Source organism: Pseudomonas sp. NFACC16-2 (assembly GCF_900119205.1).
Classification (GTDB): domain Bacteria; phylum Pseudomonadota; class Gammaproteobacteria; order Pseudomonadales; family Pseudomonadaceae; genus Aquipseudomonas; species Aquipseudomonas fluorescens_Q.
In genome coordinates, this window is the sequence record NZ_FPIX01000023.1 from 1 (window position 1) to 43,120 (window position 43,120).

Below are 43,120 nucleotides of genomic sequence, written 5' to 3' on the forward strand. Positions count from 1 at the left end.
CCATGTGCTACCGGCGCCGTGAGGTGACGGGATGGGCGAACAGAAGTCAGCCGAGGCCGTAGTAGTTGCTCGAAGCCGGAGTGACGAAGGGCTGAACCTGCCATGAGTGGACAGTCGGGTGTGATCTCTGTTGGAGCGTAAAGCAGAAACTCCGCGCAGCGGGGGTCGAGACCATCAGGAGGTAGGAGCCGGAAGCTCCGAGGGCCGGTCTGGGCGCTTAGATACCACAGGCGACACATCAACGGAACCAAGCTCGCTGAAGCTGTTTATCAGTAGGCAGGAACCGCCGTATACGGAACCGTACGTACGGTGGTGTGAGAGGACGGCGGCCGTGAGGCCGCCTCCTACTCGATCGACTAACGACGCTTACAGGCCGTCAAGCATCGCCTTGTTACGCACCGCGCCCTTGTCGGCGCTGGTGGCTAGCAGGGCGTAGGCCTTGAGGGCCGTGGTGACTTTGCGCGGACGCACTTCCACCGGCTTCCAGCCCTTGTTGTCCTGTTCGATGCGGCGCCCGGCCAGTTCTTCGTCGCTGATCAACAGGTTGATCGAGCGGTTCGGAATGTCGATCAGGATCTTGTCGCCGTCGCGCACCAGACCGATGGCGCCGCCCGCCGCAGCCTCCGGCGAAGCGTGGCCGATGGACAGGCCCGAGGTGCCGCCGGAGAACCGGCCATCGGTCAGCAAGGCGCAGGCTTTGCCCAGGCCTTTGGACTTCAGGTAGGACGTCGGATAGAGCATTTCCTGCATGCCCGGGCCGCCTTTCGGACCTTCGTAGCGAATGATCACGATGTCGCCGGCCTTCACTTCGTCGGCGAGGATGCCGCGCACCGCGCTGTCCTGGCTTTCGAAAATCTTGGCGTTGCCTTCGAACACATGGATCGACTCGTCGACGCCGGCGGTTTTCACCACGCAGCCGTCCAGGGCGATGTTGCCGTAGAGCACGGCCAGGCCGCCTTCCTTGGAGTACGCGTGCTCGACGCTGCGGATGCAGCCGTTTTCACGGTCGTCGTCCAGGGTTTCCCAGCGGGTCGACTGGCTGAACGCGGTTTGCGTCGGAATGCCCGCCGGGCCGGCCTTGAAGAAGTGATGCACGGCCTCGTCGGTGGTCTGGGTGATGTCCCACTTGGCGATGGCTTCGGCCATGCTCTTGCTGTGCACGGTCGGCAGGTCGGTGTGCAACAGGCCGCCACGGGCCAGGGAGCCGAGGATGCTGAAGATCCCGCCGGCACGGTGCACGTCTTCCATGTGGTACTTCTGGATGTTCGGCGCGACCTTGCACAGTTGCGGCACGTGACGGGACAGGCGGTCGATGTCGCGCAGGTCGAAATCGATCTCGGCTTCCTGGGCAGCGGCCAGCAAGTGCAGGATGGTGTTGGTGGAACCGCCCATGGCGATGTCCAGGGTCATGGCGTTTTCGAACGCCTTGAAGTTGGCGATGTTGCGTGGCAACACCGACTCGTCGTTCTCACCGTAGTAGCGCTTGCACAGCTCGACGATGGTGCGGCCGGCCTGCAGGAACAGCTGTTCGCGATCGCTGTGGGTGGCCAGGGTCGAACCGTTGCCCGGCAGGGCCAGGCCCAAGGCTTCGGTGAGGCAGTTCATCGAGTTGGCGGTGAACATGCCGGAGCACGAACCGCAGGTCGGGCAGGCGCTGCGCTCGTACTCGGCAACCTTCTCGTCAGAGGCGCTGGAGTCGGCGGCGATGACCATGGCGTCCACCAGGTCCAGGCCGTGGCTGGCGAGCTTGGTCTTGCCGGCTTCCATCGGGCCGCCGGAAACGAAGATCACCGGGATGTTCAAGCGCAGGGCGGCCATGAGCATGCCTGGGGTGATCTTGTCGCAGTTGGAAATGCACACGATGGCGTCGGCGCAGTGGGCGTTGACCATGTATTCGACGGAGTCGGCGATGATCTCGCGGCTCGGCAGCGAATAGAGCATGCCGTCGTGGCCCATGGCGATGCCGTCATCCACGGCGATGGTGTTGAACTCTTTCGCAACGCCGCCGACGCGTTCGATTTCCCGGGCAACCAGTTGGCCGAGGTCCTTGAGGTGAACGTGGCCCGGTACGAACTGGGTGAAGGAGTTGGCAATGGCGATGATCGGCTTCTTGAAGTCGTCATCCTTCATCCCCGTGGCGCGCCACAGTGCACGGGCGCCGGCCATGTTGCGGCCATGGGTGGATGTTTTCGAGCGGTAATCAGGCATGGAGCACTCCGGGCGGCTAATCAGGTACTTATCAGGTATCAATGGGGAAGTGAGCTTCTGTTGACGTCTGGAACACCCGGGTTTGGTCGTGTGTCCGGAAGTGGCCGATGACTTTGCAGGATCGCTGCGTGCCTCAGCATGAGCTCATAAACCCGCCGGGGATGAATGGCGATGAATGTCGCGATTCTACACCGCTGGCGCCAGGATGAAATGACGCAAAGCGCTGATCGGGCGCCAATGTCGTGCACGGGATGACGACTGGCAGGGTTCAGCCGGCCAACAGCCCCCCGTCACGCTGTCGGACCAGGGCATTGAGCGCCAGCCCCAGCAGGCTGAGCAGGACCAGGCACAGGGCCAGGGTCAGCTGCAAGTCCAGCGGGGTGAGGCTGATCGCGGCACTGGTCAGCCCGCCAACGATGAAGATCAGCACACTGCCGGCGGAGGCGGATGTGCCGGCCCGCCCGGGAAATCTGTTCATGGCTTGGGTGTGGGCGGCTGCGCGGGCAATGGTCGTTCCGGTGGTGCACACGATCATGGGCAGTAACAGGGTGGTGACTGACAGGCCCAGTTGATTGGCAAGCCCCAGCATCAACAGGCCTGCGGTGAGAATCAGGGCCAGCCCCGTGATGATTTGCGTCTGTGGATCGATTCGATTGCTCAGCACGGACGCTACCGCGCCCCCGCCGATGTAAGCCAGCCCATAGCCCAGCAGCGCCAGGGAAAAAGCCTCGGGGGAGAGGCGTAACTGGTCGATCAGGACCAGCGGCGAAATGACGATGAACGAAAAGTGGCAGGAAAAAGCCAGCGCCGAGGTTAACCAATAGGCCATGAAGCTGAAGTCGCCGCAGACCTTTCGATAGGATGCGATGAAATCCAGGCGCCTGGGTTGGCTGTCCGCCACAGGGCGTTGAAGTAAACGACAGGCGCTGATGAATGCACCGATTGCCAGGGCAATGAACACCAGGAAGCTGCCTCGCCAGCCCATCCAGCTTTGCAGCCCGGTGCCGGCCAGGGGCGAAACGGAAATGAAGATCCCCCCGCAGGTGACCAGAAAGATCCGCAGGCGCTGCTGTTCCCGACCGGTGAACAGGTCTTGGATCAGCGCTTGGGACAGTACGAAGCAACCGCATCCCAAGGCCTGGACGACACGCAAGAACAAAAAGGCGCCGTAACCGTCGGCGAGCACGCAACCGGCGGCTCCCACGGCGGAAACGGCGATCCCGATAAGCAACAGGTTTTTTCGTCCCATGACGTCGGAAAGCGGGCCGACCAGCAGTTGGGAAAGGGCAATCCCCACCGCGAACAGGCTGACAGACAAGGCAATGTCCGCCGATGAGCGTTCGAAATGCTCGGACAGGGCGGGGAAGGAGGGCAGCACGACATCGATGGGAAAGACGCCGAGCAGTGTCAGTGTCAGCAACAAGCCGACGGTGGCCGGTTTGCGGGCAGCCAGGCGATTTTGCGGATCAGTCATTGACGAGGTCCAAGGCGTACCTGAAGGGCGCTTTCAATCCTAATGCGTCATGCTCGCCGGGCGCGGGGAGATTGAGTAGGAAGGCTCTGGTAATTGCGTGGGAGTTCTCCTGCGGACTTATTCAGGCGTGCAAAAAAAATCGCAGCCGAGGCCGCGATCAGAATGCGATTCGAGTGCGCGGGGCACAGCGCTACGGCACTGGCCCCGCCCGGCCTCAGCTGTTGGGCAACAACCGGCAGGTGATGCTCTTGATGTAGCGGGTCTCGGCAATGGCCGGGTGTACCGGGTGGTCTGGCCCCTGGCCGCCGCGTTCGAGCAGTTGGATGTTGCGGTCCAGATGGCGGGCGCTGGTCAGCAGGATGTTTTGCAGGTCGTCTTCGGGCAGGTGCATCGAGCACGACGCACTGACCAGGATGCCGTCCTTGCTGAGCAGGCGCATGGCTTGTTCGTTGAGGCGGCGATAGGCGCCTTCACCGTTCTTCAGGTCTTTCTTGCGCTTGATGAAAGCGGGTGGGTCGGCCACGATCACGTCGAAACGTTCTTCGCTGGCCTTGAGCTCCTTCAGGGCTTCGAACACGTCGCCTTCGATGCAGGTCAGTTTCTCGGCGAAGCCATTGAGCGCGGCATTGCGCTCGACACCGTCGAGGGCGAAGGCCGAGGCGTCGACACAGAACACTTCACTGGCACCGAACGCTGCCGCTTGCACGCCCCAGCCGCCGATGTAGCTGAACAGGTCCAGGACGCGCTTGCCCTTGGCGTACGGGGCCAGGCGTGCGCGGTTCATGCGGTGATCGTAGAACCAGCCGGTTTTCTGGCCTTCCATGACCGGCGCTTCGAACTTCACGCCGTTCTCTTCCAGGGCGACCCACTCCGGCACCAGGCCGAACACGGTCTCGACGTAGCGGTTCAGGCCTTCGGCGTCACGGGCCGCGGAGTCATTCTTGAACAGGATGCCGCTGGGCTTGAGCACCTGGGTCAGGGCGGCGATCACGTCGTCCTTGTGAGCTTCCATGGTGGCAGAGGCGATCTGCACCACCAGGATGTCGCCGAAACGGTCGACCACCAGGCCTGGCAACAGGTCGGAATCACCGTAGACCAGGCGATAGAACGGTTTGTCGAACAGCCGCTCGCGCAGGGACAACGCCACGTTGAGGCGGTGCACCAGCAGGGATTTGTCCAGCGGCAGCTTCACGTCGCGGGACAGCAGCCGAGCGCAGATCAGGTTGTTGGGGCTCATCGCAACGATGCCCAGCGGTTTGCCGCCGGCGGCTTCGAGGATGGCCTGGTCGCCGGCCTTGAAGCCGTGCAGCGGGGTGGCGGCTACATCGATTTCGTTGCTGTAGACCCACAGGTGGCCGGCGCGCAGGCGACGGTCGGCGTTGGCTTTGAGGCGCAGGCTAGGCAGGGACATGACGTCGCTCCGGAAAAAAGAGCGGGAGTATACCGTGTTGCAACCGTGGCGGGGCTGGTGGTGGACATGTGGTGAGGAAGCGGGCTTCCTCACCACGGTATCGGGCAGGTTTCAGGCGGACAACGCGCTGATCAACTCGCGGTTGAACGCCGGAATGTCATCGGGCTGACGGCTGCTGATCAACGTGCCGTCCTTGACCACTTCCTTATCGACCCAGTTCGCGCCGGCGTTGACCAGGTCATCCTTGAGGGTCTTGTAGCTGGTCATGGTCTTGCCCTTGACCAGCCCGCTCGACACCAGCAACCAGCCGCCATGGCAAATCACCGCAATGGGCTTGCCCGCCGCCTCGAAGCCCTTGACCAGTTTCTGGGCATCGGTGTCGATGCGGATGGTGTCGGAGTTCTGCACGCCACCGGGCAGCACCACGGCGTCGTACTGTTCGACATTGGCCGCCTTGAAGGTCAGGTCGATCCGAAAGTCGTCGGCCGGCTGGTCATGGTTCCAGCCTTTGACCTGGCCTTCGCGGGCCGAAACGATGTCAACTTTGACGCCGGCCTGTTCCAGCGCCTGTTGGGGGCCGGTCAGTTCGGCCTGTTCAAAACCGTCGGTCACGAGGATGGCGACACGTTTGTTGTTCAGGGAGCCAGGCATGAAAAATCTCCTCAAGCTGAGTGGCTGGGTTGCCGACTCAAGCCTTATGCAGGCTTGGCTGTCGGCCCTGTAAGGTCCGAAGCCAATGCCTGAAGGAAAGTTCCGCCGATCTACCCGGCGGTGTATCGGATCCATCTTTAAGGGTTAGAATCCCCGCCTGACACCGGAGTGTGTACTCATGTCCAAAGAACTTTCCGCCGAACAGATCCAACAGTCCTTGCAAGGCATCAGCGTGCCGCCCCAGCCGCAGATCATGGTGGATCTGCAGATGGAGCAGTACATGCCCGATCCGGACCTGGAGACCATCGCCAAGCTGATCTCCCACGATCCGGGTCTTTCCGGGGCCTTGCTCAAGATCGTCAACTCGCCGTATTACGGCCTGCGCAACAAGATCACCTCGATCCAGCGAGCGGTGAATCTGCTGGGCAGCCGTTCGATCATCAACCTGATCAATGCGCAGTCGATCAAGGGCGAGCTGCACGACGACGCCATCGTGACCCTGAACCGCTTCTGGGATACCGCCCAGGATGTGGCGATGACTTGCCTGACCCTGGCCAAGCGCGTCGGCCTGGAGAACGGTGACGAAGCCTATGCGCTGGGGTTGTTCCACGATTGCGGGGTGCCGTTGATGCTCAAGCAGTTCCCCAGCTACATGGGCGTGCTGGAAGAGGCCTACGCCAATGCCAGCGCCGAGTGCCGGGTAGTGGACACCGAGAATCGTGAGTTCAACACCAACCATGCGGTGGTCGGTTACTACACTTCCAAATCCTGGCGCCTGCCGGATCACGTCAGCCAGGCCATCGCCAACCACCACAATGCCCTGGCGATTTTCAGCGACGAGTCTTCACGCAATAACAGCCAGTTGAAGAATCTGCTGGCGATCCTGAAGATGTCCGAGAACATTTGTGCGTCCCACCGGGTGCTCGGCAATCAGGCCGAAGACCACGAGTGGGATTGCGTCGGGAGCCTTGTGCTCGATTACATCGGGTTGTCGGAATACGACTTCCAGACCCAGAAACAGGAAATTCGCGACCTCGCCACTCGTTGAGTGCGGGGCTTCGCCTGATTCGAGAGCCTCATGCCAGAACTGCCGGAAGTCGAAACCACCCGTCGCGGAATCGCGCCCCATCTTGAAGGCCAGCGGGTCAGCCGCGTGGTGGTCCGCGACCGCCGCCTGCGCTGGCCGATCCCGGAAGATCTCGACGTGCGCCTTTCGGGCCAGCGCATCGTGCAGGTGGAGCGGCGGGCCAAGTACCTGTTGATCAATGCCGAGGTCGGCACGTTGATCAGCCACCTGGGCATGTCCGGCAACCTGCGCTTGGTGGAAGTCGGCATGCCGGCCGCCAAGCACGAGCACGTGGACATCGAGCTGGAATCCGGCCTGGCCTTGCGCTACACCGACCCTCGCCGCTTTGGCGCGATGCTCTGGAGCCTCGACCCGTTCAATCACGAGTTGTTGATTCGTCTTGGTCCCGAGCCGTTGACCGAGCTGTTCGATGGCGAACGATTGTTCCAGCTCTCGCGGGGGCGGTCCATGGCGGTCAAGCCGTTCATCATGGACAACGCGGTGGTGGTGGGGGTGGGCAATATCTACGCGACCGAGGCCCTGTTCGCCGCCGGCATCGACCCGCGCCGGGCCGCCGGAGGCATTTCCCGGGCGCGTTACCTGAAGCTGGCGATCGAGATCAAGCGCATCCTCGCCCATGCCATTGAGCGCGGTGGCACCACGCTGCGGGACTTTATCGGCGGGGATGGCCAACCCGGCTATTTCCAGCAGGAGCTGTTCGTCTACGGTCGGGGCGGGGAGTTGTGCAAGGTCTGCGGCACGGGGTTGCGGGAAATCCGCCTGGGCCAGCGCGCCAGCGTCTGGTGTCCACGCTGTCAGAGCTGATTTGTCCTACGGTCTATAGTCAGTAGTATTGATTTAGCCGAAGGATCGCCCGATGAAACTGCTTCGACCTGTCGTTTTAGCGCTGCTGCTGAGTGTCGGTTTGCCTGCCCTGGCAAGCGAAGGCAGCGGCGATCCGCGCTACACCATCCAGAACCCGCCGGCCTTCGCCATGCTCGGCGACCTGCTGATTGCTCGTCCGCTGCTGCTCGCCGCCACGGTGATTGGCGCCGGGGCATTCGTGGTGTCGTTGCCCTTTACTGCGCTGGGCGGCGGGGTCGGCGATGCGGGCAAGGCGCTGGTGGTGGACCCGGCGAAGGCCACGTTTGTGCGGTGCCTGGGGTGTATTGGGGAGGGGTTTGAGCGGCAGGAGTGAGGCTGGCAACTGAATCTTGGTGCTGCTGATGGCCCCTTCGCGAGCAAGCCCGCTCCCACAAGGGATTTGCTTAAGATACACATGCTGTGGACATAGCCGATCTCTGTGGGAGCGGGCTTGCTCGCGAAGAGGCCCGCACAAACGCTACAGAGGCTTCTGGCTCAAGCTTTGCCAGTAATCCTGCGATATTTCGCCATCAACTGTTCTTCAGTTTCCGGATGAGCCTCGTCCAGGGGGATGCAATCCACCGGGCAGACCTGTTGGCACTGGGGTTCGTCGTAATGGCCGACACACTGCGTGCACAAGTTCGGGTCGATGACGTAGATTTCTTCGCCTTGGGAAATGGCCTCGTTCGGGCATTCGGGTTCGCAGACGTCGCAATTGATGCAGTCGTCGGTGATGATCAGGGACATGCGGGCTCCTGCCGGGGCGTTGGGCCCGGGCATATGAAAAACGTATGGGCGCAATTGTGCCGCATTGGCGAGCGCAGTGCACGCGGGCGCGATGGACTGCACTGGGCCGGGCTGCGAAGCGGGTCGCAGCCCGCGGGTTATTTCTTGAAGCGCAGGGTTAGCGCATCGGCCACGGCCGGGTGGACGAACTTGGTGATATCACCGCCCAACGCCGCGATTTCCCGGACCAGGGTCGAGGAAATGAAGGAATAACGCTCCGACGGCGTCAGGAACAGGCTCTCGACGTCCGGTGCCAGTTGGCGGTTCATGTTGGCCAGTTGGAACTCGTACTCGAAGTCCGAGACCGCCCGCAGGCCGCGCAGGAACACATTGGCGTTCTTTTCCTTGGCAAAGTGCGCCAAAAGCGTCGAGAAGCCGACCACTTCCACGTTGGGCAGGTGCTTGGTGACCTCGCGGGCCAGTTCCACGCGTTGCTCCAGTGGGAACAGCGGGTTTTTCTTCGGGCTGGCGGCGACGGCAATGATCACGTGGTCGAACAGGCGCGCGGCGCGTTCGACCAGATCGCCATGGCCCTTGGTAATAGGGTCGAAGGTACCTGGGTACAACACTCGGTTCATCGCGTCGTCCTGGCGGGAGTCCGTTGGGGAGTCGGATGGTATCGCAGCCTTCTCGGTCGGCCAAGTCGGCTGTTGCGTAAGAAAGCACTATAGACGGTGCGAATAATCCGGATATTCAGATGTTCGGTAAGCCCGTGGCGAGGGAGCTTGCTCCCGTTTGAGCGCGAAGCGCTCACAAAATGGGTCTGCTGCGCAGCCCAGCGGGAGCAAGCTCCCTCGCCACGGGTTCGTTGTTTTTTTCAATAAATGGTTCATGGGTTTTTCAGGCGTTCGGCCAGGGCCGTCGCTAATTGCGCGGTCAGCCCATACACCGATAATTGCGGGTTGGCGCCGATGCTGGTGGGGAACAGCGAGCCGTCATGGATCGACAGGTTGCCCAGTTGGTGATGGCGGCCAAGGCTGTCGGTGACAGCGGTTTTCGGGTCTTCCCCCATGGCGCAACCGCCCATCACGTGGGCGCTGCCCAGGCGTGTGCGGTACAAAGCCAGGTCGAGTCCGTCGATCAGTGTGCGGGCTTCGGCCAGGGTCTTAACGTAGCGGGCATCGCTGTGCAAGGGCATGACCGCCTTGGCGCCGCCGGCAAACTGGATCTCGGCCATGCTGTGGAAGGCCCGGCGCAAGCCATCCCAGGCATACGGCGTAACGGGATAATCGAGCACGGGCGTGCCGTCGCTGCGCAATTCGACGCTGCCGCCGGGGCTGTCCGGATGAAAGCCGTCGCGCAACAGTGCCAACATGGCGTGGGTATGGGGCAGTCGGGACATGTGCAAGGCGTTCTCGGGACCGAACCCGCCCAATAGCGTCGCGGCCAGGGCCGGGTGCAAGGGCGGGACTTCAAGCTTGTAGGACATTTTGCCGGTGGTGCCGTCCTGCCATTGGAAATGATCCGAATAAATCGATTGCGGCGCGCCGTAGAATGGGTTGATGACCTCGTCGAACTGCCCGGCGGACATGTTCACCAGATGCAGGAAGGTGCGTTTGCCCAGGCGTCGATGTGGATCCGGCGCATCGGAGCGCAGCAGCAGGCCTGGGCTGTTGATGCCGCCGCCCGCCAACACATAGTGCCGCGCCTTGACGGTGATGCGCCGCCCTGTCGGTGCCACGCAACGCTCGTCCATGGCTTGGCACTCGAGGCCGATGACGGCATCGTTTTTGAGCGTCAGACGCTCGGCCCGCGCCAGGTACAGCAGCGCGCCGCCCTTGTCCAGCGTGGCCGGGATGGTGGTGACCAGCATCGACTGCTTGGCGTTGGTCGGGCAGCCCATGCCGCAATAGCCCAGGTTCCAGCAGCCGCGTACGTTGCGCGGGATAACGTGCCAGGCGTAGCCCAATTGTTCACAACCTTTGCGGATCACGTCGTTGTTGGCATTGGGCGGAATCAGCCACGGCGCCACGCCCAGGCGTTGTTCCATCTGCGTAAACCAGGGCGCCATTTCAGCGCGGCCGTGGCCTTTTACGTTGTGCTCGGCAGCCCAGTGGTCGAGGGTCTGGTCAGGCGTGCGGAAGCTGGAGGTCCAATTGATCAGCGTCGTGCCACCGACGGCCCGGCCCTGGAGAATGGTGATGGCGCCGTCCTTGCTCATGCGCCCCAGGCCTTCCTGATACAGGCTGCTGTAGGCCTGGTCTTCGAGCAGCGTGAAGTCATGACTGGTCTTGAGCGGACCTTCCTCGATCAGCAACACGCGGTAGCCGGCGGCGCTGAGGATTTCGGCCGTGGTGCCGCCGCCAGCACCGCTGCCGACGATGGCCACGTCCGCTTCCAGGGTCAGGTCCTGGGTCAGTTGCGCACCGTTGTAGGTGGTCCAGCCACGGGCCAGGCCTTCGCGGAAGGGATCGGGTACGGGCATGTGCAGGGTTCTCTTATTATTATGGATGGACGATGAAGAACCCTGTGGGAGTGGGCTTGCTCCCACAGGAGTTGGGCCTGGCTTTCAAATCTTGGGCGGTCCTGGATACCCGCAGTGCGCCCAGGCTTCGGATTGGGTGTACCAGGCCATCATCACCAGTTGCAGCAACGAGCTATGGCCTTGACGCAGCAGATCCAGCGAACTGTTTTCCCACCGCCCGAGGAACTGGTGGATGTCATCGGCACTGGCGTTTTCCCACGAGCCCCAGACCCCGGTCAGCGGCCCGCGGGTAATCCCCAGCGTGAGCACGTCGAACAGTTGGCGCGTGAGTTTGAGCATGGTGGGGGACAGGTGGGCCAGGCTGCTGTCCAGGCTTCGCAGGGTCGCGTCAGTGGCGGTGCTAATCTGTCCGGCGGCCACTGCGCCGTCCAGCATCACGGGGATGACGCTGCGTAAAAATGGCAGGTCGCTGTCGCGCAGGGCCGCCAGGCCGTTGCTCGGTTGGCTGGGCGAGCAACCGCTCAGGCTGGCGCCCAGGCCGACGGTGGCCAGGAAGGCGCTGGCGCCGAGGCTGAACGTCAGCAGGCCGCGCCGTGACAGTGCGGGTGTATCGGTGAGGCTTGGGTTCATTATTGTTATTACCCGGGAAGAGACGTGTCAGCGGACAAACAGCTTCTGGATCAGTTTCTGCAAAGGCTTGCCGTAGGGCGGATAAATCAGCTTCGCGGCGTTGAATCGCTGTTTGGTCAGCACGCCCTTGGCCTTGCTGAAGGTCAGGAAACCCTCATGCCCGTGGTAATGCCCCATTCCCGAGGGCCCGATGCCGCCGAACGGCAAGTCGTCCTGGGCGACGTGCAGCAGCGTGTCGTTCAGGCAGACACCGCCGGAATGGGTTTCATGGAGTACACGGTTCTGTTCGGCCTTGTTGTAGCCAAAGTAGTAGAGCGCCAGTGGGCGGGGGCGCTGATTGATGTAGGCGAACGCCTGGTCCAGATTGTCATAGGGCACGATGGGCAGCAGCGGGCCGAAGATCTCGTCCTGCATGACGGTCATCTCGTCGCTGACATTGAGCAGCAGGCTGTGGGCCATGCGGCGGTCCTGGCCCTGGTCGAACAGTTCGATCAGCAGCGCGCCCTTGCTGGTGGCGTCGCTGATGTAGCCGTTGAGTCGCGCCAGCTGTCGTTCGTTGATGATTGCGGTGTAGTCCGGGTTGTTCGCCAGGGTTGGATAAAACCCGCGTACCGCTTCGCGATAGGCCTCAACGAACTCGCCGACGCGATTCTGCGGTACCAACACGTAGTCCGGGGCGACACAGGTTTGCCCGGCATTCAGGGTTTTGCCGAAGGCAATGCGTTCGGCGGCATCCTTGATGGGGACATCGACCGACACGATGGCCGGCGATTTCCCACCCAGCTCCAGAGTGACCGGGGTCAGGTTTTCGGCAGCGGCCCGCATGACATGCTTGCCGATGCTGGTGGCGCCGGTGAACAGCAGGTGATCGAAGGGCAGCTTGGAAAACGCCATGCCGATTTCCGCTTCGCCAAGCACCACGCAGACCAGGTCCTGGGGGAAGACCCGGGCCAGCAATTGCTTGAGCAGCAAGCCGGTCGCCGGTGTCGATTCGCTGAGCTTGAGCATCACCCGGTTGCCCGCGGCCAATGCCCCTACCAGCGGCCCGATGGCCAGGAACAGTGGGTAGTTCCATGGCACGATGACGCCGACCACGCCCAACGGCTGATAGATCACTTTGGCCGATGCCGGTTGAAAGGCCATGCCCACCTTGCGCCGGGAGGGTTTCATCCAACCCTGGAGATGTCGGCTGGCGTAATGGATACCGTGCAGGCTCGGCATCAGCTCGGCCAGCAGTGTTTCGTCGGCGCTGCGGTGGCTGAAATCCTGGCTGATGGCGTCGATCACGGCTTGTCGTTCGTTGCTCAATACCTCGCGCAGTGCCTTGAGCCATTGTCGGCGCTGTTCGGCCGGTGGCATTGGATGGGCGGCGTAGGCCTGGCGCTGGGCCTCGAAGAGCGACCGCAGCTCGTCCAGTTGTTGTTGAGACTCGTGCAGGTAGGCAACGTCGGCAGGCATCGTCGGGCACCGGATATTATTAGAGTGGGTGTTTTCTAGAGCTTATACTCTAAAAAGTCAATGGCATCCGTAACGGCGATGGGTTTTTCCTGTGACCGATAGGTCGTAAGATGCCGATCAATGCCTTCGTCGAATTAAAGCCCAAACCATGGCCCCACGAATGAAAACCAGCGAGCGCATCGTGCAAAACAGCCTCGAGCTGTTCAACCAGCAGGGCGAGCGTAGCGTCAGCACCAACCACATTGCCGCCCACATGGACATGTCCCCAGGCAACCTCTATTACCACTTCCCCAACAAGCAGGCGATCATCGCCGTGCTGTTCAGTGAATACGAGAACTTGGTGGACAGCTTCTTGCGCCCGCCCCAGGGCCGTGCGGCCACGGTGGAGGACAAGCGCTTCTATTTGCAGGAGCTGCTGGCGGCCATGTGGCGCTACCGTTTTCTGCACCGGGACCTGGAACATCTGCTTGACAGCGATCCGGACCTGGCGGCGCGCTATCGACGGTTTTCCCAGCGCAGCCTGATCCACGGCACCGCTATTTATGAAGGCTTCGTTGCCGCCGGCATCCTGAAGATGGACCGGGTGCAGATCGAGTCCCTGACCCTCAATGCCTGGATCATCCTCACGTCCTGGGTGCGGTTCCTGTGCACCACGCGGGAAAACTTCAGCCACCTGAGCGAGCAGGCCATCAAGCGTGGCGTGTATCAGGTACTGGTGTTGGAGGCCGGTTTCGTGACCGATCAGGCCCGCGAAGAGGTGGATGCACTGTTCAAAGAGTATTACGTCCCCCTGGCCCAGACCCTGGAGGAAGGGCAGTAGGACCGACCCCCGACTTAGCCACAGGAGTTCACCATGCCCATTGCGCAACTCATCAGCCCTCAAGCCCTCGAAGAGCGGCGATCACAGCCGGGGCTGGTCATCCTCGATTGCCGTTTTGCCCTGGAAGACCCGGATTATGGCCAGCGCAGTTATGCCGAGGGCCACATCGCCGGTGCGTCGTTCGCAGACCTTGAACGCGACCTGAGCGGGGCGGTGACCAAAGGCGTGACCGGGCGTCATCCGCTGCCGGAGCCGGGGGCCTTGATCGAGCGCCTCAAGGCCTGGGGAATCGATAACGACAGTGATGTCGTGCTGTACGACGACGGTCCCGGCGCCTATGCCGCGCGGGCCTGGTGGTTGCTGGCCTGGCTGGGCAAGCGCGATGGCGTGTACATCCTCGACGGTGGGCTCAAAGCCTGGCATGCCGCCGGCTTGCCCTTGAGCCTGGATCCGCCGCAGAACAGTCGCGGGAACTTCAGCGGGGCACCGGACGCGAGCTTGGTGCTCAGCGCCCAAGCGCTGCAACAACGCCTTGGCCAACCGGACATGACCCTGCTGGATGCCCGGGCGTTGCCGCGTTTCAAAGGTGAAGTCGAGCCCATTGACCCGATAGCCGGGCATATCCCGGGCGCCCAGTGCGCGGCGTTTACCGATAACCTGGGCGCCGATGGGCGCTTCCTGCCGGCCGACCAGCTCAAGCAGCGCTTCGCCGAAAAACTGGGCGAGCGCTCGCCCACCGATCTGGTGGCCTATTGCGGCTCCGGCGTGACGGCGTGTCATAACCTGTTTGCCTTGTGCCTGGCCGGGTATCCCTTGGGGCGGTTGTACGCGGGCTCGTGGAGCGAGTGGATCAATGATCCCCAGCGGGGCGTGGCGAAGGGCGAGTGATGTGATTGGCCAGGGCGCTTTTGTGTGGCGAGGGAGCTTGTTCCCGCTGGGCTGCGAAGCGGCCCCCCTCAGGTGAGTGCTGCGCACTCAAGCGGGAGCAAGCTCCCTCGCCACAGAAAACCAAGCCACGGTTCAGTCTCGGCCCAGATGGGCCAGCCATGTCGGAATCCGCCGCTCCAGATAATACCCCGGGTGCCGCAGGGTTCCGTCGACAAACCCCACATGCCCGCCCCGGGCGTGCAGTTCAATCCGGGTCGAGGCGGATAATTCGTCCGGTTCTGGCAGGCTGTGAGGGAACACAAAAGGATCGTCGGCGGCCTGGATGACCAGGGTGGGCGTGCAGATGCCCGCCATGAAATAACGGCTGGAGGCACGGCGGTAGTAATCCGCGGCATCGGAGAACCCGTGCAGTGGCGCCGTCACCCGGCCGTCAAAGTCCCAGAAGGTGCGCATGTTTTCCAACGGGCCAAGCGCCGCCAGGGTCGCCAGGCCTTCGTGGCGTCCGTCGTGCTGGAACTGACGTTGCTTGTTGCGCACATAGGCCACGAGCTGGCGCATGAAATGCGCCTGGTAGAACCTGGAGAATCCTTGGCCGATGCGATCGGCGCACTGGTCGAGGCGAAACGGCACCGAGACCGCCACCGCCCCTTGCAACTGGCTGTCGCGGCCGGTTTCCCCCAGATGCTTGAGCAGTACATTGCCGCCCAGTGAATAACCCACCGCAAACAGCGGTGCCAGGGGGCGTCGGGCGCGCAAATGGGTGATGGCGGCGGCGAGGTCTTCGCTGACGCCCGAGTGGTAGCTGCGGGGCAGCAGGTTCGGCTCACCCGAGCAGCCACGCCAGTTCAAGGCCGCACTGGCCCAACCCTGGCGACCGAGAGCCTGTTGCAGTCCGGCCACGTAAGGTGAGTTGGAAGAGCCGGTCAGCCCGTGAAGCACCAGCACCAGTGGTGCCTCGGCGCTGTGGGGGCCGTGCCAGTCAAGGTCGAGGAAATCACCGTCTTCCAGCCACAGGCGCTCGCGTTGGCGCTCGATGTGTGTGGTCTTGCGCCATAGCGGGCCCCACAAAGTCTGCAGGTGTGGGTTGCCAAGGCCCGGGGCGGGGACGAAACGCTCAGATGCGGCGGACATCATTATTGTTCTCGATGCACTGGTCAGCCGTTCAGTCAATGTCCTTTGCCAAACGCTGCCACAACGCGTAATACACCCGTCCGGATTTCTGCTCGCGATGCAAGCGCCAATTGCCCGGCAAGCCCAAGGTGGACGGGGCGGTCTCGCTTTCAGTGTAGACCCAGGCATCCTCGGCCAACCACTGACGTTCCTCGAGCAAGGTGCAGACCGTCGGCAACAGGTTTTGGTTGAAAGGTGGGTCGAGGAACACCAGGTCGAAAGGCGTTGCCGGTTGGCTGTCCAGGTAGCGCAGGGCGTCGGCGGTCTGCACCTGGCCGACGGTGCAGCGCAGGGTGCCCAAATGTTCTTTCAGGCTGGAGACAGCCAGGTTGCTGGCGTCCAGCGCCTGGCCCATGGCGGCGCCACGGGACAGGGCCTCGAGAAACAGCGCGCCGCTGCCGGCGAACGGGTCGAGCACCCGGGCACCCGCCACGTAGGGTGCGAGCCAGTTGAACAGGGTTTCGCGCACGCGGTCCGGGGTGGGGCGCAGGCCCGGGGCATCCGGGAAGCTCAAGCGCCGGCTGCGCCATTCGCCACCGATGATGCGCAACTGGTTCACACCGTTATGCACGGGTTTCTTGCTGGAAATCGATGGGCGGGCCATTAGTGCTCCGGAACTCCGAGCGGCTGCTCGGCAGGTTTGTCAGTGGGGGGCGGCAGCGGCTTTTGCGGCACGCTCGGGCCGGCGGTGACGATGACCATTTTGTCGGTGTTCAGGTGCTTGTTCAGTGCGGCCTTGACCTGATCGACCGTCAGTTCCTGGGACTGACGCATGAAGTCCTCCAGGTAGCTCAGCGGCAAGTCATAGAAGCCCATGGCGCCAAGCTGGCCGACGATATCGGAGTTGCTGGCAGTGGACAGCGGGAAACTGCCGGCCAGCTCGCGCTTGGCGTCATCCAGCTCCTTCTGGGTCGGGCCATTGGCGAGGTAATCGGCGAAAACCTCTTGCACCAGCTTCAGCGTGCCTTCACTCATCTCGGCGCGGGTCTGCAGGTTGATCATGAACGGGCCCCGGGCCTGCATCGGCGTAAAGCCGGAATACACGCCGTAGGTCAGGCCACGTTTTTCCCGCACCTCGGTCATCAGTCGGGTACCGAAACCACCGCCGCCAAGAATCTGGTTACCCAGGGAGACGGCGGCAAAGTCCGGGTCGTCCCGGTCGATGCCCAGTTGCGCGAGCATCAGGTTGGTCTGCTTGGATGGGAACTCGATGTGCTGGACGCTTGCTTTCGGCTCCACCGGCGCCGGGGTTTTCGCCAGGGCCGGGCCCTTGGGCAACGCAGCGGACACCTGGCTGGCGACCGCTTCGGCCTCGGCGCGGGACAAATCCCCCACCAGCGCGATCACCGCGTTGCCGGCGGTGTAGGCCTTGGCGTGGAATGCCCGGGCCTGGGCCAGGGTGATCGCTGGGATGCTTTGCGCGGTGCCGTCGCTGGAATGGGCGTAGGGGTGATCGCCATACAGGCGCTTCATCAGTTCCAGGCCCGCCAGTTTGCCGGGGTTCTGTTTCTGGTACTCGAAACCGGCGAGCATCTGGTTCTTGATGCGGGCGAAGGAGTCGGCAGGAAAGGTCGGTTTGCCGACGACTTCGGCGAACAGCTTCAACGCCGGCTCACGCTTGTCGGCTGCGCTGAGGCTGCGCAGGGACGCCACGGCCATGTCGCGGTAGGCGCCGTTGCCGAAGTCTGCACCGAGGCTTTCGAAACCTTGGGCAATGGCGCTGACGTCCTTGCCGGCCACGCCTTCGTTGAGCATGGCATTGGTCAGCAGCGCGAGGCCAGGGGCGTCGCCGTCCTGGCTGCTGCCGGCGGCGAAGGTCAGGCGCAGGTCGAACATTGGCAATTCGCGGGCTTCGACGAACAGCACCTTGGCGCCGTCGGCGGTTTTCCAGGTTTGCACGTCGAGCTGGCGGTGGCTGGGGGCTTTACCGTCCAGTTCCGCCAACGATTGCAGCTTGTTGCCGGACTTGGCGTTATCCAATGCCTGGCTGGCGGTGACGTCGGTGGTCGGCGACAGATAGAACGCCAGGGAGCCGGCCAGGACGATGAGCGCCAGGCCGATCAATACCGGGCGCCGTGATTTGCGCTCACTCATGAGCTTTCTCCTCGGGCAGGACATGCGCAACGCTCAGGCGCGAGCGGGTGAAATACAGCTGGGCTGCCTTCTGGATATCTTGCGGAGTCACGCTTTGTAGTTCAGCGAGTTCGGTGTCCATCAGCTTCCAGGACAAACCGACGGTCTCCAGCTGGCCGATGGCGGTGGCCTGGCTGGTGATCGAGTCGCGCTCATACACCAGGCCAGCGATGACCTGGGCGCGCACGCGTTCCAGCTCTTCGGCAGTCGGCGCGGTGGTCTTTAGTTGATCGAGCAAGCGCCAAAGCCCTGCCTCGGCCTGGGCCATGGTTTTGTTTTTCTGGGTATTGGGCGCCGCCGACAAGGTGAACAGCGAATCCCCACGGGTGTAGGCGTCGTAGTTCGACGAGCCGCCGGACACCAGTTCTTCGCCGCGCTCCAACTGGGTCGGGATCCGACCGCTGTAACCGCCGTCCAGCAAGGCGGAGATCAGTCGCAGGGCATTGACCGAACGCTTGTCGGTCGCCGTGGCGATACTCGGGACGTTGAAGGCCAGCATCAGGCTCGGCAGTTGGGTCTGTACATGGAGGGTGATCTGGCGTTCGCCGGGTTCGGCCAGCTCCAGGGGAATCTTCGCGGTCGGCACGTCACGCCGGGCCACCGGACCGAAATAGCGCTGGGCCAGGGCCTTGACCTCATCCGGCGTCACATCGCCGACCACCACCAGGGTCGCATTGTTCGGGGCGTACCAGGATTCGTACCAGTGGCGCAGTTCGCCGACGGTCATCCGGTCCAGGTCGGCCATCCAGCCAATGGTCGGCGTGTGGTAGCCGCTGGCCGGGTAAGCCATGGCCTTGAAGCGCTCGTAGGCCTTGGACATGGGCTTGTCGTCGGTGCGCATGCGGCGCTCTTCCTTGATCACTTCGATCTCGCGGCTGAACTCCTCCGGCGGCAGGCGCAGGCTGGCCATGCGGTCTGCTTCCAGTTCGAAGGCCACGCCCAGGCGGTCGCGGGCCAGTACCTGGTAATAGGCGGTGAAGTCATCGCTGGTGAAGGCGTTCTCTTCGGCACCGAGGTCGCGCAGGATCAGCGACGCTTCGCCGGGCCCGACTTTTTCGCTGCCCTTGAACATCATGTGCTCAAGGGCGTGGGACAAACCGGTCTGGCCTGGCGTTTCGTAGCTGGAGCCAACCTTGTACCAGACCTGGGAGACCACCACCGGCGCACGATGGTCTTCGCGCACGACGACTTTCAGGCCGTTGTCGAGGGTAAATTCGTGGGTGGGTTGTGGGTCGGCAGCCAAGGCTGAAAAGGGCAGACAAACTGTGCTGAGCAGCAGGCCTGCGGCGCGGCGGGCAAGAGCATTCATTCGTGTTTAAACCTGTTGGGTTGCCTGCTTGGCCTTAGCCTCAGCAGGCGAGGAGGTGCTAGGATACTGATCCGTTTTACTGGCGGCCACGCCTATCGGGCCTTTTATCGGCCCGGGGTTGTCTGGGTTCCCCGGAGAAATGTCGGGTTTACTCGTTGATCCCGGCGTTTTCGCCGATGATGCCGTACCAGTCCTTCGAAAAAATCGACTTTGTGGTGTCCTTGGGACGCCTCGACAAAATGTTGCGCGTGAACAAGCTGGATGAAACGCAGTCTGTTCAGCATTGAATATTTATCACCGAGGCGCCCTTGTGGCGCGTCGCTACTGTGAGATAGCCGTCCTCCATGTTTGGTTCCAACGACGACAAGAAGACCCCAGCTGCGGCTGGCGAGAAAAAAGGCCTGTTCGGATGGCTGCGCAAGAAGTCGCAGGAAACCATCGTCGAACAGCCACAACCGCTGCCTGAATCCGCCGCCGAGGCAGTGGCCGAAGAAACCACGCCCATCGTCCTGCCGATTGCCGAGCCGGTGCTGCAACCGGTCGAGCCTGAGACCGTTGTCGAGCCGGTGGCCGAGCAGCCGCTGACCCCGCCCGCCGAGCAAACCCCCTGGCTGACCTTGCCGGTGGCGGAAGAGCCGGTCGCGCTGGTCGAGGAAGCGGCGCCGCATGTCACCCCGCCGATTCCAGCGCCGACGCAGGTTGTCGAGGCGCCAGTCATCGACGCTGTCGTTGAGCCGCCGGTCGCCGTCGTTGCGCCCGTGGTTGCGCAAGCCGCACCCGAGTCGGCACCTGCGCTGTTGGAAACCGTCGAGCCCGTCCGTAGCGCCGAGGAAAACAAGGTTGGCTTCTTCGCCCGCCTCAAGCAGGGCTTGTCCAAGACCAGCGCCAGCATCGGCGAAGGCATGGCCAGCCTGTTCCTGGGCAAGAAAGTCATTGATGACGAATTACTGGAAGACATCGAGACCCGCCTGCTGACCGCCGACGTCGGTGTAGAGGCCACCTCGGTGATCATCCAGAGCCTGACCCAGAAGGTCGCGCGCAAGCAGCTGACCGACGCCGATGCACTGTACAAATCCCTGCAGGGCGAGCTGACCAGCCTGCTCAAGCCGGTGGAAAAACCGCTGGTGATCGCCTCGCAGAACAAGCCGTTCGTGATCCTGGTCGTCGGTGTCAACGGTGCTGGCAAGACCACTACCATCGGCAAGCTGGCCAAGAAGCTGCAGCTCGAAGGCAAGAAAGTCATGCTGGCCGCCGGCGACACCTTCCGCGCCGCCGCCGTCGAACAGCTGCAAGTGTGGGGCGAGCGCAACAAGATTCCGGTGATCGCCCAGCACACCGGCGCCGACTCCGCGTCGGTGATCTTCGACGCCGTTCAGGCCGCCAAGGCCCGTGGCATCGATGTGCTGATCGCCGACACGGCCGGTCGCCTGCACACCAAAGACAACCTGATGGAAGAATTGAAGAAGGTGCGCCGGGTGATCGGCAAGCTCGACGCCGACGCACCCCACGAGGTGCTGCTGGTGCTGGACGCCGGCACCGGACAGAACGCCATCAACCAGGCCAAGCAATTCAACCAGACCGTCGAACTGACCGGGCTGGCCCTGACCAAACTCGACGGCACCGCCAAGGGCGGGGTGATTTTCGCCCTGGCCAAGCAGTTCGGCCTGCCCATTCGCTATATCGGCGTGGGTGAAGGCATCGACGACTTGCGCACCTTTGAAGCCGAGCCCTTTGTCCAGGCACTGTTTGCCGAACGGGAGCATTCATGATTCGTTTCGAACAGGTCCGTAAACGCTATCCGAACGGTCACGTCGGCTTGCATGAGCTGAGCTTTCGGGTGCGTCGGGGCGAGTTTCTGTTTGTCACCGGCCATTCTGGCGCCGGTAAAAGTACCTTGCTGCGCCTGCTGCTGGCGATGGAGCGGCCCTCCACCGGCAAACTGCTGCTGGCCGGCCAGGACCTGAGCACCATCAGCAACGCCCAGATCCCCTACCTGCGGCGGCAGATCGGCGTGGTGTTTCAGAATCACCAGTTGCTGTTCGATCGCACGGTGTTCAACAACGTGGCGTTGCCGTTGCAGATCCTGGGCCTGTCCAAGGCCGAGATCATCAAGCGTGTGGACTCGGCCCTGGAGCGTGTGGCCCTGTCGGACAAGACCGACTTGTACCCGGGCGACCTGTCCACGGGTCAGCAACAGCGCGTCGGCATCGCCCGTGCCATCGTCCATCGCCCGGCCTTGCTGCTGGCGGACGAGCCCACCGGTAACCTCGACCCGCGCCTGGCGGCGGAGATCATGGGCGTGTTCGAAGACATCAACCGCCTGGGCACCAGTGTGCTGATTGCCAGTCACGACCTGGCGTTGATCGCGCGTATGCGTCACCGCATGCTCACGTTGCAGCGTGGACGCCTGATTGGTGACGGGGAGGCTGGCGTATGAGTGCTACTCGCAGCCCGAAAGTGGCCGAACGCGTGGCCCCGAAGGCCTCCGATCCGCAGCCGCAAAAGAAAAAACGCGACGATGATGACGGTCCGGACTTCGCCACGCTGCTGCGCGCCTGGATCGAAAGCCATCGCGCCAGCCTGCTGGACAGCCTGAGGCGCCTGGGCAAGCAGCCCATCGGCAGCTTCTTTACCTGCATGGTGATGGCGGTTGCCCTGAGTCTGCCCATGGGGCTGTCATTATTGCTAAACAATGTCGAGCGCCTGGGTGGTTCCTGGCAGCGCGCGGCGCAGATTTCCCTGTACCTGCAGATGGACGCGAGCCCCGGTGAAGGCCAGGCGCTGCGCGAGCAGATCAAGGCCATGCCGGGCGTGGCCGATGCCGAATACATCGGGCGCGAACAGGCGCTCGAGGAGTTCCAGCAGCAGTCCGGCCTGGGCGAAGCCCTCAAGGAACTGCCGGAGAATCCGCTACCGGGCGTGGTGCTGGTGACGCCGAATGAGGTCGACAAGCCGACCCTTGAAGCATTAAGACAAAGACTTTCCGAGTTGCCGAAGGTACAACAGGCGCAACTTGATCTAGTCTGGGTCGAGCGTCTTGCGGCGATCCTCAAGCTCGGCGACCGGTTTGTCTTCGGTCTGACGGTGCTGCTGGTTTCTGCATTACTTTTGGTGATAGGCAATACCATTCGTCTTCATATTGAAAACCGCCGCACCGAGATAGAAGTGATTAAACTCGTCGGCGGTACGGACAGTTATGTACGCAGGCCCTTCCTTTATATGGGGGCGCTGTATGGCTTCGGTGCCGGGATTCTGTCCTGGGGCGTATTGGCGTTCGGCCTGGACTGGCTGAACGATGCGGTAACGGGGCTGGCCGGTTTGTACGGCAGTGATTTCTCGCTGGCCGGCGTGCCAGTCGCCGACGGTCTGTCGCTCTTGCTTGGCGCGGTGCTGTTGGGTTATATCGGTGCATGGATTGCGGTCGCACGCCACTTGCGTGAGCTTGCGCCAAAATAGGTTTTTTTGCGCGTATTGACCTTTCGGTTTTTGTGGGAACTTGTCCTACGGTTCCCGGTCAATTTTCGCAGTGCTGAACTGCACGAGTTATGTGAGTCGGAGGTTTTTTCGTATGACCACTTCTTTGCAACCTGCTTATGCTCTGGTCCCGGGTGCGAACCTGGAGGCCTATGTGCACACGGTGAACAGCATCCCCTTGCTGACCCCCGAGCAGGAGCGTGAACTGGCCGAGAGTCTCTATTATGAGCAGGATCTTGAGGCGGCTCGGCAGATGGTGCTCGCCCACCTGCGTTTTGTCGTACATATCGCCCGCAGCTATTCCGGCTACGGGCTGGCCCAGGCCGACCTGATCCAGGAAGGCAATGTCGGCCTGATGAAGGCGGTCAAGCGCTTCAACCCGGAAATGGGCGTGCGCCTGGTGTCGTTTGCCGTGCACTGGATCAAGGCGGAAATCCACGAGTTCATCCTGCGCAATTGGCGCATCGTGAAAGTCGCGACCACCAAGGCCCAGCGCAAACTGTTCTTCAACCTGCGCAGCCAGAAGAAGCGCCTGGCCTGGCTGAACAACGAAGAAGTCCACCGCGTGGCTGAAAGCCTGGGCGTCGAACCCCGGGAAGTGCGCGAGATGGAAAGCCGCCTGACCGGTCATGACATGGCTTTCGACCCGGCCGCCGAAGCGGACGACGACAGCGCTTTCCAATCGCCGGCCAACTACCTGGAAGACCACCGGTACGACCCGGCGCGTCAACTGGAAGACGCCGACTGGAGCGACAACTCCAACACCAACCTGCACGAAGCCCTGGAAGTGTTGGACGAGCGCAGCCGCGACATCCTCTACCAGCGCTGGCTGGCCGAGGAAAAAGCCACGCTGCACGACCTGGCGCAGAAGTACAACGTGTCGGCCGAGCGGATTCGTCAGCTTGAGAAGAGCGCGATGAACAAGCTCAAGGTGTCGATTGCGGCTTGACCTGCGGACCTGCGGCAATGGCCTTAAAAAACGCCCCGATCAGCGATGATCGGGGCGTTTTTGTTTGTGTGATCGTTCCCACGCGTGGGAATGCCTCCACGGACGCTCTGCGTTCGGCTCTTGAGGGGACGCGGAGCGTCCCAGGCTGCATTCCCACGCGGAGCGTGGGGACGATCATAAAGCGGGTGGCTACTGCGCCCAAGGTGCTCGCCGCGAATCATTGAGCCCCAGCAAATAACTGTCGCCTCCCAACTGGCTCATCTGCTGGCGAATCCAGCTCGCCCTGCGCAGCACGTAAGGGCTCGGCCGGCTGGCGCTCCATTTCCGCGGGTTAGGCAAGACCGCTGCCAACAGGCTGGCCTGCTGCCGGGACAACGCGTCGGCGCTGACGCGAAAATGATGCCGTGCTGCGGCTTCGGCCCCGAACACGCCGTCATCCCATTCGACACTGTTGAGGTACACCTCAAGGATCCGCTGCTTGGGCCAGAACACTTCGATCAGTGCGGTGAACCAAGCCTCCAGCCCTTTGCGCAGCCAGCTGCGACCGGACCACAGGAACAGGTTCTTGGACACTTGCTGGCTGAGGGTGCTGGCGCCGCGAATCGAACCGCCACGTCCGTTGTGGACGAACGCCGCCTGGATCGCGCCGATGTCGAAGCCCCAGTGCTCGGGGAATTTCTGGTCTTCGCCAGCAATCACCGCCACTTTCAGGCTATCGGAGATCTGGTCCCAAGGCTGCCAGGTGCGCTGCAGGTCGATGGGTTCGCCGCCGAACCAGGATTCAACCTTGCGCTCGATCATCAGCGCCGTGAACGGCGGCGGCACCACGCGAAACAACAGCACGAGCACAACGCTGCCAACGGCGAACCAGAGCAGGGCTTTAAGGAATCGTCGAAACAGTAAACGCAGCATAGAGATGGCTTGGCCGAACCCGTCGAGCGGGCCATTATACAGACCCTGCCCACCGAGTCTGACTGGAGTTCCCATGTTGCGTAGCTTTCTGATGCTGGCTGCTTTTTTCGGCTTCACGGGCGTGGCACTGGGAGCATTTGCCGCCCACGGCCTGAAAAACCGCCTGAGCGCCGAGTACCTGGCGATTTTCCACACCGGTGTCACCTACCAACTGGTGCACACCCTGGCGTTGCTGGGCGTTGCGCTGCTGGCTACGCACATTCCCGGTCGCGTCGTCACCTGGGCCGGGATTTCGTTTGTCATCGGCATCCTGTTGTTCTCCGGCAGCCTGTATCTGCTGACCCTCACCGGTATCAGCAAGCTGGGCATCATCACGCCGTTCGGCGGCGTGGCCTTCCTGGTCGGCTGGCTCTGCCTGGGGCTAGCGGCCTGGCGCCTCCAGCTTGCCGCTTGAAGCTTGCCGCTTGTAGCTCTCCCTGACCAAGGGGCTTGGGTCCCCCAGACTGATCGGGCTAGAATGCCAGCCCCTAAAAATGATGACGGCATCCGGCATGCGCATTCAGTTGAACGGCGAACCCCTTGATCTGCCCGACGGCGAAACCGTTGCGGCCCTGCTGACCCGTCTGGAACTCACCGGGCGTCGGGTGGCGGTGGAACTCAATCTGGATATCGTCCCGCGCAGCCAGCACGCCGAAACCACCTTGAACGACGGCGACAGCGTCGAAGTGGTCCACGCCATCGGCGGCGGCTAGTCGCCTCGGTTTCGCAGCCTTTCGCAAGAACCTCACCCCAACAGAGGATTTCCCATGAGCATCGTTCGTAGCGACAAGCCCTTCGTCCTGGCCGGTCGTACCTACCAGTCGCGCTTGCTGGTAGGCACCGGCAAATACCGCGACATGGAAGAAACCCGCCTGGCCATCGAAGCCTCTGGCGCCGAAATCGTGACCGTCGCCGTGCGCCGGACCAACATCGGCCAGAACCCGGGCGAACCGAACCTGCTGGATATCCTGCCGCCGGATCGCTACACCATCCTGCCGAATACCGCCGGCTGCTTCGACGCCATCGAGGCCGTGCGCACCTGCCGCCTGGCCCGTGAACTGCTCGACGGCCACAACCTGGTGAAGCTGGAAGTGCTGGCGGACCAGAAAACCCTGTTCCCCAACGTGATCGAAACCCTCAAGGCTGCCGAAACCCTGGTCAAGGAAGGTTTCGACGTGATGGTCTACACCAGCGATGACCCGATCATCGCCCGTCAGTTGGCGGAAATCGGCTGCATCGCGGTCATGCCGCTGGCCGGCCTGATCGGCACGGGCCTGGGGATCTGCAACCCGTACAACCTGCAGATCATCCTGGAAGAAGCCAAGATCCCGGTGCTGGTGGATGCCGGTGTCGGTACCGCCTCCGACGCCACCATCGCCATGGAACTGGGTTGCGAAGCGGTGTTGATGAACTCCGCCATCGCCCACGCCCAGCAGCCGATCCTAATGGCCGAAGCCATGAAGCACGCCATTGTCGCCGGTCGCCTGGCGTACCTGGCTGGCCGCATGCCGAAAAAACTTTACGCCAGCGCCTCCTCGCCGCTGGATGGTCTGATCAAGTAAGAGCCATTGATGACTGAATCGAACGACACGCCGGTCCTGCCGGAAGAAGGCGAAGAGCGCCAGCACCGCCGCATCAAGAGTTTCGTGATGCGCGCCGGGCGCATGACTGAAGGCCAGCAGCGCGGCCTGGAGCAGGGTGCGCCGCTGTTTGTCCTGCCGCTTGCCGATGCGCCGGTGGATTTTGACCAGGTGTTCGGCCGCTCGGCCCCGCGCTCGCTGGAAATCGGCTTCGGCATGGGCCACTCGCTGCTGGAAATGGCCGCCGCTTCGCCGGAGCAGGATTTCATCGGTGTGGAAGTCCACCGTCCCGGTGTCGGTGCGCTGCTCAACGGCGTACTGACCCAGGGACTGACCAACCTGCGGGTCTACGATTGCGACGCCATCGAAGTGCTCAACCGCTGCGTGGCCGACAACAGCCTCGACCGGCTGATGCTGTTCTTCCCGGACCCTTGGCACAAAAGCCGCCACCACAAGCGCCGTATCGTCCAGGCGTCGTTCGCTGAGCTGGTGCGCAGCAAGTTGAAGGTCGGTGGTGTGCTGCACATGGCCACCGATTGGGAACCCTATGCCGAATACATGCTGGAAGTGATGAATGTCGCGCCGGGCTATCGCAACTTGGCCGAAGACGGCAAGTGCGTCCCGCGCCCGGCTGAACGGCCGATCACCAAGTTCGAGCGCCGTGGCGAACGCCTTGGGCATGGGGTGTGGGATTTGAAGTTCGAGAAGTTGGCGTAAACACCAGGCGGTAAAACTGTGGGAGCGAGCTTGCTCGCGATGAGACCATGACATTCAGCATCAATGCTGCTGTCAGGCCGCCATCGCGAGCAAGCTCGCTCCCACAGTTGTTTTGTGGTGTCGGAGGAATCAGCGCCGATCCGCCACCACGCCAATCAACACCAGCACCACCAACAACACCGGTGCCAGGCTGTAGTTGTTGAACTGGCTCAAGCCCCGAACGACCCACGGCGTGGCATAGATCAGTGCCGCGCCGCTGCCGATCATGCACAGCAGGGCGATCAACGGGACGCGCAAGGCGCCGGCGATGCTGCCCAGGCGTTGCTCGACCCAGCCCTTGATGTCGGCACCAAACAACACCAGCAGGCAGCCTACCAATGCCAGGGAGATTTCCGACAGGTTGCTGCGGCTCCAGCGGGACACGGTGGCGAGCAGGTCGAGTACCAGATCCATTCGATTTCCTTGTTTGGGTAATTAGCTCAAAAATGTCTGCAGCAAGTCGTTGAGAAACAGCTGTCCGCGCTCGGTGGCCGCCAGACGTGTCGGTTCGACCTGCAACAGCCCGCTTTGTTCGGCCTCGCGCCGGCCTTCGGCCAGGCTTTGCAGGGGCAGGCCGGTGCGCTGCGAAAACAGTTGAGCGTCAACGCCTTCGGTCAGGCGCAGGGCGTTCATCAGGAACTCGAACGGCAGCTCTTCGTTGGTCAGGGTTTTTTCCCCTGCCAGGAAGCGCTTGGCCAGGTTGAGATAGTCCTTGGGCAGGCGGGTCTTCCAAGTGCGTACGATGCGCCCGTCCGGATGGCTGAGCTTGCCGTGGGCACCGGCACCGATGCCAATGAAGTCGCCGAAACTCCAATAATTGAGGTTATGCCGCGCCGCCCGACCGGGTTGGGCGTAGGCCGAGACTTCGTATTGGGCGTAGCCGTGCTCGGCCAGCAGGGCTTGCCCGGCTTCCTGGATGTCCCACAGCGTGTCGTCTTCGGGCAAGGTCGGCGGCTGGTTCCAGAACACCGTGTTCGGCTCCAGCGTCAGCTGATACCAGGACAGGTGGGTCGGCTTCAAGGCGATGGCTTGGCGCAGGTCGCCCAGGGCGTCGTCGAGGGACTGGTCGGGCAGGCCATGCATCAGGTCCAGGTTGAAGTTATCGAACCCGGCCTGACGGGCCATGCCGGCGGCGCGCACCGCCTCGTCACCTTTGTGGATCCGTCCCAGGGCCTCGAGCTTGGCCTGCTGGAAGCTCTGGATGCCGATGGACAGGCGATTGATGCCCAAGGCCCGGTAAGCGACGAATTTTTCTTGCTCGAAGGTGCCGGGGTTGGCTTCCAGGGTGATTTCAATGTCCTGGGCGAAAGGTATCCGCGCCTCGACCCCCTTGAGCAATCGCCCCAGGGCTTGGGCGCTGAACAGGCTCGGGGTGCCGCCACCAAAAAAGATCGAGCTCAACGGGCGACCATGAACCGCATGCAGATCCTGGTCGAGGTCGGCCAGCAAGGCGTCGACATATTCCTCTTCCGGCAACTGCGGGCTGGCGGTGTGGGAGTTGAAGTCGCAATACGGGCATTTGCGCACGCACCACGGGATGTGGACGTACAACGCCAGGGGCGGCAGCACCGGCAGCGGCGCCCGAAGCGTTTGTACACCGCCATGAATCAGCGGTGTGGGAGCGTCGTCGATCATTGCAGGCCCAGGCGTTGACGCAGCAGGGCCATCGCACGGGCGCGGTGGCTCAGTTGGTTCTTTTCCACCGGCCCCAGCTCGGCGCTGGAGCAATTGCGCTCCGGCACCCAGAACAACGGGTCATAGCCAAAACCATGCTCGCCGCTGGCTTCGGTGAGGATGCGCCCGTGCCACAGGCCTTCGCAGAGGATCGGCAGCGGATCATCGGCATGGCGGACCAGGGCCAGCACGCACACGAACTGCGCGCCGCGCTCGGCTTCGGGCACGTCCTTGAGGGCGTCGAGCAGCTTGGCATTGTTCGCCGCGTCACCTTTGCCGTCAGCGTAACGGGCCGAGTAAATGCCTGGCGCGCCGCCCAGGAAGTCCACGGCCAGCCCGGAATCGTCGGCCAGCGCTGGCAGGCCCGAGATGCGTGCGGCATTGCGGGCCTTGAGGATGGCGTTCTCGACAAACGACAGGCCGGTCTCTTCCGGTTCCACCTGGCTGAACTCGCCAATCGAGCGCAAGTGCACCGATCCGCCGAGCATGGCCTGCAGTTCCTTGAGCTTGCCGGCGTTGTGGCTGGCCAGTACGAGTTGGGTGAGGTTCATCATTCGCCTGGGAACAGTTCCTGGTTGAAGTTGAGGGTGTTGATCTTGTCGCCGGTTTGCACCTTGATCTCGAAGGTGCGGGTTTCCTGCTGGGGCACTGGGTATTGGGCGATGTAGTAGATCGCGCCTGGCTCGGTCACCTGCTTGAATTTCAGCGGGATGCTCTGGCTGGTGAGGTCTTTCACCGTGCCGCTGACCTGGGCCATCAAGGGCTTGCCATCCTTGAGCACCGAGATGTTGATCACGCCTTGTTGCTTGCTGCGAATCAGCTCGGCAGCCTTGGCGATATCCGGCGTCAGGAAGGTGGAGTTGAACGTGTTGTAGTGCACGGTGACGTCACCGAACACTTCCTTGCGCTCGCCCTTGATGACATCGGCGGCCATGGCGCTAACGCTCAGGCAAGCGGTGATGAGAAACAACGCTAGACGGTTCATGTCGTGCTCCTGGTGAGGCCGGGGCTCACACCGCGACCTGATAATCGGTAAGGCCTGGGCTGCTGACCCGATAGATGCCTATTTCACCTAACAGATTAGGCCATAGCTTGCTGGCCCACCCGTGGCGGTGCTGCTGGTCCACGGCCAGGCGATCGATGACCTTGGCTTCACGCTCGCGGCACAGCGCTTCGAAATCCTCAAAGGTGCAGAAGTGGATGTTCGGCGTGTTGTACCAGGTGTAGGGCAGGAACTCCGAGACCGGCATGCGGCCCTTGCTCGCCAGGTACCAGCGGCAACGCCAATGGCCAAAGTTGGGGAAGGTGATGATGCACTGGCGTCCGACCCGCAGCATTTCGTCGAGGATCTTGTCCGGATAGTGCACTGCTTGCAGCGCCTGGGTCATGACCACGATGTCGAAGCTGTTGCTAGCAAAGTTGCCCAGGCCCTTGTCCAGGTCCTGCTCGATCACGTTGATGCCCTTGGCGACGCACTCGGCAATGTTCTCCGGGTCGTTTTCCAGGCCGTAGCCGCTGACTTGCTTGTTGTCCCGCAGCCAGGTCAGCAGTTCGCCGTTGCCGCAGCCCAGGTCGAGCACGCGGCTGCCGGCGGGGATCCATTCCTGGATGATTTCCAGATCGGCTCTCATGGCGTCCTCACAGCGTTATACGGTTCATGTAGTTGCCGAACGCCTGCAGGTAGCGCGGGATCGGGATCAAAAAGGCGTCGTGACCCTGGGGCGCGTCGATTTCCAGGTAGCAGACGTCCTTGCGCGCGGCCATCAGCGCGTCCACCAGCTCCCGCGAGCGCGCCGGGGAGAAGCGCCAGTCGGTGGTGAACGACATCACGCAGAACTTGGCGGTGGCATTGGCGAAGGTTTTCGCCAGGTTATCGTCGAAGTTCGCCGCCGGATCGAAGTAGTCCAGCGCCTTGGTCATCAACAGGTAGGTGTTGGCGTCGAAACGCCCGGAGAACTCTTCACCCTGATAACGCAGGTAGCTCTCGACCTGGAACTCGACGCTGTGGAAGTCGTAGTTGAGCTTTTCGCTCTTGAGGCCACGGCCGAATTTCTCGCCCATGGAGTCGTCGGACAGGTAGGTGATGTGCCCGACCATCCGCGCCAGCATCAGCCCGCGCTTGGGGATCACGCCGTGCTCCTGGAACGAGCCGCCGTGGAACTCGGGGTCGGTGAGGATCGCCTGGCGCGCCACTTCGTTGAAGGCGATGTTCTGCGCCGACAGCTTGGGCGCCGAGGCGATTGCCAGGCAGTGGCGCACGCGGTCCGGGTAGGTGATGGTCCACTGCAGGGCTTGCATGCCCCCCAGGCTGCCGCCGATCACGGCTGCCCACTGGCCGATCCCGAGGCGATCGGCCAGGCGTGCCTGGCTGTGGACCCAGTCTTCCACGGTCAGCACCGGGAAATCGGCACCGAAAGGTTTGCCGGTGTCCGGGTTGAGGCTGCTGGGGCCGGTGGAGCCGTTGCAGCCGCCCAGGTTATTCAGGCTGACCACGAAGAACTTGCTGGTATCGATGGGCTTGCCCGGGCCGATGCAGCTGTCCCACCAGCCGGGCTTGCGGTCGTCGACGCTGTGGTAGCCGGCGGCGTGGTGATGCCCCGACAAGGCGTGGCAAATCAGCACGGCATTGCTCGCCGTGGCATTGAGGGTGCCGTAGGTTTCGTAGATCAGGTCATAGGCTGGCAACGAACGGCCGCAGGCCAGGGCCAGGGGCTCGCTGAAATGCGCCATTTGCGGCGTCACCAGACCAACGGAATCGGGGGGAAAGGCAGCTGGCATCGACCCTGCTCGCGTTGAAATGAGGCGTAAGTCTAAAGACCGCTGTGGCAGGCGGCAAGCAAAGGCGCGGGACGGATTTTTTGGCCCACCGCAAACCAGTCGCCGGAAGATTTATCTGTGGTGAGGATATTTCTCTGTGGCCAGGTGGGATTTCTCTGTGGCGAGGGGATTTATCCCCGTTGGGCTGCGCAGCAGCCCCTGAAGCTGGCATCTCGGTGTGTCAGGTTGATTGAGTCGCTGCTTTTAGGGCCGCTTCGCAGCCCAGCGGGGATAAATCCCCTTGCCACAAGGTTCCGGCGCTAACCGATCAAGTGCGTGTTAGCCCAGGCAACTCCGGCAGCTTCTTCGGCGAATGAATCCGCACCCGCTTCTGCCGGTTCAACTCGCCACTGATCAGGCTGACCTGGCTCTTGGACACGCCAAACGCCTTGGCCAGGAACGCCATCAGGTAGGCGTTGGCCTTGCCCTCGACCGGCGGGGCGGTGAGGCGGATCTTCAGGCGGTCACCGTGCAGCCCGGCGAAATCATCGCTGCGGGCTGCCGGTTGCAGGTGACACTCCAGGATCAGGTCGTCGCCATCCCAGCGAAAGTAGCTCACCGGGGTCAGATCAGCAGGCGCAGGATTTCCGGCATCATGGTGATCGCCGCCAGGTTGTTGATCACCAGCATGTCGATCAGCTTGAGCACCATGAACGCCAGGATCGGCGAGATATCCAGGCCGCCAAGGTTCGGCACGATACGACGGAACGGTGCCAGGGCCGGTTCGCAGATCTGGTTGACCAGTTCGGCACCTGGGTTATGGCTGCCCGGCGCGACCCACGACAGGATCACGCTGATGATCATGGCGAAGAAGAAAATCTTCAGGAACAGCGCGGTCACGCCAATGAGCGACCAGATCAGCAGTTGCAACGGGTTGCCGGTGGTGCCGTAGGTCAGCAGCAGGGTCAGGGCCATCAGCGCCAGTTGCACCAGGATCGCCAGTACCAGCGAGGACATGTCCAGGCCGAACACGCTTGGGATGATCCGGCGCAGTGGCTTGAGCAGCGGCTGGGTGGCCTTGACGATGAACTGGCAGAGCGGGTTGTAGAAGTTCGCGCGCACCAGTTGCAGCACGAAACGCAGCAGCACGATCAGCAGGTACAGGCTGCCGAGGGTTTGCAGCACGTAGACCGCTGCAGTGTTCAATCCAATCATGAATAACTCCTTATTGGCCCAGTTGTTCGGCCATTTCGGCCGAGCGGTGCGCGGCGGCGCCGAGTGCTTTTTCCACCAGGGCTTCGAAGCCCCCGGCCTGGAACGATTTGATGGCCGCTTCGGTGGTGCCGGCCGGTGAGGTCACGCGGCGGCGCAGCTCGGCCGCGTCGACGTCGCTGGAGACAGCCATGTGTGCGGCGCCGAGTGCGGTCTGCAAGGTCAGCTGGGCGGCGGTTTCCCGGGGCAGGCCGAGTTTCTCGCCGGCGGCGGTCATGGCTTCGATCAGCAGGAAAAAGTACGCCGGGCCTGAGCCGGAGACGGCGGTGACGGCGTCCAATTGCTGTTCGGTGTCCAGCCACAGTGCCAGGCCGACAGCCGACAGCAGTTCCTCGGCCTGCTGGCGTTGTGCGGCGGACACTTGGGAAGTAGCGAACAGGCCGCTGACGCCCTGGCGCAGCAGTGCCGGGGTGTTGGGCATGCAGCGTACGATCGGCTGCTCGCCGAGCCAGTTGTTCATGCTGGCGCACGTGATGCCGGCGGCAATCGACACCACCAGTTGATGAGGCTTGAGGCTTGGGCGCAGGGCCGCGCAGACGGTTTTCATCGCTTGCGGCTTGACCGCCAGCACGATGACGTCCGCGCCGTCGATGGCCTGGGCGTTGTCGGCGAAGGTTTGGATGCCGTGTTCGCGGCTCACCCGGTTGCGGGTCTCTTCACCCGGATCGCTGGCGCGGATCAGGGAAGCGTCCAGGCCCTTGGCCCGCAGGCCGCCGATCAGGCTGGCGGCCATATTGCCGGCGCCGATGAAGGCAATACGCGTGTTGCTCATGACAGGTCCTTATAAAGAGATGAGTCGGCCATGTTTCAGGATTGACCGTAGTCGCGGGCACCGAACAGGGCCGTTCCGATGCGCACCCAGGTGGCGCCTTGGGCAATCGCTGACTCAAGGTCGTGGCTCATGCCCATGGAAAGGGTGTCCAGCGGTAGCGCCAGGCTGGCTTGCAAGCGTTGGACCGCGGCGAAGGCAGCATCCTGGGCGGCGCGGTCTTCGGTGGGTTCGGGAATCGCCATCAATCCGCGCAGTTTCAGGCGGGGCAGGGCGCTGATAGCGCTGGCCAGGGCGGGCAGGTCCGCTGGGGTGCAGCCGGATTTGCTGGCTTCACCGCTGACGTTGACCTGAATGCAGATGTTCAGCGGTGGCAAGTCGGCCGGACGCTGCTCGGACAGACGCTGTGCAATTTTCAAGCGATCCACGGAATGCACCCAGTCGAAATGTTCGGCGATAGCGCGCGTCTTGTTCGATTGAATGGGGCCGATGAAGTGCCAGATCAAGGGCAGGTCGGTCAGTTCGAGCTGTTTGCCCAAGGCTTCTTGCAGGTAGTTCTCGCCGAAGTCCCGCAGGCCGGCGGCATAGGCTTCGCGCAGGGCCTGGACGGGCTTGGTCTTGCTCACGGCCAGCAGCTGAACACTGTGTTCGGCACGCTGGGCGGCCTGCTCCGCAGCGCGGATGCGCGAACTAACCTGAGCGATGTTGTCTGCTATCGTGGACATAAAGAAGCGCCAGCGGTGAGGTTCGCGGCATTCTACTGGAATTGAGGAGCGCTATGGATATCACTGAGTTACTGGCGTTCAGCGCCAAGCAGGGCGCGTCGGACCTGCACCTGTCCGCCGGGCTGCCACCGATGATCCGCGTCGATGGCGATGTCAGGCGCATCAACCTGCCGGCATTGGACCACAAGCAGGTTCATGAACTGATCTACGACATCATGAACGACCGGCAACGGGTAGATTACGAAAAGTTTCTGGAGACCGATTTTTCCTTCGATGTGCCGGGCGTGGCGCGGTTCCGGGTCAACGCCTTCAACCAGAATCGCGGTGCGGGGGCCGTGTTTCGGACCATTCCGTCGAAAGTCCTGACCATGGAAGACCTGGGGATGGGCGAGGTATTTCGCAAAGTGACCGAGGCGCCTCGCGGACTGGTGTTGGTGACCGGGCCGACCGGTTCAGGCAAGTCCACCACATTGGCGGCCATGATCGATTACTTGAACAGCCACAAGCACCATCACATCCTCACCATCGAAGACCCTATCGAATTCGTTCACGAACCGCGCAAATGCCTGATCAACCAGCGTGAGGTGCACCGCGACACCCAGGGTTTCTCCACGGCCCTGCGTTCGGCCCTGCGGGAGGACCCGGACGTGATCCTGGTGGGGGAGATGCGCGACCTGGAGACCATTCGCCTGGCGCTGACAGCCGCGGAAACCGGGCACCTGGTGTTTGGCACCCTGCACACCACATCGGCGGCCAAGACCATTGACCGGGTGGTGGACGTGTTCCCCGGCGACGAGAAGTCCATGGTTCGTTCGATGCTGTCGGAATCACTGCAGGCGGTGATTTCCCAGACGCTGGTCAAGAAGATCGGCGGCGGCCGGATCGCGGCGCATGAAATCATGCTGGGCACCTCGGCCATTCGGAACCTGATCCGTGAAGACAAGGTGGCGCAGATGTACTCGGCCATCCAGACGGGGGGTTCGCTGGGAATGCAGACTCTGGATATGTGCCTGAAGGAACTGGTGAACAAAGGCTTGATCAGCCGCGAACATGCGCGGGAGCGGGCGCGTACGCCGGATAATTTCTAGAGGGGCAAGCGGTGTGACCTATGGCGGGGGGGTATCTGTGGCGAGGGGATTTATCTGTGGCGAGGGGATTTATCCCCGCTGGGGCGCGAAGCGCCCCCCAACAATATAAGGCTTTCACCTTTATTTCAGGCTGGCCATTTGGGGCTGCTTCGCAGCCCAACGGGGATAAATCCCCTCGCCACAGGGGGCCGGTGAGCGCTTCAGATCAGCGCTGAACCACGCGCATCGCACCCGGCTCTTTCGGCAGCACGCGCTTGGCCACCACGTAATGGGTGTTCCAGTACGGTTTGTTCAAGGTGTCGATGCTCACCGACTTGCCACGGCGCGGGGCGTGGATGAAGCGGTCGTTGCCCAGGTAGATGGCCACGTGGTTGACCCGGCGGCTCTTGAGCTTGAAGAAGATCAGGTCACCGGGCTTGAGGTCCTTGCGCTCGACTTTCTCGCCATGACCGGCGGCCATGGCGTTGGAGGTGCGCGGCAGGTCGAAGGTGGCGTCGTTGAAGGCGTATTTCACCAGTCCGCTGCAATCGAAACCTTTACTTGGGCTACTGCCGCCCCAACGATAAGGTGTGCCCAGTACATTCACGGCGCGACTCAACACATTGCTGCTCGCTTTGGTCGCCATCGGCGGGACCAGCTTGCTGTTGGTCGTGCTCACGCGCTGGGCGCTTGGCTTGTCCTTGCTCAAGGAGGCAGAGACATGGGATTTCGGGGTATAGCCGTTGACGTTGGGAAGACGTTGCTCACGATTGGTGGCGTGGGCGGCCAGTGGCAATAATAGGCAAATGGTTAGCCATGTCTTGAAAAATGGACGCATTAGGCAAGGCTCTTAAAGGTTGGCGCGCAACTTTATAACAGCTTTTTTTGCCATTCCGAGGCCGTTTGTCGATTCGAAACGCAGCGAAAAAACCGGCGAAATGCGACAAGTTGACCTGATTGTCCGACAGAACCCCTATATCACGGGGCTTTCGCCGGTTCGAATCGCCCAGGACCGCTTGTCGGCTGGACACGAAAAAGTCACAAAAACTCCGAAAAAATTTATCTATCGAGGCAAAAGAGGCCATTCATGAACAGCTATCAGCAGAACGCCAGCCACGATACCCACAGCAAAGTCATTGGGTATCTGCTGTGGATTTTCGGTTTTACCGGCGCCCACCGTTTCTATTACGGCAAGCCGGTCACGGGCACGATCTGGTTCTTCACCTTCGGCCTGCTGGGCATTGGTTGGCTGATCGACCTGTTCCTGATCCCGGCCATGGATCGCGAAGCGGACCTGCGGTTTACCCCGGGGCCTATCGAGTACAGCGTGGCGTGGATTCTGCTGACGTTTCTCGGGGTGCTGGGCGTACACCGCATGTACCAGGGCAAATGGCTCAGCGGGATCCTTTACTTGCTGACTGGCGGGGTATTTTTCCTGGGGGTGCTATATGACTTCTGGACGCTGAATGATCAGGTGTCGATCCGTAATGCGCAGAAGCGTGGGGCTTTTCAGTAAGACCTGGTCGCCTGCATCGCGAGCAAGCTCGCTCCCACACTGGATTGAGGTGTTCACACATCATGTGTTCACCAAAGATCCACCTGTGGGAGCGAGCTTGCTCGCGATAGGCGCGGCGCGGTATCAGGCCTGGTGGGTAATCCGCCCATCCATCAGGGTGTAACGCACCGCACCCGGCAGGCTATGGCCGATGAACGGGCAGTTGTCACCCTTGGAGCGCCAGGCTTCACCGGCCACGGTAGACGCGGCGGGGTCGAACAGCACCAGGTCCGCCGCTGCGCCCACCGCCAGTTTCCCCGCCGGCAATTGCAGTGCCTGGGCCGGGCCGTCGCTCAGGCGTGCCAGCAGGGTCGGCAGGTCCAACAAGCCGTCTTCCACCAGCGTCAGCGCCAGCGGTAACAGCAGTTCGACACTGCTGATGCCCGGCTCGGTGGCGCCGAACGGTGCCAGCTTGGCATCGCGCTCATGGGGTTGGTGGTGGCTGGAGATGGCCGAGATCACCCCGGATTTCACCGCCTCGCGCAGGCCATCGCGGTCGGCGCGGGTGCGCAGTGGCGGCTGGACGTGGTAGACGCTGTTGAAATCGATCAGTGCTTCGTCGGTCAGGATCAACTGGTACAGCGCCACATCGGCGGTCACCGGCAAGCCGCGGGCCTGGGCCTGGGCGATCAGTGCCGCACCGCGAGCACTGGTCAGTTGGCTGAAGTGCGCGCGCACGCCGCTTTGCTCGACCAACAGCAGGTCCCGGGCCAGGGCCACGGTTTCGGCGGTTTCCGGGATGCCCGGCAGGCCGAGGAAACTGGCGGTCGGGCCTTCGTGGGCCAGGCCACCTTCGGCCAGGTCGTGGTCCTGGGAGTTGAAGATCACCGTCAGGCCGAAGGTCGCCGCGTATTCCAGGGCGCGGCACAGGGTACGGGTGTTGCGGAAACTGTTCAGGCCGTTGCCGAACGCCACGCAACCGGCGTCGCGCAGGGCGATGAGCTCGGCCAGTTGCTCGCCGTCCAGGCCCTTGCTCAGTGCGCCAATCGGGAAGACCTTGGTGTTGCCGGCCTCGCGGGCACGGTCGAGGATCAGTTCGGCGACGGCCGAGGTGTCCAGCACCGGTTTGGTCTGCGGCGGACAGCACAGGCTGGTCACGCCCCCGGCGGCGGCGGCCCGGGTTTCGCTGACGATGCTGCCTTTGCGGCTGTAGCCCGGTTCGCGCAGGGCGACGTTCAGGTCCACCAGGCCAGGGGCGGCCACCAGGCCATGGGCGTCGAGGACCTCGACGGCCACGAAGCCGACCGGAGCGGCGCCCAGGGCGACGATCTTGCAGGCATCGATATGGATATCAGTCACTTGATCCAGGCCACTGGCTGGATCGATCACGCGTGCGCCGAGAATGCTGAGCTTCACTGGGCGTTCTCCTGGTCGAATTGGCGCTGGGCCGTTTGCCCGCTCATGGCCATGGACAGCACGGCCATGCGGATGGCGATGCCGTAGGTCACCTGGTTGAGGATCACTGAGTGTGGCCCGTCAGCCACCGCTGATTCGATTTCCACGCCGCGGTTGATCGGTCCCGGGTGCATGACGATGGCGTCCGGCTTGGCCCCGGCCAAACGGGCGGTGGTCAGGCCGAACAGGCGGTAGAACTCGCCTTCGCTGGGCAGCAAGCCGCCGGTCATGCGTTCGCGTTGCAGGCGCAGCATGATCACCACGTCCACATCCTTGAGGCCTTCGGTCATGTCGGTGTAGACCTTCACGCCGTATTGCTCGACGCCGATGGGCAGCAGGGTCTTCGGCGCGATCACGCGGATGTCCGGGCAGCCGAGGGTCTTGAGGGCCAGCATGTTCGAACGGGCCACCCGCGAGTGCAGGATGTCGCCGACGATGGCCACCGACAGGTTTTCGAAGCTGCCCTTGTGTCGACGGATGGTCAGCATGTCCAGCATGCCCTGGGTCGGGTGGGCGTGACGGCCGTCGCCGCCGTTGATGATCGCCACCTGTGGGCAGACGTGCTCGGCAATGAAGTGCGCGGCGCCGGAATCACCGTGGCGCACGACGAACATGTCGGCGGCCATGGCTTCGAGGTTGCGCAGGGTGTCGAGCAGGGTTTCGCCCTTGCTCGCCGAGGACGTGGACACGTTGAGGGTGATCACGTCCGCCGACAGCCGCTGGGCCGCCAGTTCGAAGGTGGTGCGGGTGCGGGTGGAGTTTTCGAAGAACACGTTGCACACGGTCTTGCCGCGCAGCAACGGGACTTTCTTCACCGCCCGGGCGCCGACTTCGAGGAACGAGTCGGCAGTGTCGAGGATTTCCGTCAACAGCTCGCGGCGCAGGCCGTCGAGGGACAGGAAGTGCCGCAGCTGGCCCTGATCGTTGAGCTGCAGCGGGCGCTTGGTTTCGAGAGGCGTCATCGCGATGGACTCTTACAAGGGCAGTTAAAGGGCAAGGTCTTGCAGTTCGAGTTGCAGTGGCGACGGCCCGGAGAGCTTGACCCGCTCATGGGCGGCCAGCGTCAGCGTCGCGCCGACCACGTTCGGCCGGATCGGCAGCTCGGCGGCGTCCAGGTCCAGCAGGCACACCAGCGTCACGCTGGCCGGGCGGCCGTAGTCGAACAGTTCGTTCATGGCGGCGCGGATGGTCCGGCCGCTCATCAGCACATCGTCGATCAGCACCAGGTGCTGACCTTCGATCTCGAACGGCAGGGCCGAGGGGCGCACTTGCGGGTGCAGGCCGTTCTGGCTGAAGTCGTCGCGGTAGAAGGACACGTCCAGGGTGCCCAGTGGTGATTGGCTGCCCAGTGCTTCGAGCAAGGCCTGGGCGACCCAGACACCCCCGGTGCGAATGCCGATGTAGCGCGGGTCGCTGATGCCGCGGTGTTCCAGGTGTGCCTTGAGACGAATCGCCATCTGGCTGATCAGTTCGGCAGGATTGGGCAGGCTCATGCTGGCTCCTTCAGGTTCCCGCGCCGGTGGTGAGCGGCGCGGCTTATCGCTAAAAGAAAGCGCCTTGGCGGCGCTTTGTAAAAAATCAGGTTTCGAACAGGGCGGCGTTGGCGTCGAGCCAGCCTTGCAACAGCAGGGCGGCGGCGATGGCGTCCACCGGGTTGTCGCGGTAACTGCCTTTCTGCCCACCGCGCACCAGGCGCTCGCCCTTGGCCTCGAAGGTGGTCAGGCGTTCGTCATGGGTATAGAAGGGCAGGTTGTAGCGGCCATTGAGCCGGCGGGCGAACTTTTCGGCGCGCAGGCACATGTCGCTGGGCGTGCCGTCCATATTCAGCGGCAGGCCGACCACCACGGCGTCGGGTTTCCACTCCTTGATCAGCGCTTCGACCTGGTTCCAGTCCGGAACGCCATTCTGTGCCTTCAAGGTGCACAGCTCACGGGCCTGGCCGGTAATGACCTGGCCGACCGCGACGCCGATCTGTTTGGTGCCGTAATCGAAGCCCAGCAGCAAGCGCAGCGCCATCAGGCGTGTCCTGCCTGGCTGGTGAGCAGGCTGAGGTTGACCCCCAGCCGGCTGGCCGCCGCTTCCAGGCGCAGTTCGCTGCTGGTGTTGAACAGGATATCGGCGTCGAACGGGCAGGTCAGCCAGGCGTTGTCGGCCAGTTCGGCTTCCAGTTGCCCGGGTTCCCAACCGGCATAGCCGAGGGCGATCAGGCTTTTTTCCGGGCCGACGCCGTCGGCGATGGCGAACAGCACGTCCTGGGAGGTGGACAGTGACACCCCGTCCAGGTCCACGGTGGCCTGGTATTTGGGGCCCGACGGGTGGAGCACGAAACCGCGGTCAGTCTGCACCGGGCCGCCGATGAAAATCGGCACGTGCTGGCACAAGAGTGGCGGTTCGACCTCGGGGCGCAACTGCTCCAGGATGTCCGCCAGGTTCAATTCCTGCGGGCGATTGATTACCAGCCCCATGGCCCCATTGGCCGTGTGCTCGACGATGTAGGTCAAGGTGTGGGCAAAATTCGGATCGGCCATGTGCGGCATGGCAATCAGGAAGTGATGCTTGAGATAGGTGGGGCTGACGTTTTTCATAGGCGCTAGTGTGGCGCTGGGCGGGTCGGCTGACAAGCGGTGTCAGCGGCATGGCCGGCAAGCAGTGCGCGGGCCGGTAGGTTCCGCCTTGTCGAGCTGACAAGGGCGCGCGCCTCGAAGGAATGTGTTTTATAGACGTTAACCTCGTTGTCGAGGACCGCGCACTTTATTTCTCAGCTCATGCAGCTGATTGAACCTCTTCACCGCTTCATCGTAGGGGACGCGATCTGGAGTTGATAGGTTTTGGGCTATCCACTCAATGTCTTGTGCGCTGACGTCATTAATCATGGAACTGGTTGTTTCAGGAGAGTCTAGGAGATCTTGGAGTCGCAAGGACCATGTTTTTGCAGGTTGGCGTGGCTGGTCTTTTACTAGGTGTGACTGTAGACGATAGACTTTGCCTTTTACCCAGTTGTCAGAACCCTTGTAGTTGCTGTATTTGTGTCTAGTCGCTTCAATCAGCGCAATAATTTTCTCCGGTATGGGCACAGATGTTTTTTCAAGTTGGTCCCCATATGCCCGATGGGTTAGAAAAAATTTATTCGCGGCTAAATCCTGAAGAGATATTCCTCGGTGGGCGCTCTCAAAGGCGCCGGGTATACCTTCGTTAATAAGCTTCTGTAGTTGTTCATCTGCGGATATTTTATACGTGTGGAATGTGTGGATTGTATCTGTAGTTGCGCGATTGATTTTCTTGCTTAAAAAATGAAGTTTAATTTTCCTGAAAGGAATTCTCATTATCCATTTTACTGGTAAATGGCCATTATCATCCCTCCTGTTTATTGGGTCTCCCAGGCAATAGGCATAGCTGTTGATAATGCCCGGCCCAAAGGGGCTCCAGCTGTCCGGGCTGTTGAAGCGCATCAGCACTGGGTTGAAAGCCCGGTAGCCATTACCCAGTAGATAATGGCCCGTTATGGGATCCGGGCGTTCGCCGTTGAAACCGAGCAGACTCAACAGACCGTTTTCCGCAGGGCGATGACCATAGGCTGAATAGGCCACGGGGTTGCGTTCACCCGCGCTGTCGAGCGTGTGCAGGATCGAGCGCTGCTGGTCGGTTGCCAACAGGCGCGTCTCGCCTGGCTGGCTCTGTTGAGCCAGGAGCAAGTCTGCTTGCTGGACCAGTGAATACCGCAGGGCGCCCTGGATTTCGGTGGCCAGGCGGTGCCGACAGTAGAAGCGCTGCAGGTCGGGTTGGCCTGGCACCTGCTGGCCGACCAGTTTGTCCAAGGGGTCGTAGTGATAGCGACAAAGCAATTGCTTTTCAACAGTCGACATGACGTACACCTGGGTTGGCATCGTCAGGCATTGTGCGGGCGGCCATCGTCGGGTGCTACAGACAGAACAGTTAGGTTTTCCTCCTCGCCCGGACCTGGCAAGGCCCTGCTGCCAATGGCTAATGTCGGGTTTGTGCTGGCCAGCCTGGCGGCCCGACCCGCTCACTGCATGCAGTTGGGCGAGGTACGCCGCTCTCGTTCAATTGCTCGAAAGCCGATCACCACGGGCAAACTTCCAGGTGTGGATGATTTCCAGACGGTTGATATCGGTCAGGTTGCCGGTAAAAGGCTCGCCAGATATGCGGGTATGTTTGGCGGCTTGTCACCTGGCTGGGAGTTTTCGGCGCGAGGTAGCCACAAGCCCTCAGAGGCTGCGCCTCAGGCGCTGAATTTTAAGGATCAGTTTCATGTATTCTGCGTTAAACACCTCAGGACCATTTAACGCATTTCTTATTGAGCTTATATCGTTGTCCTTGAAGGTTGACAGGACTCTGGCGTTAATCCAAGTGCGCCCGTCATTTTCCATGATTTGCTCAAAATCTTCGTTCCATTGCGTTGAGGGCTTCTCTCGATTAGCGACCTGTTGCAGTTTTCCGACTCTGTCCTCAACCCACTGTGGGGAGCCCTGTATTAGTTCGGGCTCGGGCTCGCGCTTGAGCAGTTCGAGCTCGCGCTGGATCGGCAATGGGAGGTTGGTTTGTGGCAAGTTGTGCTTGAGGATAACAGACTGGGAAAGCTGTTCCAGTGTCCTGGATTTTTGGCGCTTGGAATACTCGGAGTTGGCTATTCCATTTATTAGAATGTTTTTTAGTTGTTTGTTTTTGTTGGTGAAGAGCATTTTTTCTGCTGACTCTTCAAGTGAGCGGATTTTTCTAATTAAGAGGAAATTCTTGAGAGGTTTGAAAGGGATTGCCGTTATCAGTCTTGTAGAGATATGGCCATTATTATCCCTCCTGTTTATTGGGTCTCCCAGGCAATAGGCATAGCTGTTGATAATGCCCGGCCCAAAGGGGCTCCAGCTGTCCGGGCTGTTGAAGCGCA

General features: G+C 62.1%; 46 protein-coding genes and 2 pseudogenes. 15 read left to right on the forward strand and 33 right to left on the reverse strand.

Translation table 11 applies throughout. The features are described from left to right. Window positions 1-366 precede the first annotated feature (366 nt). The 4 genes from ilvD to BT116_RS18340 all read right to left on the reverse strand — a co-directional run bounded on the left by ilvD (window position 367) and on the right by BT116_RS18340 (window position 5,744). Complete coding sequence (gene ilvD / locus BT116_RS18325) at window positions 367-2,208, reverse strand: dihydroxy-acid dehydratase (protein ID WP_072346167.1); 1,842 nt, start codon at window positions 2,206-2,208, stop codon at window positions 367-369. Window positions 2,209-2,476: 268 nt separating this feature from the next. Beyond that, window positions 2,477-3,682, reverse strand: coding sequence for an MFS transporter (locus BT116_RS18330; RefSeq protein WP_072346169.1), 1,206 nt, complete (start codon window positions 3,680-3,682; stop codon window positions 2,477-2,479). Between the two features lie 214 nt (window positions 3,683-3,896). Further along, window positions 3,897-5,093 (reverse strand): class I SAM-dependent rRNA methyltransferase, encoded by a 1,197-nt coding sequence (locus tag BT116_RS18335; protein WP_003206543.1) that lies wholly within the window; start codon window positions 5,091-5,093, stop codon window positions 3,897-3,899. 111 nt (window positions 5,094-5,204) lie between these two features. After that, on the reverse strand, window positions 5,205-5,744 hold the full coding sequence (locus BT116_RS18340; protein ID WP_063323944.1) for a type 1 glutamine amidotransferase domain-containing protein: 540 nt from the start codon (window positions 5,742-5,744) through the stop codon (window positions 5,205-5,207). 232 nt (window positions 5,745-5,976) lie between these two features. Here BT116_RS18340 and BT116_RS18345 point away from each other — a divergent pair, with 232 nt between their 5' ends. The 3 genes from BT116_RS18345 to BT116_RS18355 are packed head-to-tail and all read left to right on the forward strand — an operon-like array spanning window position 5,977 to window position 8,008. Continuing rightward, window positions 5,977-6,792 carry an HDOD domain-containing protein gene (locus tag BT116_RS18345; RefSeq protein ID WP_170845996.1) on the forward strand — a complete coding sequence of 272 codons (816 nt, stop codon included), beginning with the start codon at window positions 5,977-5,979 and terminating at the stop codon, window positions 6,790-6,792. A 30-nt stretch (window positions 6,793-6,822) separates the two neighbouring features. After that, window positions 6,823-7,635, forward strand: coding sequence for a bifunctional DNA-formamidopyrimidine glycosylase/DNA-(apurinic or apyrimidinic site) lyase (mutM, locus tag BT116_RS18350; RefSeq protein WP_072346173.1), 813 nt, complete (start codon window positions 6,823-6,825; stop codon window positions 7,633-7,635). 52 nt (window positions 7,636-7,687) lie between these two features. Then, complete coding sequence (locus BT116_RS18355; protein WP_072346175.1) at window positions 7,688-8,008, forward strand: multidrug transporter; 321 nt, start codon at window positions 7,688-7,690, stop codon at window positions 8,006-8,008. A gap of 161 nt (window positions 8,009-8,169) precedes the next feature. On the opposite strand, the gene BT116_RS18360 is transcribed toward BT116_RS18355, so the two are convergent. The 5 genes from BT116_RS18360 to BT116_RS18380 all read right to left on the reverse strand — a co-directional run bounded on the left by BT116_RS18360 (window position 8,170) and on the right by BT116_RS18380 (window position 12,973). After that, window positions 8,170-8,421 carry a YfhL family 4Fe-4S dicluster ferredoxin gene (locus BT116_RS18360; RefSeq protein ID WP_009683359.1) on the reverse strand — a complete coding sequence of 84 codons (252 nt, stop codon included), beginning with the start codon at window positions 8,419-8,421 and terminating at the stop codon, window positions 8,170-8,172. Between the two features lie 137 nt (window positions 8,422-8,558). Then, complete coding sequence (coaD, locus tag BT116_RS18365; protein ID WP_003177462.1) at window positions 8,559-9,038, reverse strand: pantetheine-phosphate adenylyltransferase; 480 nt, start codon at window positions 9,036-9,038, stop codon at window positions 8,559-8,561. Between the two features lie 251 nt (window positions 9,039-9,289). Then, window positions 9,290-10,885, reverse strand: a complete 1,596-nt coding sequence (locus tag BT116_RS18370; RefSeq protein WP_072346177.1) for a GMC family oxidoreductase — start codon at window positions 10,883-10,885, stop codon at window positions 9,290-9,292. Window positions 10,886-10,969: 84 nt separating this feature from the next. Continuing rightward, window positions 10,970-11,515 carry a twin-arginine translocation pathway signal protein gene (locus BT116_RS18375; RefSeq protein ID WP_072346180.1) on the reverse strand — a complete coding sequence of 182 codons (546 nt, stop codon included), beginning with the start codon at window positions 11,513-11,515 and terminating at the stop codon, window positions 10,970-10,972. Between the two features lie 27 nt (window positions 11,516-11,542). Further along, window positions 11,543-12,973: a coniferyl aldehyde dehydrogenase gene (locus BT116_RS18380; protein WP_072346182.1), complete on the reverse strand. Its 1,431-nt coding sequence runs from the start codon at window positions 12,971-12,973 to the stop codon at window positions 11,543-11,545. Between the two features lie 148 nt (window positions 12,974-13,121). Here BT116_RS18380 and BT116_RS18385 point away from each other — a divergent pair, with 148 nt between their 5' ends. Together BT116_RS18385 and BT116_RS18390 are read left to right on the forward strand one after the other, a co-directional pair. Beyond that, complete coding sequence (locus BT116_RS18385; protein ID WP_003206524.1) at window positions 13,122-13,793, forward strand: TetR/AcrR family transcriptional regulator; 672 nt, start codon at window positions 13,122-13,124, stop codon at window positions 13,791-13,793. Window positions 13,794-13,826: 33 nt separating this feature from the next. Continuing rightward, entirely contained in the window at window positions 13,827-14,681 is an 855-nt protein-coding gene (locus BT116_RS18390; RefSeq protein ID WP_072346184.1) for a sulfurtransferase, read from the forward strand. A 132-nt stretch (window positions 14,682-14,813) separates the two neighbouring features. On the opposite strand, the gene BT116_RS18395 is transcribed toward BT116_RS18390, so the two are convergent. The 4 genes from BT116_RS18395 to BT116_RS18410 are packed head-to-tail and all read right to left on the reverse strand — an operon-like array spanning window position 14,814 to window position 19,293. After that, on the reverse strand, window positions 14,814-15,812 hold the full coding sequence (locus tag BT116_RS18395) for a hydrolase (RefSeq protein ID WP_072346303.1): 999 nt from the start codon (window positions 15,810-15,812) through the stop codon (window positions 14,814-14,816). A 31-nt stretch (window positions 15,813-15,843) separates the two neighbouring features. Next, the gene (gene rsmD, locus BT116_RS18400) at window positions 15,844-16,455 is read right to left on the reverse strand and encodes a 16S rRNA (guanine(966)-N(2))-methyltransferase RsmD (RefSeq protein WP_072346186.1); all 612 of its coding nucleotides are present in this window, start codon (window positions 16,453-16,455) and stop codon (window positions 15,844-15,846) included. Next, the gene (locus BT116_RS18405; protein WP_072346188.1) at window positions 16,455-17,945 is read right to left on the reverse strand and encodes a M16 family metallopeptidase; all 1,491 of its coding nucleotides are present in this window, start codon (window positions 17,943-17,945) and stop codon (window positions 16,455-16,457) included. The genes rsmD and BT116_RS18405 overlap by 1 nt, the downstream gene beginning before the upstream one ends. After that, the gene (locus BT116_RS18410) at window positions 17,938-19,293 is read right to left on the reverse strand and encodes a M16 family metallopeptidase (protein WP_072346190.1); all 1,356 of its coding nucleotides are present in this window, start codon (window positions 19,291-19,293) and stop codon (window positions 17,938-17,940) included. The genes BT116_RS18405 and BT116_RS18410 overlap by 8 nt, the downstream gene beginning before the upstream one ends. A gap of 344 nt (window positions 19,294-19,637) precedes the next feature. Between BT116_RS18410 and ftsY the strand changes: the two genes are divergently transcribed. From ftsY to rpoH, 4 genes are all read left to right on the forward strand, one after another. Continuing rightward, window positions 19,638-21,062 carry a signal recognition particle-docking protein FtsY gene (gene ftsY, locus BT116_RS18415; protein WP_072346192.1) on the forward strand — a complete coding sequence of 475 codons (1,425 nt, stop codon included), beginning with the start codon at window positions 19,638-19,640 and terminating at the stop codon, window positions 21,060-21,062. Further along, a complete protein-coding gene (ftsE, locus tag BT116_RS18420) occupies window positions 21,059-21,730 on the forward strand; it encodes a cell division ATP-binding protein FtsE (protein ID WP_072346194.1) in 672 nt (223 codons plus the stop codon). Before ftsY ends, ftsE begins: the two co-directional genes overlap by 4 nt. Further along, entirely contained in the window at window positions 21,727-22,749 is a 1,023-nt protein-coding gene (gene ftsX / locus BT116_RS18425; protein ID WP_072346196.1) for a permease-like cell division protein FtsX, read from the forward strand. The genes ftsE and ftsX overlap by 4 nt, the downstream gene beginning before the upstream one ends. 112 nt (window positions 22,750-22,861) lie before the next feature. Further along, the gene (gene rpoH / locus BT116_RS18430) at window positions 22,862-23,716 is read left to right on the forward strand and encodes an RNA polymerase sigma factor RpoH (protein WP_003177476.1); all 855 of its coding nucleotides are present in this window, start codon (window positions 22,862-22,864) and stop codon (window positions 23,714-23,716) included. Window positions 23,717-23,905: 189 nt separating this feature from the next. Here the strand turns inward: rpoH and mtgA are convergent, their stop codons facing one another. Further along, window positions 23,906-24,628 (reverse strand): monofunctional biosynthetic peptidoglycan transglycosylase, encoded by a 723-nt coding sequence (gene mtgA / locus BT116_RS18435; RefSeq protein ID WP_072346198.1) that lies wholly within the window; start codon window positions 24,626-24,628, stop codon window positions 23,906-23,908. 73 nt (window positions 24,629-24,701) lie between these two features. On the opposite strand from mtgA, the gene BT116_RS18440 reads away from it, so the two are divergent. From BT116_RS18440 to trmB, 4 genes are all read left to right on the forward strand, one after another. Beyond that, on the forward strand, window positions 24,702-25,082 hold the full coding sequence (locus BT116_RS18440) for a DUF423 domain-containing protein (protein ID WP_072346200.1): 381 nt from the start codon (window positions 24,702-24,704) through the stop codon (window positions 25,080-25,082). 97 nt (window positions 25,083-25,179) lie between these two features. Continuing rightward, window positions 25,180-25,380: a sulfur carrier protein ThiS gene (gene thiS, locus BT116_RS18445; RefSeq protein ID WP_018609493.1), complete on the forward strand. Its 201-nt coding sequence runs from the start codon at window positions 25,180-25,182 to the stop codon at window positions 25,378-25,380. A gap of 54 nt (window positions 25,381-25,434) precedes the next feature. Then, entirely contained in the window at window positions 25,435-26,229 is a 795-nt protein-coding gene (locus tag BT116_RS18450) for a thiazole synthase (RefSeq protein ID WP_003177480.1), read from the forward strand. Window positions 26,230-26,238: 9 nt separating this feature from the next. Next, window positions 26,239-26,964 carry a tRNA (guanosine(46)-N7)-methyltransferase TrmB gene (gene trmB / locus BT116_RS18455; RefSeq protein WP_018609495.1) on the forward strand — a complete coding sequence of 242 codons (726 nt, stop codon included), beginning with the start codon at window positions 26,239-26,241 and terminating at the stop codon, window positions 26,962-26,964. A 129-nt stretch (window positions 26,965-27,093) separates the two neighbouring features. Here the strand turns inward: trmB and BT116_RS18460 are convergent, their stop codons facing one another. The 10 genes from BT116_RS18460 to BT116_RS18505 form a co-directional block, all read right to left on the reverse strand. Further along, window positions 27,094-27,417, reverse strand: coding sequence for a DUF3392 domain-containing protein (locus BT116_RS18460; RefSeq protein WP_003177482.1), 324 nt, complete (start codon window positions 27,415-27,417; stop codon window positions 27,094-27,096). A 21-nt stretch (window positions 27,418-27,438) separates the two neighbouring features. Continuing rightward, on the reverse strand, window positions 27,439-28,638 hold the full coding sequence (gene hemW, locus BT116_RS18465; RefSeq protein ID WP_072346202.1) for a radical SAM family heme chaperone HemW: 1,200 nt from the start codon (window positions 28,636-28,638) through the stop codon (window positions 27,439-27,441). Continuing rightward, on the reverse strand, window positions 28,635-29,231 hold the full coding sequence (gene rdgB, locus BT116_RS18470; RefSeq protein ID WP_072346204.1) for an RdgB/HAM1 family non-canonical purine NTP pyrophosphatase: 597 nt from the start codon (window positions 29,229-29,231) through the stop codon (window positions 28,635-28,637). Before rdgB ends, hemW begins: the two co-directional genes overlap by 4 nt. Beyond that, entirely contained in the window at window positions 29,228-29,662 is a 435-nt protein-coding gene (locus BT116_RS18475) for a DUF4426 domain-containing protein (protein WP_072346206.1), read from the reverse strand. Before BT116_RS18475 ends, rdgB begins: the two co-directional genes overlap by 4 nt. Before the next feature lie 25 nt (window positions 29,663-29,687). After that, complete coding sequence (metW, locus tag BT116_RS18480) at window positions 29,688-30,308, reverse strand: methionine biosynthesis protein MetW (RefSeq protein WP_072346208.1); 621 nt, start codon at window positions 30,306-30,308, stop codon at window positions 29,688-29,690. A 7-nt stretch (window positions 30,309-30,315) separates the two neighbouring features. Further along, the gene (locus BT116_RS18485; protein ID WP_063323960.1) at window positions 30,316-31,455 is read right to left on the reverse strand and encodes a homoserine O-succinyltransferase MetX; all 1,140 of its coding nucleotides are present in this window, start codon (window positions 31,453-31,455) and stop codon (window positions 30,316-30,318) included. Between the two features lie 307 nt (window positions 31,456-31,762). Next, the gene (locus BT116_RS18490; RefSeq protein WP_072346210.1) at window positions 31,763-32,053 is read right to left on the reverse strand and encodes a DUF167 domain-containing protein; all 291 of its coding nucleotides are present in this window, start codon (window positions 32,051-32,053) and stop codon (window positions 31,763-31,765) included. Between the two features lie 5 nt (window positions 32,054-32,058). Continuing rightward, on the reverse strand, window positions 32,059-32,649 hold the full coding sequence (locus BT116_RS18495) for a YggT family protein (RefSeq protein ID WP_063323962.1): 591 nt from the start codon (window positions 32,647-32,649) through the stop codon (window positions 32,059-32,061). A 10-nt stretch (window positions 32,650-32,659) separates the two neighbouring features. After that, the gene (gene proC, locus BT116_RS18500; protein WP_072346212.1) at window positions 32,660-33,478 is read right to left on the reverse strand and encodes a pyrroline-5-carboxylate reductase; all 819 of its coding nucleotides are present in this window, start codon (window positions 33,476-33,478) and stop codon (window positions 32,660-32,662) included. 35 nt (window positions 33,479-33,513) lie between these two features. Beyond that, window positions 33,514-34,200 carry a YggS family pyridoxal phosphate-dependent enzyme gene (locus tag BT116_RS18505; RefSeq protein ID WP_063323964.1) on the reverse strand — a complete coding sequence of 229 codons (687 nt, stop codon included), beginning with the start codon at window positions 34,198-34,200 and terminating at the stop codon, window positions 33,514-33,516. Between the two features lie 53 nt (window positions 34,201-34,253). Here BT116_RS18505 and BT116_RS18510 point away from each other — a divergent pair, with 53 nt between their 5' ends. Then, window positions 34,254-35,288: a type IV pilus twitching motility protein PilT gene (locus BT116_RS18510; protein ID WP_072346214.1), complete on the forward strand. Its 1,035-nt coding sequence runs from the start codon at window positions 34,254-34,256 to the stop codon at window positions 35,286-35,288. A 205-nt stretch (window positions 35,289-35,493) separates the two neighbouring features. On the opposite strand, the gene BT116_RS18515 is transcribed toward BT116_RS18510, so the two are convergent. Continuing rightward, complete coding sequence (locus tag BT116_RS18515; protein WP_072346216.1) at window positions 35,494-36,105, reverse strand: C40 family peptidase; 612 nt, start codon at window positions 36,103-36,105, stop codon at window positions 35,494-35,496. A 249-nt stretch (window positions 36,106-36,354) separates the two neighbouring features. Here BT116_RS18515 and BT116_RS18520 point away from each other — a divergent pair, with 249 nt between their 5' ends. Beyond that, window positions 36,355-36,783: an NINE protein gene (locus BT116_RS18520; RefSeq protein WP_072346218.1), complete on the forward strand. Its 429-nt coding sequence runs from the start codon at window positions 36,355-36,357 to the stop codon at window positions 36,781-36,783. A gap of 123 nt (window positions 36,784-36,906) precedes the next feature. Here the strand turns inward: BT116_RS18520 and BT116_RS18525 are convergent, their stop codons facing one another. The 8 genes and pseudogenes from BT116_RS18525 to BT116_RS31490 all read right to left on the reverse strand — a co-directional run. Further along, a complete protein-coding gene (locus BT116_RS18525; protein ID WP_072346220.1) occupies window positions 36,907-38,178 on the reverse strand; it encodes a dihydroorotase in 1,272 nt (423 codons plus the stop codon). Further along, the gene (locus BT116_RS18530) at window positions 38,175-39,179 is read right to left on the reverse strand and encodes an aspartate carbamoyltransferase catalytic subunit (protein WP_003177495.1); all 1,005 of its coding nucleotides are present in this window, start codon (window positions 39,177-39,179) and stop codon (window positions 38,175-38,177) included. Before BT116_RS18530 ends, BT116_RS18525 begins: the two co-directional genes overlap by 4 nt. 24 nt (window positions 39,180-39,203) lie before the next feature. Further along, window positions 39,204-39,710 (reverse strand): bifunctional pyr operon transcriptional regulator/uracil phosphoribosyltransferase PyrR, encoded by a 507-nt coding sequence (gene pyrR, locus BT116_RS18535; protein WP_003206474.1) that lies wholly within the window; start codon window positions 39,708-39,710, stop codon window positions 39,204-39,206. Window positions 39,711-39,795: 85 nt separating this feature from the next. After that, the gene (gene ruvX / locus BT116_RS18540; RefSeq protein ID WP_003177497.1) at window positions 39,796-40,233 is read right to left on the reverse strand and encodes a Holliday junction resolvase RuvX; all 438 of its coding nucleotides are present in this window, start codon (window positions 40,231-40,233) and stop codon (window positions 39,796-39,798) included. Next, window positions 40,233-40,802, reverse strand: a complete 570-nt coding sequence (locus BT116_RS18545) for a YqgE/AlgH family protein (RefSeq protein WP_003206472.1) — start codon at window positions 40,800-40,802, stop codon at window positions 40,233-40,235. Before BT116_RS18545 ends, ruvX begins: the two co-directional genes overlap by 1 nt. Window positions 40,803-40,940: 138 nt before the next feature. Next, window positions 40,941-42,080, reverse strand: a complete 1,140-nt coding sequence (locus BT116_RS18550; protein ID WP_072346222.1) for an RHS repeat-associated core domain-containing protein — start codon at window positions 42,078-42,080, stop codon at window positions 40,941-40,943. Window positions 42,081-42,278: 198 nt separating this feature from the next. Next, a pseudogene (locus tag BT116_RS31890) lies at window positions 42,279-42,368 on the reverse strand (energy transducer TonB); the annotation flags it as partial. A gap of 75 nt (window positions 42,369-42,443) precedes the next feature. Next, window positions 42,444-43,120 (reverse strand): annotated as a pseudogene (locus tag BT116_RS31490) (hypothetical protein); the annotation flags it as partial.

What these genes read in the sequence shown, in the direction of transcription:
- mutM (WP_072346173.1), top strand. Translation starts at nt 6,823, where the DNA reads ATGCCAGAACTGCCGGAAGTCGAAACCACCCGTCGCGGAATCGCGCCC.
- proC (WP_072346212.1), bottom strand. Translation starts at nt 33,478, where the DNA reads ATGAGCAACACGCGTATTGCCTTCATCGGCGCCGGCAATATGGCCGCC.
- BT116_RS18450 (WP_003177480.1), top strand. Translation starts at nt 25,435, where the DNA reads ATGAGCATCGTTCGTAGCGACAAGCCCTTCGTCCTGGCCGGTCGTACC.
- BT116_RS18355 (WP_072346175.1), top strand. Translation starts at nt 7,688, where the DNA reads ATGAAACTGCTTCGACCTGTCGTTTTAGCGCTGCTGCTGAGTGTCGGT.
- BT116_RS18335 (WP_003206543.1), bottom strand. Translation starts at nt 5,093, where the DNA reads ATGTCCCTGCCTAGCCTGCGCCTCAAAGCCAACGCCGACCGTCGCCTG.
- metW (WP_072346208.1), bottom strand. Translation starts at nt 30,308, where the DNA reads ATGAGAGCCGATCTGGAAATCATCCAGGAATGGATCCCCGCCGGCAGC.
- coaD (WP_003177462.1), bottom strand. Translation starts at nt 9,038, where the DNA reads ATGAACCGAGTGTTGTACCCAGGTACCTTCGACCCTATTACCAAGGGC.
- BT116_RS18385 (WP_003206524.1), top strand. Translation starts at nt 13,122, where the DNA reads ATGGCCCCACGAATGAAAACCAGCGAGCGCATCGTGCAAAACAGCCTC.
- BT116_RS18460 (WP_003177482.1), bottom strand. Translation starts at nt 27,417, where the DNA reads ATGGATCTGGTACTCGACCTGCTCGCCACCGTGTCCCGCTGGAGCCGC.
- BT116_RS18495 (WP_063323962.1), bottom strand. Translation starts at nt 32,649, where the DNA reads ATGATTGGATTGAACACTGCAGCGGTCTACGTGCTGCAAACCCTCGGC.
- BT116_RS18550 (WP_072346222.1), bottom strand. Translation starts at nt 42,080, where the DNA reads ATGTCGACTGTTGAAAAGCAATTGCTTTGTCGCTATCACTACGACCCC.
- ftsY (WP_072346192.1), top strand. Translation starts at nt 19,638, where the DNA reads ATGTTTGGTTCCAACGACGACAAGAAGACCCCAGCTGCGGCTGGCGAG.
- BT116_RS18395 (WP_072346303.1), bottom strand. Translation starts at nt 15,812, where the DNA reads ATGTCCGCCGCATCTGAGCGTTTCGTCCCCGCCCCGGGCCTTGGCAAC.
- mtgA (WP_072346198.1), bottom strand. Translation starts at nt 24,628, where the DNA reads ATGCTGCGTTTACTGTTTCGACGATTCCTTAAAGCCCTGCTCTGGTTC.
- BT116_RS18475 (WP_072346206.1), bottom strand. Translation starts at nt 29,662, where the DNA reads ATGAACCGTCTAGCGTTGTTTCTCATCACCGCTTGCCTGAGCGTTAGC.
- hemW (WP_072346202.1), bottom strand. Translation starts at nt 28,638, where the DNA reads ATGATCGACGACGCTCCCACACCGCTGATTCATGGCGGTGTACAAACG.
- BT116_RS18440 (WP_072346200.1), top strand. Translation starts at nt 24,702, where the DNA reads ATGTTGCGTAGCTTTCTGATGCTGGCTGCTTTTTTCGGCTTCACGGGC.
- BT116_RS18360 (WP_009683359.1), bottom strand. Translation starts at nt 8,421, where the DNA reads ATGTCCCTGATCATCACCGACGACTGCATCAATTGCGACGTCTGCGAA.
- ilvD (WP_072346167.1), bottom strand. Translation starts at nt 2,208, where the DNA reads ATGCCTGATTACCGCTCGAAAACATCCACCCATGGCCGCAACATGGCC.
- BT116_RS18545 (WP_003206472.1), bottom strand. Translation starts at nt 40,802, where the DNA reads ATGAAAAACGTCAGCCCCACCTATCTCAAGCATCACTTCCTGATTGCC.
- BT116_RS18485 (WP_063323960.1), bottom strand. Translation starts at nt 31,455, where the DNA reads ATGCCAGCTGCCTTTCCCCCCGATTCCGTTGGTCTGGTGACGCCGCAA.
- BT116_RS18340 (WP_063323944.1), bottom strand. Translation starts at nt 5,744, where the DNA reads ATGCCTGGCTCCCTGAACAACAAACGTGTCGCCATCCTCGTGACCGAC.
- BT116_RS18375 (WP_072346180.1), bottom strand. Translation starts at nt 11,515, where the DNA reads ATGAACCCAAGCCTCACCGATACACCCGCACTGTCACGGCGCGGCCTG.
- BT116_RS18405 (WP_072346188.1), bottom strand. Translation starts at nt 17,945, where the DNA reads ATGAGTGAGCGCAAATCACGGCGCCCGGTATTGATCGGCCTGGCGCTC.
- thiS (WP_018609493.1), top strand. Translation starts at nt 25,180, where the DNA reads ATGCGCATTCAGTTGAACGGCGAACCCCTTGATCTGCCCGACGGCGAA.
- BT116_RS18520 (WP_072346218.1), top strand. Translation starts at nt 36,355, where the DNA reads ATGAACAGCTATCAGCAGAACGCCAGCCACGATACCCACAGCAAAGTC.
- ftsE (WP_072346194.1), top strand. Translation starts at nt 21,059, where the DNA reads ATGATTCGTTTCGAACAGGTCCGTAAACGCTATCCGAACGGTCACGTC.
- BT116_RS18515 (WP_072346216.1), bottom strand. Translation starts at nt 36,105, where the DNA reads ATGCGTCCATTTTTCAAGACATGGCTAACCATTTGCCTATTATTGCCA.
- BT116_RS18390 (WP_072346184.1), top strand. Translation starts at nt 13,827, where the DNA reads ATGCCCATTGCGCAACTCATCAGCCCTCAAGCCCTCGAAGAGCGGCGA.
- BT116_RS18380 (WP_072346182.1), bottom strand. Translation starts at nt 12,973, where the DNA reads ATGCCTGCCGACGTTGCCTACCTGCACGAGTCTCAACAACAACTGGAC.
- ftsX (WP_072346196.1), top strand. Translation starts at nt 21,727, where the DNA reads ATGAGTGCTACTCGCAGCCCGAAAGTGGCCGAACGCGTGGCCCCGAAG.
- rsmD (WP_072346186.1), bottom strand. Translation starts at nt 16,455, where the DNA reads ATGGCCCGCCCATCGATTTCCAGCAAGAAACCCGTGCATAACGGTGTG.
- ruvX (WP_003177497.1), bottom strand. Translation starts at nt 40,233, where the DNA reads ATGGCGCTGCGCTTGCTGCTGGGCTTCGATTACGGCACCAAACAGATC.
- BT116_RS18410 (WP_072346190.1), bottom strand. Translation starts at nt 19,293, where the DNA reads ATGAATGCTCTTGCCCGCCGCGCCGCAGGCCTGCTGCTCAGCACAGTT.
- pyrR (WP_003206474.1), bottom strand. Translation starts at nt 39,710, where the DNA reads ATGAGCCTGCCCAATCCTGCCGAACTGATCAGCCAGATGGCGATTCGT.
- trmB (WP_018609495.1), top strand. Translation starts at nt 26,239, where the DNA reads ATGACTGAATCGAACGACACGCCGGTCCTGCCGGAAGAAGGCGAAGAG.
- BT116_RS18510 (WP_072346214.1), top strand. Translation starts at nt 34,254, where the DNA reads ATGGATATCACTGAGTTACTGGCGTTCAGCGCCAAGCAGGGCGCGTCG.
- BT116_RS18505 (WP_063323964.1), bottom strand. Translation starts at nt 34,200, where the DNA reads ATGTCCACGATAGCAGACAACATCGCTCAGGTTAGTTCGCGCATCCGC.
- BT116_RS18530 (WP_003177495.1), bottom strand. Translation starts at nt 39,179, where the DNA reads ATGACGCCTCTCGAAACCAAGCGCCCGCTGCAGCTCAACGATCAGGGC.
- rpoH (WP_003177476.1), top strand. Translation starts at nt 22,862, where the DNA reads ATGACCACTTCTTTGCAACCTGCTTATGCTCTGGTCCCGGGTGCGAAC.
- BT116_RS18330 (WP_072346169.1), bottom strand. Translation starts at nt 3,682, where the DNA reads ATGACTGATCCGCAAAATCGCCTGGCTGCCCGCAAACCGGCCACCGTC.
- rdgB (WP_072346204.1), bottom strand. Translation starts at nt 29,231, where the DNA reads ATGATGAACCTCACCCAACTCGTACTGGCCAGCCACAACGCCGGCAAG.
- BT116_RS18370 (WP_072346177.1), bottom strand. Translation starts at nt 10,885, where the DNA reads ATGCCCGTACCCGATCCCTTCCGCGAAGGCCTGGCCCGTGGCTGGACC.